54 protein-coding genes (1 of these 54 cut by a window edge) are annotated in these 51,719 nt (G+C 50.7%); 12 read left to right on the top strand and 42 right to left on the bottom strand.

Annotation, left to right across the window (positions count from 1 at the left end; genetic code table 11):
• The 8 genes from ACTL32_RS16705 to ACTL32_RS16740 all read right to left on the bottom strand — a co-directional run.
• Positions 1 to 259: the 5' end (the start) of a Fe-S-containing hydro-lyase gene (locus ACTL32_RS16705; protein ID WP_441342528.1), read on the bottom strand. Its footprint begins 293 nt before the window's first position; 259 of the gene's 552 nt are visible here — the first part of the coding sequence; the start codon lies at positions 257 to 259; the stop codon falls past the left edge of the window.
• 12 nt (positions 260 to 271) lie between these two features.
• Complete coding sequence (locus ACTL32_RS16710; RefSeq protein WP_204891258.1) at positions 272 to 1,117, bottom strand: fumarate hydratase; 846 nt, start codon at positions 1,115 to 1,117, stop codon at positions 272 to 274.
• On the bottom strand, positions 1,114 to 1,638 hold the full coding sequence (locus ACTL32_RS16715) for a PaaI family thioesterase (RefSeq protein WP_441342529.1): 525 nt from the start codon (positions 1,636 to 1,638) through the stop codon (positions 1,114 to 1,116). The genes ACTL32_RS16710 and ACTL32_RS16715 overlap by 4 nt, the downstream gene beginning before the upstream one ends.
• 30 nt (positions 1,639 to 1,668) lie before the next feature.
• Positions 1,669 to 3,036, bottom strand: a complete 1,368-nt coding sequence (locus ACTL32_RS16720) for an MmgE/PrpD family protein (RefSeq protein WP_441342530.1) — start codon at positions 3,034 to 3,036, stop codon at positions 1,669 to 1,671.
• A gap of 5 nt (positions 3,037 to 3,041) precedes the next feature.
• Positions 3,042 to 3,836 (bottom strand): enoyl-CoA hydratase/isomerase family protein, encoded by a 795-nt coding sequence (locus ACTL32_RS16725; protein WP_441342531.1) that lies wholly within the window; start codon positions 3,834 to 3,836, stop codon positions 3,042 to 3,044.
• 57 nt (positions 3,837 to 3,893) lie between these two features.
• On the bottom strand, positions 3,894 to 4,823 hold the full coding sequence (locus tag ACTL32_RS16730; RefSeq protein ID WP_441342532.1) for a hydroxymethylglutaryl-CoA lyase: 930 nt from the start codon (positions 4,821 to 4,823) through the stop codon (positions 3,894 to 3,896).
• Between the two features lie 314 nt (positions 4,824 to 5,137).
• Positions 5,138 to 5,518: a 4-carboxymuconolactone decarboxylase gene (gene pcaC / locus ACTL32_RS16735; protein ID WP_204891268.1), complete on the bottom strand. Its 381-nt coding sequence runs from the start codon at positions 5,516 to 5,518 to the stop codon at positions 5,138 to 5,140.
• A gap of 108 nt (positions 5,519 to 5,626) precedes the next feature.
• On the bottom strand, positions 5,627 to 6,664 hold the full coding sequence (locus tag ACTL32_RS16740) for a DctP family TRAP transporter solute-binding subunit (RefSeq protein ID WP_441342533.1): 1,038 nt from the start codon (positions 6,662 to 6,664) through the stop codon (positions 5,627 to 5,629).
• Positions 6,665 to 7,071: 407 nt separating this feature from the next.
• Here ACTL32_RS16740 and ACTL32_RS16745 point away from each other — a divergent pair, with 407 nt between their 5' ends.
• Both ACTL32_RS16745 and ACTL32_RS16750 read left to right on the top strand, forming a co-directional pair.
• Positions 7,072 to 7,569 carry a TRAP transporter small permease gene (locus ACTL32_RS16745; protein WP_441342534.1) on the top strand — a complete coding sequence of 166 codons (498 nt, stop codon included), beginning with the start codon at positions 7,072 to 7,074 and terminating at the stop codon, positions 7,567 to 7,569.
• Complete coding sequence (locus tag ACTL32_RS16750; protein ID WP_441342535.1) at positions 7,557 to 8,819, top strand: TRAP transporter large permease; 1,263 nt, start codon at positions 7,557 to 7,559, stop codon at positions 8,817 to 8,819. Before ACTL32_RS16745 ends, ACTL32_RS16750 begins: the two co-directional genes overlap by 13 nt.
• A 598-nt stretch (positions 8,820 to 9,417) precedes the next feature.
• Here the strand turns inward: ACTL32_RS16750 and ACTL32_RS16755 are convergent.
• The 3 genes from ACTL32_RS16755 to ACTL32_RS16765 all read right to left on the bottom strand — a co-directional run bounded on the left by ACTL32_RS16755 (position 9,418) and on the right by ACTL32_RS16765 (position 13,556).
• Positions 9,418 to 10,716: an amidohydrolase gene (locus tag ACTL32_RS16755; RefSeq protein ID WP_441342536.1), complete on the bottom strand. Its 1,299-nt coding sequence runs from the start codon at positions 10,714 to 10,716 to the stop codon at positions 9,418 to 9,420.
• 33 nt (positions 10,717 to 10,749) lie between these two features.
• Positions 10,750 to 12,279 carry an AbgT family transporter gene (locus tag ACTL32_RS16760; RefSeq protein ID WP_441342537.1) on the bottom strand — a complete coding sequence of 510 codons (1,530 nt, stop codon included), beginning with the start codon at positions 12,277 to 12,279 and terminating at the stop codon, positions 10,750 to 10,752.
• A 95-nt stretch (positions 12,280 to 12,374) separates the two neighbouring features.
• Positions 12,375 to 13,556, bottom strand: a complete 1,182-nt coding sequence (locus ACTL32_RS16765; RefSeq protein WP_441342538.1) for a M20 metallopeptidase family protein — start codon at positions 13,554 to 13,556, stop codon at positions 12,375 to 12,377.
• Positions 13,557 to 13,692: 136 nt separating this feature from the next.
• Between ACTL32_RS16765 and ACTL32_RS16770 the strand changes: the two genes are divergently transcribed.
• Positions 13,693 to 14,925, top strand: a complete 1,233-nt coding sequence (locus ACTL32_RS16770) for a Zn-dependent hydrolase (protein ID WP_441342539.1) — start codon at positions 13,693 to 13,695, stop codon at positions 14,923 to 14,925.
• Positions 14,926 to 14,977: 52 nt separating this feature from the next.
• Here ACTL32_RS16770 and ACTL32_RS16775 read toward each other — a convergent pair whose 3' ends face one another.
• From ACTL32_RS16775 to ACTL32_RS16815, 9 genes are all read right to left on the bottom strand, one after another.
• A complete protein-coding gene (locus ACTL32_RS16775) occupies positions 14,978 to 15,556 on the bottom strand; it encodes a TerD family protein (RefSeq protein ID WP_441342540.1) in 579 nt (192 codons plus the stop codon).
• Positions 15,557 to 15,574: 18 nt separating this feature from the next.
• On the bottom strand, positions 15,575 to 16,657 hold the full coding sequence (locus ACTL32_RS16780) for a toxic anion resistance protein (protein WP_441342541.1): 1,083 nt from the start codon (positions 16,655 to 16,657) through the stop codon (positions 15,575 to 15,577).
• A gap of 21 nt (positions 16,658 to 16,678) precedes the next feature.
• Positions 16,679 to 18,292: a YceG family protein gene (locus ACTL32_RS16785; protein ID WP_441342542.1), complete on the bottom strand. Its 1,614-nt coding sequence runs from the start codon at positions 18,290 to 18,292 to the stop codon at positions 16,679 to 16,681.
• Positions 18,293 to 18,304: 12 nt separating this feature from the next.
• A complete protein-coding gene (locus ACTL32_RS16790) occupies positions 18,305 to 19,129 on the bottom strand; it encodes an HAD family hydrolase (protein ID WP_441342543.1) in 825 nt (274 codons plus the stop codon).
• Positions 19,126 to 20,238 (bottom strand): cysteine protease StiP family protein, encoded by a 1,113-nt coding sequence (locus ACTL32_RS16795; RefSeq protein WP_441342544.1) that lies wholly within the window; start codon positions 20,236 to 20,238, stop codon positions 19,126 to 19,128. Before ACTL32_RS16795 ends, ACTL32_RS16790 begins: the two co-directional genes overlap by 4 nt.
• The gene (locus ACTL32_RS16800; RefSeq protein ID WP_441342545.1) at positions 20,235 to 21,608 is read right to left on the bottom strand and encodes a phosphoribosyltransferase family protein; all 1,374 of its coding nucleotides are present in this window, start codon (positions 21,606 to 21,608) and stop codon (positions 20,235 to 20,237) included. The genes ACTL32_RS16795 and ACTL32_RS16800 overlap by 4 nt, the downstream gene beginning before the upstream one ends.
• The gene (locus ACTL32_RS16805) at positions 21,541 to 22,686 is read right to left on the bottom strand and encodes an HpcH/HpaI aldolase/citrate lyase family protein (protein ID WP_441342546.1); all 1,146 of its coding nucleotides are present in this window, start codon (positions 22,684 to 22,686) and stop codon (positions 21,541 to 21,543) included. Before ACTL32_RS16805 ends, ACTL32_RS16800 begins: the two co-directional genes overlap by 68 nt.
• Before the next feature lie 107 nt (positions 22,687 to 22,793).
• Positions 22,794 to 23,372, bottom strand: a complete 579-nt coding sequence (locus tag ACTL32_RS16810) for a TerD family protein (protein ID WP_441342547.1) — start codon at positions 23,370 to 23,372, stop codon at positions 22,794 to 22,796.
• A gap of 14 nt (positions 23,373 to 23,386) precedes the next feature.
• Entirely contained in the window at positions 23,387 to 24,004 is a 618-nt protein-coding gene (locus ACTL32_RS16815; RefSeq protein WP_204891303.1) for a TerD family protein, read from the bottom strand.
• Between the two features lie 329 nt (positions 24,005 to 24,333).
• Between ACTL32_RS16815 and ACTL32_RS16820 the strand changes: the two genes are divergently transcribed.
• The 6 genes from ACTL32_RS16820 (at position 24,334) to ACTL32_RS16845 (ending at position 30,396) form a co-directional block, all read left to right on the top strand.
• On the top strand, positions 24,334 to 25,278 hold the full coding sequence (locus ACTL32_RS16820; protein WP_441342574.1) for a glycosyltransferase family 2 protein: 945 nt from the start codon (positions 24,334 to 24,336) through the stop codon (positions 25,276 to 25,278).
• Complete coding sequence (locus tag ACTL32_RS16825; RefSeq protein WP_441342548.1) at positions 25,268 to 25,663, top strand: GtrA family protein; 396 nt, start codon at positions 25,268 to 25,270, stop codon at positions 25,661 to 25,663. Before ACTL32_RS16820 ends, ACTL32_RS16825 begins: the two co-directional genes overlap by 11 nt.
• Before the next feature lie 19 nt (positions 25,664 to 25,682).
• Complete coding sequence (locus tag ACTL32_RS16830; protein ID WP_441342549.1) at positions 25,683 to 28,274, top strand: YfhO family protein; 2,592 nt, start codon at positions 25,683 to 25,685, stop codon at positions 28,272 to 28,274.
• 113 nt (positions 28,275 to 28,387) lie between these two features.
• Positions 28,388 to 28,963: a superoxide dismutase family protein gene (locus tag ACTL32_RS16835; protein ID WP_441342550.1), complete on the top strand. Its 576-nt coding sequence runs from the start codon at positions 28,388 to 28,390 to the stop codon at positions 28,961 to 28,963.
• A gap of 118 nt (positions 28,964 to 29,081) precedes the next feature.
• Positions 29,082 to 29,957, top strand: coding sequence for an SDR family oxidoreductase (locus ACTL32_RS16840; protein WP_441342551.1), 876 nt, complete (start codon positions 29,082 to 29,084; stop codon positions 29,955 to 29,957).
• Positions 29,958 to 30,003: 46 nt separating this feature from the next.
• Positions 30,004 to 30,396 carry a DUF2512 family protein gene (locus ACTL32_RS16845; RefSeq protein ID WP_441342552.1) on the top strand — a complete coding sequence of 131 codons (393 nt, stop codon included), beginning with the start codon at positions 30,004 to 30,006 and terminating at the stop codon, positions 30,394 to 30,396.
• Positions 30,397 to 30,857: 461 nt separating this feature from the next.
• Here ACTL32_RS16845 and ACTL32_RS16850 read toward each other — a convergent pair whose 3' ends face one another.
• The 3 genes from ACTL32_RS16850 to ACTL32_RS16860 form a co-directional block, all read right to left on the bottom strand.
• Positions 30,858 to 31,556 (bottom strand): YqjF family protein, encoded by a 699-nt coding sequence (locus tag ACTL32_RS16850; protein WP_441342553.1) that lies wholly within the window; start codon positions 31,554 to 31,556, stop codon positions 30,858 to 30,860.
• Positions 31,557 to 31,610: 54 nt separating this feature from the next.
• Positions 31,611 to 32,435 (bottom strand): manganese catalase family protein, encoded by an 825-nt coding sequence (locus ACTL32_RS16855; protein ID WP_441342554.1) that lies wholly within the window; start codon positions 32,433 to 32,435, stop codon positions 31,611 to 31,613.
• Between the two features lie 64 nt (positions 32,436 to 32,499).
• Positions 32,500 to 32,748 carry a hypothetical protein gene (locus tag ACTL32_RS16860; RefSeq protein ID WP_441342555.1) on the bottom strand — a complete coding sequence of 83 codons (249 nt, stop codon included), beginning with the start codon at positions 32,746 to 32,748 and terminating at the stop codon, positions 32,500 to 32,502.
• 238 nt (positions 32,749 to 32,986) lie between these two features.
• Here ACTL32_RS16860 and ACTL32_RS16865 point away from each other — a divergent pair, with 238 nt between their 5' ends.
• Both ACTL32_RS16865 and ACTL32_RS16870 read left to right on the top strand, forming a co-directional pair.
• Positions 32,987 to 33,691, top strand: coding sequence for a type 1 glutamine amidotransferase domain-containing protein (locus tag ACTL32_RS16865; protein ID WP_441342556.1), 705 nt, complete (start codon positions 32,987 to 32,989; stop codon positions 33,689 to 33,691).
• Positions 33,692 to 33,742: 51 nt separating this feature from the next.
• Positions 33,743 to 33,949 carry a hypothetical protein gene (locus ACTL32_RS16870; protein WP_441342557.1) on the top strand — a complete coding sequence of 69 codons (207 nt, stop codon included), beginning with the start codon at positions 33,743 to 33,745 and terminating at the stop codon, positions 33,947 to 33,949.
• A 67-nt stretch (positions 33,950 to 34,016) separates the two neighbouring features.
• On the opposite strand, the gene ACTL32_RS16875 is transcribed toward ACTL32_RS16870, so the two are convergent.
• From ACTL32_RS16875 to ribE, 10 genes are all read right to left on the bottom strand, one after another.
• The gene (locus ACTL32_RS16875) at positions 34,017 to 35,204 is read right to left on the bottom strand and encodes a S1C family serine protease (protein ID WP_441342558.1); all 1,188 of its coding nucleotides are present in this window, start codon (positions 35,202 to 35,204) and stop codon (positions 34,017 to 34,019) included.
• Complete coding sequence (locus ACTL32_RS16880; RefSeq protein WP_441342559.1) at positions 35,204 to 36,082, bottom strand: peptidylprolyl isomerase; 879 nt, start codon at positions 36,080 to 36,082, stop codon at positions 35,204 to 35,206. The genes ACTL32_RS16875 and ACTL32_RS16880 overlap by 1 nt, the downstream gene beginning before the upstream one ends.
• A 130-nt stretch (positions 36,083 to 36,212) precedes the next feature.
• On the bottom strand, positions 36,213 to 37,604 hold the full coding sequence (locus tag ACTL32_RS16885; protein WP_441342575.1) for an ATP-binding protein: 1,392 nt from the start codon (positions 37,602 to 37,604) through the stop codon (positions 36,213 to 36,215).
• The gene (locus tag ACTL32_RS16890; protein WP_441342560.1) at positions 37,594 to 38,274 is read right to left on the bottom strand and encodes a response regulator transcription factor; all 681 of its coding nucleotides are present in this window, start codon (positions 38,272 to 38,274) and stop codon (positions 37,594 to 37,596) included. The genes ACTL32_RS16885 and ACTL32_RS16890 overlap by 11 nt, the downstream gene beginning before the upstream one ends.
• A gap of 140 nt (positions 38,275 to 38,414) precedes the next feature.
• Positions 38,415 to 39,428 (bottom strand): GTPase, encoded by a 1,014-nt coding sequence (locus tag ACTL32_RS16895; RefSeq protein WP_441342561.1) that lies wholly within the window; start codon positions 39,426 to 39,428, stop codon positions 38,415 to 38,417.
• Positions 39,429 to 39,493: 65 nt separating this feature from the next.
• Positions 39,494 to 41,314 (bottom strand): LTA synthase family protein, encoded by a 1,821-nt coding sequence (locus tag ACTL32_RS16900; protein ID WP_441342562.1) that lies wholly within the window; start codon positions 41,312 to 41,314, stop codon positions 39,494 to 39,496.
• Positions 41,315 to 41,383: 69 nt separating this feature from the next.
• Positions 41,384 to 41,905, bottom strand: coding sequence for a histidine phosphatase family protein (locus ACTL32_RS16905; protein WP_441342576.1), 522 nt, complete (start codon positions 41,903 to 41,905; stop codon positions 41,384 to 41,386).
• A 223-nt stretch (positions 41,906 to 42,128) separates the two neighbouring features.
• A complete protein-coding gene (gene ribH, locus ACTL32_RS16910) occupies positions 42,129 to 42,593 on the bottom strand; it encodes a 6,7-dimethyl-8-ribityllumazine synthase (RefSeq protein ID WP_204891320.1) in 465 nt (154 codons plus the stop codon).
• 13 nt (positions 42,594 to 42,606) lie between these two features.
• A complete protein-coding gene (locus ACTL32_RS16915; RefSeq protein WP_441342563.1) occupies positions 42,607 to 43,800 on the bottom strand; it encodes a bifunctional 3,4-dihydroxy-2-butanone-4-phosphate synthase/GTP cyclohydrolase II in 1,194 nt (397 codons plus the stop codon).
• A 14-nt stretch (positions 43,801 to 43,814) separates the two neighbouring features.
• Positions 43,815 to 44,444 carry a riboflavin synthase gene (gene ribE, locus ACTL32_RS16920; protein WP_204891322.1) on the bottom strand — a complete coding sequence of 210 codons (630 nt, stop codon included), beginning with the start codon at positions 44,442 to 44,444 and terminating at the stop codon, positions 43,815 to 43,817.
• 645 nt (positions 44,445 to 45,089) lie between these two features.
• Between ribE and ACTL32_RS16925 the strand changes: the two genes are divergently transcribed.
• Positions 45,090 to 45,413, top strand: coding sequence for a CHY zinc finger protein (locus tag ACTL32_RS16925; protein WP_441342564.1), 324 nt, complete (start codon positions 45,090 to 45,092; stop codon positions 45,411 to 45,413).
• Positions 45,414 to 45,432: 19 nt separating this feature from the next.
• On the opposite strand, the gene ACTL32_RS16930 is transcribed toward ACTL32_RS16925, so the two are convergent.
• From ACTL32_RS16930 to ACTL32_RS16970, 9 genes are all read right to left on the bottom strand, one after another.
• A complete protein-coding gene (locus tag ACTL32_RS16930; protein ID WP_441342565.1) occupies positions 45,433 to 45,930 on the bottom strand; it encodes a GNAT family N-acetyltransferase in 498 nt (165 codons plus the stop codon).
• A 36-nt stretch (positions 45,931 to 45,966) separates the two neighbouring features.
• Complete coding sequence (locus ACTL32_RS16935; protein WP_441342566.1) at positions 45,967 to 46,791, bottom strand: metallophosphoesterase; 825 nt, start codon at positions 46,789 to 46,791, stop codon at positions 45,967 to 45,969.
• Between the two features lie 12 nt (positions 46,792 to 46,803).
• Positions 46,804 to 47,508 (bottom strand): CBS domain-containing protein, encoded by a 705-nt coding sequence (locus ACTL32_RS16940; protein WP_441342567.1) that lies wholly within the window; start codon positions 47,506 to 47,508, stop codon positions 46,804 to 46,806.
• Positions 47,501 to 47,737 (bottom strand): VOC family protein, encoded by a 237-nt coding sequence (locus tag ACTL32_RS16945; protein ID WP_441342568.1) that lies wholly within the window; start codon positions 47,735 to 47,737, stop codon positions 47,501 to 47,503. Before ACTL32_RS16945 ends, ACTL32_RS16940 begins: the two co-directional genes overlap by 8 nt.
• Positions 47,738 to 48,011: 274 nt before the next feature.
• A complete protein-coding gene (locus ACTL32_RS16950; protein WP_441342569.1) occupies positions 48,012 to 48,797 on the bottom strand; it encodes an ABC transporter permease in 786 nt (261 codons plus the stop codon).
• Positions 48,794 to 49,669 (bottom strand): ABC transporter ATP-binding protein, encoded by an 876-nt coding sequence (locus ACTL32_RS16955; protein ID WP_441342577.1) that lies wholly within the window; start codon positions 49,667 to 49,669, stop codon positions 48,794 to 48,796. Before ACTL32_RS16955 ends, ACTL32_RS16950 begins: the two co-directional genes overlap by 4 nt.
• 2 nt (positions 49,670 to 49,671) lie before the next feature.
• Positions 49,672 to 49,866 carry a PLD nuclease N-terminal domain-containing protein gene (locus tag ACTL32_RS16960; RefSeq protein ID WP_441342578.1) on the bottom strand — a complete coding sequence of 65 codons (195 nt, stop codon included), beginning with the start codon at positions 49,864 to 49,866 and terminating at the stop codon, positions 49,672 to 49,674.
• 33 nt (positions 49,867 to 49,899) lie between these two features.
• The gene (locus ACTL32_RS16965; RefSeq protein WP_441342570.1) at positions 49,900 to 50,997 is read right to left on the bottom strand and encodes a DUF1648 domain-containing protein; all 1,098 of its coding nucleotides are present in this window, start codon (positions 50,995 to 50,997) and stop codon (positions 49,900 to 49,902) included.
• Positions 50,994 to 51,383 (bottom strand): GntR family transcriptional regulator, encoded by a 390-nt coding sequence (locus ACTL32_RS16970; protein WP_441342571.1) that lies wholly within the window; start codon positions 51,381 to 51,383, stop codon positions 50,994 to 50,996. The genes ACTL32_RS16965 and ACTL32_RS16970 overlap by 4 nt, the downstream gene beginning before the upstream one ends.
• Positions 51,384 to 51,719 lie beyond the last annotated feature (336 nt).

The following is a 51,719-nucleotide window of genomic DNA, read 5'->3' on the forward strand; positions in this document are numbered from 1 at the left end:
ACAGATCCATCCGGCCGCTTGTGGTCGGGCCTGCGGAGCCGATCACTTCCCCCGGCTTTGCGGGCGTCGGTCCGGTGTAATAAATGACCTGGCCGCTGACATCGACCGGAAACGGAATGCCTTCCTTCTCCTGTTCGGTCATGCGTTTATGGGCTGCATCCCGCGCTGTATAAACGGTGCCTGAAAGCAGGACCCGGTCACCCGCTTTTAATGACAGGATTGCCTCTTCCGTTAGCGGAAGCGTTATTTTCTTCTGCATCGTCGAGCCTCCTCACTTCATTACAACCGTCTGATGGCGGCTGGCGTGGCAGTTCAGGTTCACTGCTACCGGCAAAGCCGCAATATGGCAGGATTCTACTTCCACCTTCACATCAAGCGCTGTCGTACTGCCGCCCATTCCTTGAGGGCCGATTCCGAGGCGGTTGATTTCTCCGATGAGTTCTTCTTCAAGCTCCGCCACTTCCGGATCCGGATGGCGGGCGCCGACCGGCCGGAACAGCGATTTTTTCGCCAAATACGTACAGCGCTCAAAATTCCCGCCGATGCCGATGCCGACAATCAGCGGCGGACAGGCATTCGGCCCCGCCACTTTTACGACGGACAGGATGTATTCTTTGACGCCTTCCATCCCGTCGGACGGTTTGAGCATCTTCATCGCGCTCATGTTCTCGGCCCCTCCGCCTTTGGCCGTCATGTGGAGTGTCATTTCATCGCCTTCGACCAGTTCGAGATGGACAATGGCCGGGGTGTTGTTTCCGGTGTTTTTCCGGTTCAAGGGGTTGTAGATCATCGAATTCCTCAAATACCCTTCTCCATAGCCTTTCGCCACGCCTTCGTTGATGGCTTCGATCAAGCTGCCTCCGGTGATGTGGCAGTCCTGTCCAAGTTCGACGATAAAGACAGCCGTGCCGGTATCCTGGCACATCGGCACTTTTTCAGCTTTCGCAATATCAGCGTTCTCGATCAATTGCGTAAGCACTTCCTTGCCGGTTTCCGAGCGCTCTGCCGACAGAGCTTTCTTGAAAGCCGTATAGACGTCATCCCCAAGATCCGTATTGGCCCGCTGGCACATCCCTTTCACTTCTTCGACGATGTCCTGGTAATGGATTTCGCTCATTGGGTCTCCTCCTTTCTTGCTCCATGCCTGCCGGAAATGTAAAAAGTGCCCAACGCCTTTGCCACCAGCGTCCCTTTATCATCCACAACGGTGCATTCGCAGACGACGGTGCTCCGGCCTTGCCGCAAAATGACCGGCATTGCCACAAGCCGGCTGCCCTGCCCTTTTTCAATGAAGTTCACTTTCAATTCGAGCGTAAAAACTTTTTCTTCCTCCGTCAGGTTTTTCAGGATCTTGAATCCGATGGCGACATCCGCCAATGTATAGATGGCCCCGCCCTGTGCGACTCCGTATGTGTTTTCGTTCTGCAGGCCGAGCTCCATTTCTGCGGTGCCGTCCGCGTGCTGGGTGATTCCGAGGAACCTCCCTAAAAAGTGCATCGGCAGAGCGTCGGGATGCAGGGTGCGGGAGGATTCCCCGTACAGCGACAGCAAGTGTGCCACTTCGCCCAGTTCTTTTTCATTCAGCTTCGCCAATTGCTGCTGGATCACTTCCAGTTTCTCTTCATTTTTCTGTGCCATAGCTTCACCTTCATCATTTCCAGGCAGCTCTTAAAGCGCTGCCATTACTTGTCCGATTTCCGGCACCGTCTCCAATTGCAGGATGGCATCCGCCAGCTCTTCCCGCTTTTGGGCCGGGTATTTGAATGTCATGCCGATAAATTTTGCGCGAAGTTCTTCTGCAGTTACGGCATTTTCAGGGTCGCCTTTAGGAAAATCGGTTTCTTTGCGGACCGTTTCCCCATTTTTGAACACGACTTCCACTGCTGCTCCCCATTGTTTAGGATAACTGGCGTCAATGGCAGGCGCTGTGGCGACTTTTACTTTTTTCGTCAGCGCCCGGATGTCTTCGTTCCATAGTATCTCTTCATTGAAATCCGCAAGACCGGCACTGCCAGTCAATAACGCCAGCGCCGAGCAGAACTGAAGGCTGAACTTTGCCGCATATTCCGTCTGGGGATCGGAATCATCCGTGATGTTCAGCGCCACTTGATAGGATTCCACCGACACCGATTCGATGTCATCAAGCGATGGCCGGCGGTCTTTGAAGATTTCTGCCAGCAAATCGACCGCATGGTGGGTGTGCCGGCAGGAGGCGTGGATCTTGAAAGAGTTTTCCATGATTTTATACTTCCCCCCCAGCCCGTCGGTGATGCGGCTTTCGTCATACGCATCGCTCATCGCCTTGAAAAATCCGCGGTCGCCTTCCAGGATCTTTTGCGGTCCAGTAAATCCTTTTTGTGCCAGCAAAGCTGCCAGCACGCCATTCATCGACGCTTTTGCCGTATGCAATTGCTTGGTCATCGCACCGTCTTCGATGAATTCCCATAGCCCGGCAGCCTGCGTCCCCGCGTTTCCGAGGGCTGAAACCATCTGCTCTTCAGTGAGCCCGAGCAGTTTTCCTGCAGCGGCCGCCGACCCGAAAGTGCCGCAGGTCGCCGTGTTGTGCCAGAAATAATAATGCGACGGGGAAACGGCTTCGCCGATCCGGAAACAGACTTCATATCCTGCGACCACTGCCGCAATCAATTCTTTTCCGGAAAGCTCTTTCCATTCCGCGATTGCAAGCGCCGCGGGGATCACGACCGTCGCCGCATGGATGATCGATCCTTTATGGATATCATCGAGTTCCACAACATGGCTCGCGGCCCCGTTGACGAGCGCCGCATTCAGCACGGACGTTTTCCCTCCGGTCACCGCATGCGCCTGTTGGGCGCCACCCATTTCCTCCGCCAATTCAGCAATCATCCGCACCGGCACTTTCTCAGAACCGGCAATCGCCGAACCGAAATAATCCAGGATGCAAAGTTTCGTGAATTCCACCACTTCCGCCGGCAAGCTTTCGTACGTGAGTTCCAGGCTGTATTGTGCGAGCTGTTTGCTTAATCCTGCCGCTTTTTCTCCTTTTACCTGCTGCATTCCGGTCATCTCCCTTGCCAATTCGGCTTCCGTTTTTCATTGAACGACAAAATGCCTTCCTGACGGTCTTCCGAATTGGCGCATTTATAGTATTGATCCAATTCAATCACCAGCGCCGTGTTCAAATCCGTTTCAAGCCCTGTATTAATGGACTTTTTCAATGCTTTCAAGGAAAGCGGCGCATTTGCGGCGATTTCCTTGGCAATTTCGAGTGTGTCTTCCAGCAGATCCTCTTTTGCCGAGATGCCGTTCAGGATTCCGGCCTCCAGTGCTTTCGGCGCCGGAATCTTATTGCCCCGGAATAGAAATTCCTTGGCCAGGCCTACCGGTATCGCCCGCGGCAGCAACTGGGTTCCGCCGACGCCTGGGATGATGCCGAGCTTCACTTCGGGCAGCCCCATCTGGGCATGATCCGCAGCATAGCGCAAATCGCAGCTGAGGAGCATTTCCATTCCGCCGCCGAGCGCAAACCCGTTGACTGCGGCTATAGTCGGAAATGGGAAATTCCGCAGATGTTCATATGCTTCTTCGAAAATATCATGCTGCTTTTTCCATTGCTCGTTCGTCATGCCTTTGCGCTCTTTCAAGTCAGCGCCGGCGCAGAAACTTTTTTCGCCGGATCCGGTCAAGATTAACACCCGCAAATCCGGTTTTTCCTGAATTTCTTTCAAGCACTCGATCAAATCGATGCCCATCTGCGTGTTGAGGGAATTCATCGCCTCCGGACGGTTCAATTCCAGAATATAGACATTGTCGGAAGCAAAATCCTCTTTCAATAAAATCGTCTGCCAATCAGCCATGGATCCATCCTCCAGATTCTCTTGTTTTTGCGTTTAAAAACTGCAATTTATCACTTCTTATTTGTTCGGCACCGGGTATTTCCGGTCGGAAGGCCCTGCCTTCAGAAGGTAGCTCGGCGTCGGGTGGCCGACAACTGTTTCCAGCGTCCGGGATGCTGTCAGCAGTCCTTCCAGGGAAATGCCTGTTTCGATTCCCATATTGTGCAGCATATGCACCACATCTTCGGTGCAGACATTGCCTGTTGCGCCGGGTGCGAACGGGCAGCCGCCCAATCCGCCGAGCGAGGTGTCGAAGCTGTCGATGCCTGCGTCAAGCCCGGCGAGGATATTGGCGAGCCCCATCCCTCTCGTATTATGGAAATGGAGGTTGAACTTCTGCTGGGGATAAGCATTCTTCAGGCCGCTCAGCAAATCGGACACTTGCCGGGGATTTGCCATTCCCGTCGTATCGGCTAGCGTAATGATGCCGATCTGCATCCTCACCAGTGTGCCCGTTAATTCATGGATGCGCGCCGGCGGTACTTCCCCTTCAAACGGACAGCCGAATGAAGTCGCAATCGAAACGTCCAGGACCATCCCGTTTTTTTCGCAGAATTCCTGGATTGCCTTCAATTCCTCGACCGACTGGGCTGTTTTCTTGTTTACGTTTTGTTCATTGTGCGTATCGCTTGCCGAAAAAACGAAATTTACCCGCTCCACTCCCCGCGAACTTGCGAGCTCCGCCCCTTTTAAATTCGGGATCAAGGCTATCATCGCCGATCCAGCGGGATCAGTGGAAATCGCCTCATACAAATCGCCGCTGTTCGCCATCTGGGGCACGGCTTTGGGGTGGACGAACGAACCGAATTCCACCGTTTGTACGCCGGCCTCCACCAATTGCCGGAAAAGCGTCTCTTTTTCTTCCAGGGAGGCAATTTTTGCTTCAAGCTGCAGCCCGTCCCGCAGCACTACTTCATTGATCTGGACACGCTCCGGAAATTCCATCATCTGCTGTCCTCCTCGCTTTAAGGTATACTTCCTCGTTCTCTCTTGCTGTGCCAATAAAAAATCCCCGCTTTATTCCGGATACATCTGCGATACAGTGAGCGTGTAATTGCAGATCCAAGAAAAGATGTTCTTTTGATATCCTTGACGCTTTTCGCGCTTCTTTTCTCCAACTGTATTTTGTATCCAAAATAATTGCAAAAATTTTTGTCTTTCTATCGGCTGCTATAGGGCTGCTTCATGCAATGGGTGCCGGCTGCCTGAACCAAATGTCCGGGCGGCCGCCCTTGCCCCTTGCTTTTGACACGCTGTTCCCTTTATTCCTTGTCCATTTCGTCAAAAACTTCTTTGGCTGACCGGAAGCTGTCGATTGCAGCCGGAACCCCGCAATAAATAGCGGTCTGCAAAAACACTTCCTTGATTTCATCACGCGTCAAGCCGTTGTTGATAGCCCCTCTTACATGGAGCTTCAATTCGTGCGGGCGGTTCAGCGCTGTAATCATCGCCAAGTTGATGATGCTCCGTGTCTTTCTTTCCAATCCTGGACGGCCCCAAACTTCGCCCCAGCAATACTCCGTCACCAATTCCTGCATCGGCATGTTGAAATCGGTGGCATTGTTGATCGAGTTTTCGACATATTCCGCTCCGAGCACGCTTTTTCTGATTTCCAACCCTTTTTCAAACATTTCTTTGTTCACTGTCATTCTCCTGTCTGTAAAGTTATTTGGATGGCCTGCAATAAACTGAAAAAGTTGGCTATGAACACAGCCAACTTTTTCAATTCCACTCATAGGGACATGAAATGCTTATTGCCCGGCAGCTTCGCGTGCTGCTTCGTATACGTCAGCGCCGATTTCCTCTTCGAACTCATCATAGATTGGCTGAAGTTCCGTACGGAATACTTCAACTTGCTCCGGAGTCAATTCGATGATTTCCACTTCGCCGCGCTCTTTCAGAAGTTCGTACGCTTTTTCGTTCAACGAAATCGCTTCTTCGCGCGCAACTTTTGTTCCTTCTTCCACGCCGGCTTCAACGATCGCTCTAGTTTCTTCGTTTAAACCTTCCCAGAAATCCGTGTTTGTGAAGATCGCATAGTCAACGCGTGTGTGGTTCATGACTGTCATATGCTTTTGGACTTCATCGAACTTTTTGGATTCGATGTTGCTGAATGTGTTTTCCTGGCCGTCTACTACCCCTTGGTCAAGTGCAGTGTAAAGTTCCCCGAACGGAATGGATTCCGAACCTGCGCCAAGAGTCGAATAGATTGCTTCAAGAACTTGTCCGCCTTGTGTACGGAATTTCAATCCGTCAAAATCATCCGGCGAATCGATCGGTCGTTCGTTGTTCGTTACATGCTTACCGCCGTTCGGCCACATTTTCAAACCGAGGACGCCGTCGCCTTCAAGGCTGCTCAAAATCTCCTGGCCTTTTTCGCCATCCCAGAAAGCGATTGCTTCTTCATCATTGTCGAACATGAACGGCAATGATGGGACGTTGAACTGAGGGTTGTTCCCAACGAATTTCGATAAATCCGGTGCGATAAACTGTACGTTATTGGAAACCAAGTTCTGGTATTCATCCTGATCGCCGAAAAGGGAACTGTTCGGGTAAATTTCAACTGTGATTTTACCGTCCGACTCTTTCTCGATATATTCCTTCATCGCCAAAGCCCCTTGGTGCTTCGGTGTATTCTCAGCAACTACGTGCGAGAACTTGATGGTCGTTTCCTGGACGCCTGATTCGGCTTCGCCGCCGGATCCGCTTGTTGTCTCTTCGCCGCCGCCGCATGCTGCCAGGATAAAACCGAAACTTAGTAGAAATAAAGCTAAAGCAAACTTCTTCATGTGCAATTCCCCCTTATTATTATTTGATCCCGTGCTTCCTCACAGCCTGCCAAGTTTCTTGAAAGGGTTTTCATTTCTTATAGCACTCCTCCCGTTTCACTCCACTTTTCTTGCTGTTCGCGAGTCGATTCCTGACGCTTTGATTATTGGATACAACTCACCCCAAAATTATCATAGGAAAAACACAATGTAAAGAAAAATTTTAATTTTCTAACTCTTAGGAAGAAAAATCTTCCTATTTTAATTCATATGATATACCAAAGTTTTTCTGTTTATTTTTTGAATCATTTATAATCTTTATAATTATTTAACTATTTCGTCTTGTTATTGCCTACCAATTATATTATGATTTGTCATAACATCTCGTATCCAAAATACATTAAAGCGAGATAAGGAGGAATTAAAAAATGAAAATCTTTGATTTGATTGAAAGCGCTTTCTCCGCAATTTTGTTCTTGGCGGGCATCGGCGTCAGCCTCTACTCAGTTTTCATGCGCTACGTCATGGGGTCTTCACAGAGTTGGGCGACTGAAATCTTCACGATGCTTCTCGTGTGGGCAATCTTTATCGGTTTTTCTTCCGCTTTGAAAGAAGACAAACATATCGCGATCGATATCATTTACGACCGTGCCGGACCGACTTTCCGGAAAGTTTCGCAAACGGTTACGCTTTTGATCGGCATCGCTTTCAGCGTATTCATCATCTGGAGCGGCTATGACATGGTCATGACAGCTTATGCCCAGCAGATCAAAACGATCGACCTTGGGTTCCCGATCTGGATCAATTACCTGATTATGCCGATTGCAGGGATTTTGCTGCTGATCCGGTTCATCGAAAAAGCATACCGGTTCTTCATTAAGAAAGAGGACGTTACTCACGGGGAGGATATTCTATGGAAGCAGTAATTGTAATTGGCCTGTTATTCCTTTTAGCCCTGCTGCGTGTGCCGATTGCCATCAGCTTGGCAGTTTCAAGCATCATCGGCCTTTATCTTGTCGACTTTTCGTTGGATACGGTCATCCAGCGGATGTTCACCGGCGTCAATAGCACCACACTGATGGCGATTCCCGGATTCGTCTTCGCCGGCCTCATCATGGCGCAAGGCGGGATTTCGAAATACTTGATCGAAGCGATTCGTTCTTGGGTCGGCCATACAAAAGGCGGCTTGTCGGTCGTTACCGTACTAACGTGTATGATCTTCGCTGCAATTTCCGGTTCCAGCCCTGCAACGGCTGCTGCAATCGGAGCCATCATGATTCCGATGATGGTGAAAGCCGGATACGATAAGAAATATTCGATGGGCCTTGTCGCTTCGGCTGGAACGCTCGGGATCCTGATTCCGCCATCCATCCCGCTGATCCTGTACGGCTCGGTTTCTGAACAATCGACCGGCCGCCTGTTCTCAGCCGGTATCATTCCCGGCTTGGTCCTTGGACTGGCTCTGATCATTTATGCCGTAATTGTCGCACATAAAAAAGGCTACGGCGGCCTTCCAAAAGTTCCAATGAAAGACAGATGGGCTCCTACACTCCGCTCCATCTGGGGCTTGTTGATGCCGGTCTTCATCCTAGGCGGCATTTACGCAGGTGTCGTAACGCCTACGGAAGCGTCGTTCCTGGCTGTACTGTATGCACTCATCATTTCATTTCTTGTATACCGCGAATTGGATTTGCGCAAATTCCGCAGCATCCTTGCGGAATCCATCAATACAACCGCGATGATTTTCCTCATCATCGCAGCTGCACTTGTCCTCGGTACGTTCCTGACCACCGAGCAGATTCCGCAGAGCTTTGCCCAGTGGGTCAGCGACAGCGGTTTCAACAAGTGGACATTCCTGTTGATTGTCAGCCTTTTGTTCTTCGTTCTCGGCATGTTCCTGGAGCCGACAGCCATTATTTTAATCACACTGCCGATTCTCTTGCCGATTATTGCAACGCTTGAAATCGACGTCATCCATTTTGCCATCATCATGGTGGTCAATATGGAACTCGGAATGATCACCCCGCCGGTCGGGCTGAATCTCTTCGTCGTCAGCGGGATAACCGGAGAGAAAGTGGAAAGTGTCATCAAGGGCGTCGTCCCGTTCTTCGCCATCTTCATTATCGTTCTGATTATCATCATCATCTTCCCGCAGCTGTCATTGGTCCTTACGTGACGGGTTGGCCATATAAACAAAGAAAAGACGGGGAAGTTTCCCCGTCTTTTTCTTGTTGAGAAAGATATATAATACTTGTCTCTTAATCGATATTCCGCAAAACAGCTTCGTAAAACCCTGTGCTCCTGCGCGCTATGCGCTCGTCGCTCCGCTGCCCCGCAGGCAAGACTTACCCGATGCCTGAGAGAGCAAGTCTTCGACGAAGCGTATAGCGCTGCAACGTTTTTTCATGCCCCAAAGCTAGCGCAGCGATGCAGGGACAGGAGCAGTACGGTTTTCTCCGCTGTTTTGCTTCATATCTCAGATAGCTCTACTAAAACGGATAAAGTTACCAGCTTTTAAAGAGTGAAACCAGCGCCGGCGCGTCCAAGGGCTGGGCGAAGCTATGAGACGAGTGCCCTTCTCGGCTCATAGCGAAAGCCAAAGAGGTGCACAAATGTTTTTGGGCACCTCTTTTGCGACGAGCTTGCGCAGGAGCAATCGTCTTTGCCCTTCCCAAAGCGGCCGAAGCGAGGTGAAAAGTTCATTTTTTTATTAACTTATCTAAAGAAGATTTCTCGACAGCCTGAAAAGACGGGGAAGTTTCCCCGTCTTTTTCTTATGCGTTGCTTAGTTTGACAGCTGCTCTGTACAGCACATCGACCGCTGCAGGCATCGATGCTTCATCAAAATCGAAACGTTCGTTGTGGTGCCCAGCCGCCAAATCGCTGCCGACGATGCAATACGTTGCCTGCCCGCCAAGCTCTTTGACGCGTTCCATATAGTAAGTGGCATCTTCTGATCCCGCGGAATCGGCCGACCATGGTACGACCGTTTTAAAGTATGGGGAAGTCCTTGCAACTTCAGCCAGCGTGTCGACCAATTCCTCGCTCGGCATGCTGCTTTTTGCTTCGCCGACAATTTCGATGGAGGCTTCCACACCGTACATCTTGGCAGCTCCTTCAATGACCGCAAGCGCCTGCTCCCGGATATAATCATTGATCTCTGACGTCTCGCCCCGCGTCTCCACCTTCATCGAAGCCGAAGACGGGATGATGTTGCGGCCGGATCCGGCATTCAGCACGCCTACATTGACGCGCGACGCGCCTGCGGAGTGGCGGGGAATTCCATACAGCCCAAGCACTGCAGAAGAAGCGGCCATCAAGGCATTCCGCCCTTCTTCCGGTTTGCCGCCTGCATGCGCCGCCTTCCCTTTGAATTCGATATCCATTTTCGTCGTGGCTAGAAACCCGGAGTTCCCGGCTACAAATTCACCGGATGGCACCCCAGTCCCTAGATGCATCGCGATAAAGAAATCGACATCATCAACCACTCCGGCTTTGACCAGTGATTTTGCTCCGCGCGTTCCTTCTTCTGCCGGCTGGAAAATCAATTTGATTGTTCCGGTAAGTTCTTCTTTTCCGTCCATCAGTGTTTTTGCAAATCCAAGGCCGATTGATGTATGCCCATCGTGAGCACAAGCGTGCATTTTAGACTCATTCATAGAAGTAAAGCCTTTTTCAAACGGAATATGTCCTTCGCGCATTTCCTCCTGGATATCGAGGGCGTCCATATCAAAGCGGTAAGCGAGCACCGGACCCGGTTTGCCTGTCTCCAATGTTGCGACGATTCCGGTCATGCCGGCTTTGAATCTCGGCAGCCACCCCATATCCGCTCCGTTTTGTTCTGCCCATTTGTAATGCTCATCAAGAACTTCCTGCGGGGGGACGCCCATGCGCTCTTTGGCATCCATGACTTCCTCTGCCACTTTCATCGCATAGCCTAGGGAATCTAGAAATGCGGCTACGCGTGAAGCCGTCCGCATCTCCAGAAAACCAGACTCTGCGTGTTTATGCAGGTCCCTGCGCCAAGTAACCATTTGATCTTGCAATTTCTTATCAATCAGCATTTCTGCCATCAAATCGCTCCTTCTGATTTTTATTCCATTTTTTTACAAATATGGTGTAATTCCAGGACCGTATTGTAGCCCTGTGTAGAAGAAGATTAGGAACATGATGATCCAAACAACCAGGAATGACAAGGTATAGGGAATCATCAATGAAATCAGCGTCCCCATTCCCGCCTTTTTATCGTATTCTCTCAAGAATGACAGAACAACGATGAAATATGGGTTCAAAGGAGTGATAATATTCGTCGAAGAATCTCCGATGCGGTAAGCCATCTGGGTAAACGCCGGATGGTAGCCTAACTGCATGAACAGCGGAATAAATACTGGTGCTTCCAAAGCCCATTTCGCAGAACCGGATGTAATCAGGAAGTTCAATGATGCTGTGAAAAGAATATAGCCGACAATCAAGTAAATACCTGTGAAATTGATTTGGGTCAACAGCTCGGCACCGTTTACAGCTATCCAAGTACCAATATTAGTGAAAGTGAAATAGGCGATAAACTGGGAAGCCGCAAAAATCAGGACGATAAATCCGGACATATCTTTAATCGAATCGGCCATAAAACCGACTGCGTCACGGGAAGTTTTGATGACTCCCACAGTTTTCCCGTAAGCGACACCTAAAACGATGAACATCCCGAGGATGACCGGAACAATCCCTGTAAGAAGCGGCGAAGGAATCAGGCCGCCTTCTTCGTTGCGAAGCGATGAGCCCGGCAAAAAGACAAGCAGCGCCAGGATTGCAAGATAAGCAAGAAGGGCAAGGCCGGCATTACGCAGGCCTTTATTCGCTTTCGGGTGTTCTTCAGCACCCACATCGATGACCATATCGCCTTCGTACTTGCCGAGCTTCGGCTCGATGATTTTTTCCGTAACCAATGCTGCTACAACTGTGAGAACAAATACAGAAACAATGTTGAAGTACCAGTTATCAGCAGGCGTAACGATGAGTTGATCATTCAAGATGGCCGCCGCTTCCGTAGAAATCCCAGAAAGCAATGCATCTGTTCCGACAATCAGCAAGTTCGCGGTGAATCCTGCACCTGCACTCGCGAATCCAACTGCAAGGCCGGCAAGCGGGTGGCGCCCGACTTTATAGAATACCATTGCCGCAAGCGGCGGAATCAGGATTTGGGCAGCATCAGAAGCAATATTCCCCATGATTCCTACAAAAGCGATCGCGTATGTAACCATTGATCTAGGTGCTTTTAAGATCGTCTTCCGGATGGCCATTTCCAAAAGACCTACTTTTTCCGCAAGGCCAATCCCCAGCATTACTGCAAGGACGGTCCCAAGCGGGGCGAAACCGGTAAAGTTTGTCAGCATGGAAGTGACAATGTATTGCAGACCCGCCCACGATATTAAATTTTGAATTGATAATGTTTCTCCTGTCCCGGGATGGACGACAGATGCATCGAACAAACTGAAAATAAACGAACCGATAATGACTGCAATTGCCAAGTAAACAAAAATCATGAATGGATCGGGCAGCTTATTCCCTATCTTTTCGACCGAGTTAAGGAATCTTATAAATATTCCGCCCTGTTTAGTATTCTCTTCCGGCTTTTTCATTTCCAACCTCCTAAAAAGTATATTTATGCAACTTGTGAACATTATATACAACAAACAAAAAATAAATCAACAAAATCCGATAGTTTTATTAATTTTTATTTATCATCGTTCGGATTTCCCAATATTTCCAATGCATTCACCGTAACATCGACCATCGTATTGATGCCGACTTCGAGGGCGTCTTCATTAAAGAAAAATTCAGGATCATGCAAAGGCTTCGAACTCTCTGCGCCTTCTTTGGCACATCCAAGCCAGTAAAAGGCACCTGGAATTTCTGCCAAGAATCTCGAGAAATCTTCGCCCGCCATTGACGGTTCCACTTCGGGAACTGCATCCGGCCCTAAGCCATGCACGGCACTTTCCCGTACAAGACCGGCCCATTGAGGAGTGTTGATTGTCGCATCATACCCATCCACGTATTTGAAATCGATTTCCACTTCATAGGCAGTTTCAAATCCTCGGACCAAGTTTTCCATTCTTCGTTTGACAGTACTTTTTGCTTTTTTGGAATAAGTTCTGACCGTGCCTTTCAATTCCACATTGTCTGCGATGACATTATAGCGATAGCCGCCATTGATGGTTCCGATTGTTACCACTGCAGAATCAAGCGGGTTGATATTTCGGCTCACGACCGACTGCAGCGAAGAAATGAATTCAGCGGTGATGACAATTGCATCCTTTCCCTGATGCGGCATGCTGGCATGTCCTCCAGCACCTTTGATGTTGAAGGAGATGGTGTCTGAGGCACCCATCATTTCCCTGTCTCTTACGCCAATTTGGCCGACAGGAAGATCAGGCCAGACGTGTTGCCCGAAAATGACATCCGGTTTGAATTCTTCAAACACCCCATCATCCATCATCGGCCGGGCACCGCCGATTGGTGAAGCTTCTTCATTCGGTTGGAACACCAGAAGAACTCTTCCGGGCAACCCTGCCTCCATGCCTTTCAGCTTAATTGCTGTTCCAAGCAGCATCGATGTATGTGCATCGTGGCCGCAAGCGTGCATCTTCCCTTCCGCTTTCGATTTAAATTCCACATCCGTTTTTTCGGAGATTGGCAGTGCATCGATATCCGCTCGGAGTGCAACTGTTCCCCCTTCCCTTCCGCCTTCGATGATTCCGAGGACGCCTGTTTTTGCAAATCCAGTTTTAAAAGGAATTCCCGCTTTCTTTAATTCTTCCTGTATCAATTTGGACGTTTCCCATTCCTCCCCACCCAGTTCAGGGTTCTGGTGCAAGGTTCTCCGTATTTCTTTTATATGTTCTATATTCACCATGAAATACTCATCCTCCTTTTATGTATGGCCTTCTTTTTGAGGATATCATAAATTGAAAAAGACATGTGAAGTAATCTCAATTGTTAAAAAATTATGTTACTATTGAACGATATTAATAAAGAAGGGATGATGGCACATGAAAATAAATATTGAAAGATTGATGGCTGATATTGAAAACTTTGCTAAGTATGGATCTCAGCCTGACGGAGGCGTCAGCAGAACCTGTTTCAGTAAAGCCGATTTTGAAGTTCGGCAGATTTTTGCCGATCAACTAAAGGAACTTGGAATGGACTTGGAAATAGATGCTGCCGCTAATATCTGGGGAACATTTGAGGGGGACGGTACTAAAAATAAGCCGATTCTCATCGGCTCCCATCTTGATACCGTGCCAAATGGAGGAAAATTTGATGGTGCACTAGGCGTTCTTACAGGAAAAGAAATCGTGCGGACTTTGCTCGACCATAAACAACGGCTCCACCATCCATTGAAGATCGTGTCTTTCACAGCAGAAGAGGCGAACGACTTTAACTTCGCCACATTGGGGAGTCGGGCGCTTGCAGGGAAAATATCCGCTGCTGACTTAAGCAAAGCTGAGAATAGCGAAGGAATAAAGCTGACCGATGCTATTAAGAGAGCCGGAGGGAATTTAAACAAGATTTCTCCTGCTGAAAACAATTCATTTGCTGCCTTTTTTGAACTGCACATCGAGCAAGGCAGAAAGTTGGAAAAAGAAGGGCTGCCCCTAGGCATTGTCGACCGAATCGTCGGCATTTACCGAGATGCCGTGATTGTTACGGGGGAACAGAACCATTCCGGCACCACTATGATGTCTGAGCGCAGCGATGCCTTAGCCGCTGCAGGCGAAATGGCGGCAGCGGTGCAAAAAGCGGCTAAAGCTCTTCAAACAGATGCTGTGGCCACCGTCGGCAAATTTGATGTATTTCCGAATTCCGCCAATATTATCCCTGGAAAAGTTGAATTTATACTTGAGGTTCGTTCGGCTGATAAGCTCGAGCGCGAATCATTAGCCAAATCCATTCGCCAATCATTCGAGTCCATTGCTACCAACTACAATGTTTCAGTTTCCGCCCAGAACTTCTACGATACACAAGAATGTGAATTTGATAGAAAGCTGATTGATCTTCTGAAACAAGCAGCGGATGCTTCAGATACCCCTTACTCCGTCATGCCCAGCATGGCAGGGCACGATGCCATGCATATCGCCACCCTTGGGAAAGCCGCTATGGTGTTTGTGAAGAGCATCGGCGGAATCAGCCACAATCCAGCAGAACTCAGCCTGCCGGAAGATATTGAGCAAAGCGCAAATGTCCTGCTGCAAGCAATACTGCTGGCTGACAAAAACTTATAGAATAAAAAAACGCCCGTCAATTGATGACGGGCGTTTATCATGCAGTATTGTATTAACCTAAACCGAAATCGTTGACAAGTGCTGCAAGGCCACCTTGGTATCCGCTTCCGATGGCGTTGAATTTCCACTCGCCGCCGTGGCGGTAAAGTTCGCCGACCACCAATGCGGTTTCGATGGAAAAGTCCTCGCCCAGGTCATAGCGCAGGATTTCCTGGCTCGTGCTTTCATTCATTACACGGATAAAGGCATTTGACACTTGACCGAAGTTCTGGCCACGGCTTTCCGCTTCGTGGATGGTGACTGTAAATACCACTTTATGGATATCAGCAGGTACATTCGGCAAATCGACAATCACTTGCTCATCGTCCCCTTCCCCTTCACCTGTCAGGTTGTCGCCTGTGTGAACGACGGATCCGTTGCCCCCAGTCAGATTATTATAGAAGATGAAATCTTCCGGCCCTCGGGATTTGCCATTTTCAGCCACCAGGAAAATCGATGCATCCAAGTCGAAATCTCCGCCGCCGCTGTATTTATTCGTATCCCACCCTAATCCTACAAGGACTTTGGTCAATCCGGGATTGGTTTTTGTTAAATCGATTTTCTGGCCCTTTGTTAAATTAATTGATGACATGTAAAGTTCCTCCTTCGATTAATTGGCTTTTCGCTGAGTCTCTTCGTATTTCTTCTGCAATTCTTCGATCCGCAGACGGCCTTGCTCGCGCATTTTGCGGTTTTCATCTTCAATTGCCCGCGTATCGTTCATGCCTTGCATGATGGTCTCCCATGTCTGTTCGATTGTTTCGATCTTGATGCTCGGCTGGCCGGACATGCGCGCGATATCTACGCTTTGGCGCGAAATATCATTGGCATTTTTCAGCAGCATTTCATTGGTGCGTCGGTCCAGTTCGTTCATTCCTTCCGCCACCAGGCTCTGGCGCTTGGCTGCAATGGCATTGATCAGGCCGGTTTTGAAGATCGGAATCGTCGTGACGAACGCGGAGTTGATCTTGCCGATGAGCTTCGTGTTGCCTCGCTGAAGCATGCGGATCTGCGGTGCCGATTGGTAGGACACTTGTTTCGCCATTTCCAGATCGTAGATGCGCTGTTCAAGCAATTCAATCGCGTTCTGCAAGGAGTTCAGCTCCATCAAAGCCATCTGGTTGCCGCTTTCCGCTTTTGCCTGTACGTCCGGCAATTGCTGTTTCAGTTCCTCCACTTTGATGTCCCCTGCAGCGATGTATTTTTCGAGTTCCATGAAATACTGGAAGTTTTTGTCGTACAGTTCTTCCAAAGTCGTCGTGGATTTCTTCATTTCCGTCTCGTACTTTGTAATCTCGACATAGACTTTATCAATTTCAGTGCCCATTGTCTGGTATTTATTAAACAATTGTTCGATGACCTTATTGCCTTTATTGAAGACTCTGCTAAGGAAGCCTTTCTTTTCAACAAAATCCTTTTTATCGAATTTGTCCATGATTTTCCCGAGCTGCTTCAGCAATTCGCTGGATTCCTCCATGCTGTTTGCTTGGACGGTGTTCAGGACTTTGCCTGTGAAGGCGGAAATCTCGTTTGCCGGTTCACGGCCGAATTCCAAAAGTTCTATCTGGTTTTTTGGATTGATTTTCGAAGCCAGTTGGAGCACTTCCGGATCTTTTTTCAACTGGACCTTCAATTCGTTTTCGTTCTGCATCGCCAACTCTTGCTGTTCAATTTGATCAGGCATTGTGTTCATCTATTTTCCCTCCTTTTATGGTTACAGCCACTTTCTGAAAATCTTTTTGACCACTGACGGTTCTCTGTATGGTTCGTCGTAGCTTCTGTCATCAAGCCAATGCGTATCGATTGCTTCCATATCGATCCAGCGTTCGATGTCCTGGTGCCCCTGCGGGTTGATGATGATGACATCGAGGCCGAACGTGTGGATCAACGCAATGGCATTGGCGTCGGCGCGGCTTAATTCGCCGTCTTTTTCTTCGTTGTAGAAAAGCAGCGTGGGCACGAACTGCGGATAATCGAATTGCTGGATCAGTTTGATTACAGAATCCGGTAAGGACATCGATTGGGAAAAAGCATAAAGCTGCAGATCCTCAAACGATTCGTTGTTCTGCGGCGTCAGCAGCGGCTTTTCCACATGGCGCGCAATTGCTTCGCAAAGCGCTGTCTGAACGCCGCTCGGCAGCTTGCCGTATTTCCACCAATTGGCCGATTTCATCTTTTCGGGATCAAGGCGGCCATTTGGGTCGAGCGCTCCGCGATAATGGAATTGCTGGTTGCCTTTTCGTTCTTCGATAAACGGAAAACTGCGGATCAGCAGCGTGTCTTCCCGGTCGGTCAAACTGTGGATATTATCCCAAAAGCGCCGGCGGTCCCTTTCAATCCCCATGATTTTCGAAAAGACGACGGGTATGATAACGCTTCCCCGCTCGACCGCAAAGGACGGCCGCACCATCGCACGCTCCTTGGCCAGGATGAACGCTTCATCGAGCGTCGTCTTTAAATGGATGGATTTGGTCAGATAAGATTTGAATTGGAAAGGTTTATAAAGGCCAGAATCATCGTGGTGCAAAAGCCGCTCCACTTCCTGGGTCGCCCGGTAAGCGACGGTCCCGACGCGCTGCGGCTTCTCCTCCGGAAACGGAGGCACCGAATCAGCGGTGATCTGGAAGCTATAGGTCGGCAGCTCTTTTTCGCCGGCGGCGTCTTCCAGCCATTGCTTGCCTTCCGGATCGAAAACCACGAGATGGAAACCGTAGGCAGCTGCAAATTTCAAAAACCACTTCTCGCTTTCCGTCGTCGTTCCATACCAGAGAAAGCCCGGAAGGCCCTTTTCAAGCGACAGCTTTTCCAGCTCCGGCTCGATATGATTGAACGTCCATTTCACCAAGTCTGTCGAAATACGCCGGAACGACGAATGTGTCGTGCTGCCGCCGGACTGTGCCTGGAACTCCTTCAGGATATCGATCATGACGAGGCGAAGCCGCCGGTTCAATCCTGCATCCTTCAGCCTTGGCAGCAGCCCTTTGCCATCAAGGAACGCAACGATGCGGTTCGGCGACAGCCCCCGTTCCTTGATGTTCACTTCGAACAAATCCTGCAGGCTCCGCAGGCGCTCGGGGGAAATCTGCTTGTTCAAGCTGCCTGACAGCCGGATCAACCGTCCGCCTGACTCTTCCAGCAAATCGTAGATGGATGCGAAGTAATCATCTTTATCCAGCGGCATGCCGACCAGTTGGCCGAGAAGTTGCGGATACGTCAGGGTTTCTTCTTCCACTTTTGTTTCGGGATGATCGGCCAACGGTTTCTTGAACCAATCGCCCAATTTTTCCGGATCCCACGTTCTTACGCGGACCGGATGCAGTTGAACCATGGGAATCCCTCCTTATTTATCAAACTGGCAGGAAACTTCGGCAAGGCGTTCAAGAATTTCTTCGCCGGCTTTTATTCCCTGGTTCTCTGTGATTTCAATATGTTCCGGCATCGGGACATCGCTCCGGGCGGCTTCCCCGTGCGCCGGAAGTATGCCGACGTCTGCGCTTTCGAGAAGGCAGAGGTCAAGGAGCGAATCCCCGGCGGCGATGACGTAATCGGCCTGGATGCGCTCTTTGACATATTCCATCGCCCCGGCTTTCGTGATGCTCTCCGGCATTAGGTAAAGCTTGCGCCCTTGGAGGGACATCTCCCAGCCGAGCTTCCGGAATGTCTCGGTGTAGAAGCCGAGGTTTTCTTCCGGGAAGCGCTCGCGGTCGATGATCAAATAGACGAACCAGTCATCGGCTTCACGCACGCGCAGCACCCATTCCTCCGAGAAATGGCGCTCGACTTCCGGCATCAGTTCCTGGATGATCGTCTTCTGGCTGACGCATTGCTTCCGGATGCGATCCGACCATTCACGGATCGGCACGCCGTTCTCCAGAATGACTGCGCCATTGGAGATAACTGCATATTCGGGCGGCTCATCTCCTTTATAAATTCCGGTCACCCGTTCATACTGGGCTTGGGTTCTTGTCGTCACTGGCAAAAAGAAAGCCGCCTTGCTTTCGTTCAGGTTCCAAAGTGCCTCTTGGCTTTTCTCGGTCATGAAAGATTGCGGATTGCCTTCGAAGCGTTCCACTTCCTTCAATTCCTCTTCGCTTACTTCGGACCCCATCGACCGGCGGGAATAAATCAAGGTCTGGTCCAAGTCGCTGGCAAATAAAAGCTTCATATCTCTTTCCCCGATCTGATAAGCCCGATAGCCCGATAAAAGAGCTTAGGCACTTCTTCAACAGGTACGCCCTTCTCTTTGGCAAGGATCAATATATGCTGGATATCCGGATGATCCAGGTTGCGCACAAATACTTTCCAAGGGCTTCGGCGGAGCAGCACGCGTGTCGTTTCACCGACACCCGGTTTAATCAAGTGGTAATCCTGTTCGCTGTAAAGCCTGTCGCCAATTTTCTCAACTTCCTTCATTCCCTGCCAAGTCCGTTCCATTGTGACAGGCAGTTCCGCTGCATCCCGCTCTACTGCAGCCGCAGAATCCCTGAACGTTCCAGCCACCTGGTCGACAAAGTCATTGGACAAATCTTCATCGAGCATTTCTGCATAGAATTTCGCCCCATGGAAATCATCTTCTCCAACGTAGCGGTCGTTAAGGATAGTTCTGCTGACCAGCCCCGATACTGTCGCATTTAGGCATGCGCTGGGTATCAGAAAATCGTCTCGTGTACCGAACAGCACAGCACATGCTCCCGGATCGGCCAGCACGGCCATGTCGTCTTTCAGGTTCCAGCCTTTTTCATTGTTCAAGCTTTGTACCGCTTTAGTTAATTCTTTTTGGATTGCACCCTTCCCTGTCCAGCCGTCGACAAACTGGATCCGGCTGTTCGGATGGTCTTGATGGATGGCCTGCAGCGCTTTATTGTCGATTCCTTTATCTCGTAAAATGGATACGCTGTAATGCGGCCAGTCGAGACCCATTTCATGCTGGGCATAGCGCCGGATTAAAATGCCGATCGGGCTTCCCGCACGCGCAAGGGAGACGAGCACAATATCGTCCGTTTTGGCATTCAGATGAATCCGCCGTGCCACCAGACCTACCAGATATCCCAAGCGTCCCTTCGTTTTTTCCACCGTTGAATGGTACAAGCGCGTATATTCCTTTGACGGTTTATATTCAATTGGCAAGCGCTCTGCATAATGCGCTCCCGACTGGACGGCCCGCTCCCGTTCTTCAAGGGTGCTTTCCATAAAATCTTCGGTTACATCTTTCAGTAAAAAAGTGATGTCTTCTTTCGGATAACTTGTTTTCACTAATCCTTCGACACGATTCATCCGGCAGATCCCCTCCTTTTTACTTTCGTCAATGAAATCCATTCCACTGGGGCTTTCTGTTCGAGATACGCCAAAAGCGGCTCCCATGCAGATGGATCGGCAACCGATTCAGCTACCAAATAAATTTTTGTTATATCGAGAAAATCCAGGTTGTAAATAAATTGGGCAACCCCTGCTGAATCCGGCAAGACAAATTCCGCTTTTCCTTTAATCGGATAGCCTTCCTCATCGGCAGCAAAAATCGGGCTGCGGGTCGTGGTCTGCACCAGCGCCTCGCCGCTCAATTCAAAAGCCAGCCGGAGCGGCAAATACATATTCTCACCGATGCCGATCACCAGCGGCTTCTCTCCTTCAGCGCTTTGTAGCAATTCTGCCGTTCGGAGTGCCCAGCCATCAATGCCCAAATGCTCTGCGCTCGACAGGCCGAATCTGCCGGTCAACGGCAGATACCGCTGGCCGGTTTCCGATACATGCGGCAATTCTCCGGCATGGTCCGCTTCCGCCAGCTCCGCTGAACTTTGGCCGCGGAGATTCACGAGGCCGCCATCGTCCGGCGAAGATCCATGATGCAGTTCGAATTGGCCTGACGCCAGGGAAAGCACGGAGATGCCAATTCCCCTTTCCGCTCCCAGAACAGCCACGTTCTGTTGCTGCGCCGGGCTTCTCCAATCCAGGATGGACAACGAAGTATAGGATTTCCCGGGAAATTGGCTATCCAGCGCTTTGATCAGATTCACCAATGTGTTGCCGGTCGAGATTTCATCGTCTATCAGGACAATGGCTTCAGCATCTTCCAATATCCCTTCTTGAGCATAAACGCGATGGGAAGTTGCGTGGGAATGCTCTTCTTCGAAGACAAACGAAGGGGTGAGGCCGGCAATATCTTCACGCGTGGTATGGATGTAGAAGGAATTTGTAAAATGCTGGAAAACAGAATGTCCAAGGCCTGTTGCCGTTTCAGCCATTCCGATAAACAGCGTCTTTTCCGGCAACGCCACCCGGTACTCCATCGCCGACCTCATCAGCCCGGCATCTGAAGCGCCGCTGCCGACCATCTGCGCCAACTCGTCCACTTGCGGAGGCGGGGCAATGCCCGATTTCTCCATCAGCAAAGAGGCGAGCAAAGTACCGGTTCCGAGTGCCAGCACGGGATTGACCGCTAAGTGCTTGGCGATCAGCTTGCTGACAAAAAGAAACTGCCGCTTTTTATTGACCCGGATCGCCATTGAGAACAGGGCTTCCACAGGAAGCCCTTTGTATGTCTCGTCTACGGCAACCGACAAATCGAGCCGGTCCCATAATTTATAATTGTTTTGATAATTGGCTTGATCGGATGTGGTTGATAACATCGATCGGTTTAAAATTCTCATTCAGCACCCCATAAATCTCCGCCTGGGCTGCTATCTTCCGCGCCCAGCTTAAATGCGGTTTCACTTCGTTCATCTTGTTGCGCTTCGGGCTCTGCAGGACGCCGTTCCGGGTTCCGCTCTCCGCCAGGATAAGTGATGCATCTGTGAAACTCTCATGCGACACAATATGCCCGGCATTGACGATGGAAATCTGGGAGGGATGGATGCAGGTCTTCCCCTTGAATCCGTTCAGCACATCGAGCTGCACTTCTTCCCATAGCATCTGTTCGGGCACGGTGGCCAGCCAGCCATTGGAGCCGGTTGAAAAATGTTCATAGACCGGTCCGGAAACCGTAAAGCCGTCTTCTGCACGGCCGAACTGGTTCAGCACGTCCGTCAGGCAATCGCGGATGACCTGGACGTCGTAAATCGTCCGTTCCGCTGGGCGTCGCAGGCCGTAAAGACTCGAGAAGTCGGTAGCTCCTACCCGGACTGTCAGTACACGGTGCAATTCTCTGCGCAATAGCTGATGGAGCTCGAGCAAAGTCCGTTCACGCGATTCCGCATACAGCACCTCTTTCGTTTCCAGCAAGGGAAGCGCATAAAGCATCCGCCCCGCGCTTTCACTTGCCCGGTCCAGCGCTTCAAAAAAAGCGGGCAGCAGTTCCGGAAGGCATTTTGGAAAAACGATGCCGGTCAGGACGCCGAATGAACGGCCGCATAAAGAAGCGACCTTATAGAGCTGCGCTGCATCCCGGACGCGCAAAAAAAGCGCCGGTGCTTCCGCCAACTGGTAAGGCGACGCTTTTTCCAATAATTTAAACTGCGCCACGACATTCTGTTCGGCGGCTAAAAGCTCCGAATCCGCCACAGCATCCTCTAGGCAGACAATCAAAGTTGTCAGACCGGCGAATGCCCCGCGGCTGTACTGCCCGGACAGGATCTTGCTTCCGAAATCCGGTCGTGTGCCCGGTGTATAAAGTGCTGCGCCCAAGGCGAGCCCCAGTGTTTCCCGTTCTGCATCTCGGTTGAATTCTGCCGGGGAATATTTAAAAAAAGTCTTTAAATCAGAATCGGTCATTGCACCAAAATGTCTCATAAATTGTTTCCTCCCGGCCTGCTGCAAAAGCTGGCGCACATAAAGTAAATTGCCGGTAAAAGGCTAAAAAAGCAAGGAGATAAACCCCTTGCTTTTTTACTTTCCCATTAAGCGTCCAATCCAAAATCCTTAACAAGAGAACCGAGGCCGCCTTGATAGCCGCTGCCGATCGCATTAAATTTCCATTCATTGTTGTGGCGGTAAAGTTCGCCGACGACAACTGCCGTTTCGATAGAGAAATCTTCTCCTAAGTCGTAGCGGATCAACTCTTCGTTCGTGTCGCCGTTTACGATGCGCACATAAGAGTTGCTGACTTGGCCGAAATTCTGCCCGCGCGTTTCTGCATCATGGATCGTAATGGCAAATGTAACGCGTTCGATCGAAGCAGGAACAGTAGACAAGTTCACTTTCACTTGCTCATCGTCGCCGTCTCCTTCACCCGTCTTGTTGTCGCCCGTATGCTCAACAGCACCGCCTGCGCCAATTGTATTGTTATAGAAAACAAAATCCGCTTCAGAAGAAGCCTTGCCGCTTGAGTTCAATAGGAACACAGAAGAATCAAGGTCAAAGTCCTGTCCTCCGTCATACTTGTTTGTATCCCAGCCAAGACCTACGATTACGTTCGTTAATCCTGGATTTGATTTTGTTAAGTCCACTTTCTGTCCTTTTGATAAATTGATTGCCATTATTCCTTCACTCCTTATGCGTATTTGTTTGCAATTGAACCGATATCCGGGTCTACAGTGCCTTCGCCGATTGCAGAGAACTTCCATTCAGAGCCCTGGCGGTATAGCTCGCCTGGGATTAATGACATTTTACCGGCATAGTTTTCAGTCAAGTTGTAGTGGATCAGCTCTTCTTTCGACTGGTTATCCACCAGACGGATAAAAGCATTCTGGATCATGCCGAAATCCTGTTTTTTCTGTTTCGCATTATAGATGTTGACCACGAACACCAAGCGGTGGACCGATGGTGAAATCCTGCTTAGATCGATCTGAATCGTTTCGTCATCGCCTTCGCCGGCGCCTGTCAAGTTATCGCCTGAATGGACGACGCTGCCGTCCTTGCTTTTTTTATTGCCGAAATAGATCAGGTTCTCTTTGCCCTGGAGCTTGCCGTTTTCATCAAGCAGGATGACTGAAGCGTCACAATCCACATCAGCTCCGCCTCCGCCCCCTCCGCCAAGCAAGCCGCTCAGGAAGCCTCCGCTCTTTTTTGTTTCTACAGGGTCCCAGCCGAGGCCGACCATGATGCTTGATAGAGATGAACGTCCTTTTGTCAAATCGATTTTCTGACCTTTTACAAGATTGATAGCCATCTTTTGCACTCTCCATTCATCTTTATGTACTCTTTATAATAGTATTTGTAAATCCGGAAAATTTCAATTATTAACGGCTATTGCCGCGTCTTTTAAAAACGCGGGCGAACTTCCGTCCACTCCATGCCGTCTTTATCAGATGGGATGGAGTTTGCGGCGCGTCCCGGATTTTGGCCGATACAAGTATATACGTTTGCCGGCCCGGAAAGTTTCGCCATTTCGTAAAATAGAAATGCACAGCACTTCCCCTCAATGAGGCATACTCTTCCTGAGGGTCGGGTAAACATAATCAGCAGGCAAAATATAACCTATCCATTGCAAAGGGGGTCCTGAAGGTGAAGCTGCTTTCGATTGTCGTACCGGTCTATAACGAAGAAGCGAACATCACCTACATGTACGAGAGGCTGATCGAGGAGTTGAAGCCGCTCCCATTCAATTATGAAATCATGTTTATCAACGACGGTTCGTCCGACGGCACACTCCAGGAGATCCTGGCGCTTGCCGAACGCTTCGAAGGCGTTAAATATATATCGCTGACCCGCAACTTTGGAAAAGAAGCTGCGTTGTTTGCCGGCTTGAAACGCATCAGGGGCGATGCCGCTATTTTGATGGATGGGGATCTCCAGCATCCGCCGGAACTGATCGGTCAGATGGTGCGCGGATACGAGGAAGGCTACCATCAAGTGGTGGCAAAACGCTCACGCACCGGCGACAAGAAAATCCGCCAAGTGTTTTCCGTCCTTTATTACAAACTGGTGAATTCGATCACGGATGTCGACTTGGCGGACGGCGAAGGCGACTTCCGCCTGCTCAGCCGGAAAGCTATCAATGCCATTTTACAGCTGAGTGAAAGCAACCGCTTTTCAAAGGGCTTGTATTCCTGGATCGGACTCAGCAAGAAGATCATCTCCTATGAAAATGTGACGCGCGCCGGCGGCCAGTCCAAATGGTCGTTCGGCAACCTCGTGAACTACGGCATCGACGGCATCATTTCTTTCAACTTGAAGCCGCTGCGCGTCTGCTTTTACACTGGGTTCGTCATTCTGTTCCTGTCGATCATCTATATCGGCATCACATTTTATGACATCATGACTGAAGGCATCGGAGCGCCGGGCTATTTCACGACCATATCGTCCATCCTGTTCCTCGGCGGAATCCAATTGATCAGTTTGGGCGTCATCGGGGAATATGTCGGCCGCATCTACAATGAAACCAAGCGCCGGCCGAACTTCCTGATCGACATCAGCAATGCGGAGGAATACGATGAACCTTAATAGGCTGAATACCGAATTTACCCGCTTCATTGCAGTAGGCGTCATCAATACCATGACTTACTACGCCATCTATCTGCTGCTCCATAATGTTTTCTCGATGCCGTACCTGCTCGCCCATATCATCGGATTCATCATTTCGCTGAATGTTTCTTTCTTCCTGAACTCTTACGTTACGTATAAAGTGAAGCCGACACTCCGGAAGTACTTGCTGTTTCCGCTGACTCAGGTCGTCAATATGTCGGTTTCCACAAGCCTGATTTTCATCTTCGTTGAATTCCTGAAAATCGACAGCAATATCGCGCCGTTTGCTGCCGTGCTGTTTACGATTCCTATCACGTTTCTCGTATCCAGCAAAATCATGAAGCATCCGGCCCGCACAAAATAACCCAAAAGACGGTGAAAGCATGCGAAGGAATGCCCCTAATTTCATCTTGCTAGCTAGCTGCCTGGCTATGGCCGTTGCCGGGCACGCAGTGTTTTTATACCAGTGGAGCCAAAACCACTTTATGACCGGCATCAATGATGGCCTGTCACAGATCCTGCCGTTCAAGAAGCTGCTGTATGAACAGTACACGGACGGGGAATTTTTTTATTCGTTCGATTTCGGATTGGGTGCCGGGACATTCAGTGAACTGTCCTATTATTTCTCAACCTCGATTTTCTTTCTGGCCACCGCAGCTGTGGTTTTCGGGCTGGAATCAGCCGGCATCCTCGCTCCCCCGGACATCCTGTTCTGGGCGAATGCCGCAGTTTTTATCAGCATCGTCCGGCTGACGTTCGTGCTGTTTGCAGCTTCCAAGTTCTTTTCTTATATAGGCGCAGCCCGCGCCCCGGCTTTTGTCGGTGCGGCGGTCTACGGCATATCCGGCATGTATTTCCGGCATGCCGTCTATTGGGATTTTTTTGCCGATGCATACCTCTGGCTGCCGCTCCTGCTTTTCGGTGTTGAAAAAATCTTCCGCGAACAAAAACCGGGCTGGTTTTTGATCGGGGTTTCCATTTCCTTGTTCGATAATTTCTATTTTTCCTATATCAATTTCCTGCTCACCGGCATTTACATTGCGGTCCGCTTTTTTATTCCCCTTGCCGGCAAGGAAATTCACCGTGCCAAAGCAGCCGGCCACTTTCTGCTTGCCGGACTGCTCGGCTTCGGCATCAGCGCCGTTTCGTTCATTCCGGCGGTCTACGCTTATTTGAACAACCACCGCCCGCCGTTCCAGCAGGATACTGAATGGGTCGATTTTACGGACAATGTGTTGTTCACCAGCCGGTTCATCATTTTGCCGGCCATCTTTGTGCTTTTCCTGTTCTCCTCCTCCCTTTACCGGGACCGGCTGTTCCGTTTTTTTGCCGTACTCGGGCTCATCGGGATCGTTCTTCATTTCAGCCCGATGGCCGCAAGTGCGTTCAACGGTTTTTCCGCGCCGCAATATCGCTGGGAATATTTTCTCGCGCTCGCTGCCGGAGGCGCCATAGCTGCAGGGCTCAGCAAGCTTCATACGGTTACAGAACGGCAATTCGCACTAGCCGCTCTTCTGGCGATTGCAGCCTATTTGCTGGCAGCATTCATCGATCCTGCCTTCGAGCCCGAAGCACCCTGGACGATGCTGGCCCTCGCCTTGCTGATTGCCGCAATCTTTTTGCTCTACGCTGCGGCCCGTTGGAAACGCCCCGCAGCCAAGTGGCTGCTCGCCGGCTTTATCCTGGTGAGCCAGGCGGTTTTCACGAATGTCTACCAGGTCGAAAACATTTTGGATGCCGGCGGAATCGATGCTGTCAGCCAGGACTTGCTGACTGGAGAAGAATACGACGACCCTGAAATCCGCGGCCTGCTGCAGGAAATCCGCCGCCAGGAAGATGGCGGGCCTTATCGCATCGACTGGATGGAAGGCGTCCGCAACAACACGCCGCTAGTCCAGGATTTCCGGGGGTTGAGTGCTTATTCCAGCATTCTGAACAAAAATCTCTTGTATTTTTACCTGTACGATCTGGAAATTGACATGGGCCGGGAAAGCGTCAGCCGCTACGCCGGCCTCGGCAACCGCGCCAATCTCCACAGCTTGCTGCAGGGAGACTATGCCATCAAGGAAACGGGAGACCCGAATGTCCCCTATGGCTTCACGGAAATAGCGTCTTCAGAGCATTTCACGGCTTATAAGAACCGCTACCCTCTGCCATTTGCACGGCCGGCTTCAAATATCTACCAAGAACGCCAGCTGGACGGCTCCCACCCGCTCATCCGTGAACATGCCATGCTGACCGGCATCGTGCTGGACGGCGGCCAAGCCGTTTCGCCATTGCCCAAAGCGACAGAAGTAACCTCGGACTATCGCATCGAACCGGTCGATGCAGTTTACCAGGACAGACGGCTTCAAGTGGACAGCGAAACCGGAGGGATCGATCTGGTCAATGAAGGCCCTGCCTTTAACGATGGCGATCTGTATGTTTCATTCCACTTAGAAAACCCTTCGCCGGGCACCGGATTCCCATTGGATGTGAACGGCTTTGAAACCTCGCGGAAAGCGAATGATTCCATCTACCGGACCTACATTGACGATCTGACCATCCGCATCCCTGCAGATGAAACCATCCAGATCCGGATGCCTGAAGGCACTTATGAAGTAGAGGACATCCAAATTTTCCAGGAGCCTTACGACATCCTGAAAAGGCAGGCAGCCGAAGAATCCGGACTGCGCAACCTGCAAATGGACGGCAGCCGGGTTTCCCTGCAATTTGATAATGCAGCAGCCGACCCGTTCCTGGCGCTTTCCATTCCTTATGAACGGGGCTGGTCCGCGAAGGTCAACGGCAAACGCGTACCGATCGAAAAAGCCAATTATGCATTTATGGGAGTGCCGATCGAAAAAGGCATGAACGAAGTCGAACTGGTTTACCGTCCGCCTTTCTTCACTATCTCCCTGCTGACGACACTGATTTTCTTGCTGCTCGGCGCCCTTTATCTTGCGGGAATGCGCAAACGCGCCAAAGCCCGCTGATTCCGGAAGTTTTTCCTCCTACAAAAGATGCGTCTTGTCAAAAACGTGTTTATCCCCTCAAAAATATGTGTAATGAGGGAATAACATCCTACTTTATGAGGAGATGAACCGTGATGAAGAAATGGCTCCTGCTTGTGTTCGTATTGGGATTCTTATTGATGTTGGCAGCCTGCGGCAATACGGAAGAAGAGCCGCCGACAGATGCTGACGGGGTAACGGAAGTGGAAGACGAAGAAGTGGATGAAGACAGCGAGCCTGCTCCGGAAGGCGAAGAAGCCGAGGACAATGCCGGTGAAGGTTCAAGTGAAGAATTGATGTTTGTGACGGTCGAAATGATGGATAGCGACGGCAATGCGAACGGAACGGCCGAGCTCGAAGATGAGGAGGGCGCAGTAGCAGTGAAGCTCGATCTCGAAGGCTTGGACGAAGGCACCTATAAAGTCCAATTCCATGACGAAGGCAAATGCGAAGCACCGGAATTCGAAACTGTCGGAGAGCCATTAGGAAGCGAACTTCCTGAAGTCGAAGCCTCAGGCGAAGGCACCGTCTCGGAAGAGCTGGCAGCTGAAGGGGTGACCTTGAAAGCCGGCGAAGAAAACTCCCTTCTGCAAGAAGGCGGAACTGCGCTCGTCGTCCATGATTCAGAGGATGCCGTGGTTGCGTGCGGCGTTGTAACTGCCCAACAATGAGCGGGAATCCCCGCTCTTTTTTTCTGCCTTTTTTCTCTTTATTCTCTTCCTTTGGGCGTTTAGCCAATCCGCCACCGGGAATAAATACCATAATGACTTTCTAAAGGAGGAATAAAGGATGGCAGAAGATAAATTCGAAAAAATCGACGAACAGGTGGAGCCGCAGGAGCAGGCTGAACAGCCGGGCAGCGAGAAGGAAATGTCGCCGGAACCGATCTATGATGACAAGGAATACAAAGGCGCCGGCAAATTAAAAGGCAAAGTTGCGCTCATCACTGGAGGCGACAGCGGCATCGGCCGAGCGGTGGCCGTAGCGTTCGCCAAAGAAGGCGCAGATGTGGCCATCGCTTATCTGGATGAACACGAGGACGCTGAAGATACGGTGAAAGCGATTGAATCTTACGGAGCGAAAGCATTCAAGGCCGCGACGGATGTCAGCAGCGTGGAGAACTGCCGGCAATTGGTCCAGGACGTCATTTCTGAATTCGGGCAGCTCAACATTCTCGTCAACAACGCAGGCAAGCAGTTCCCGCAAGATGATTTCCTGGCGATCACACCGGATCAATTGAAGGAAACATTCGAAACGAACATCTACAGCATGTTCTACTTGAGCCAGGCGGCCGTACCGCATATGCAAAAAGGCGATTCGATCATCAACACTTCTTCGGTGACAGCATACCGCGGCTCCTCTGAACTGATCGATTATTCATCGACCAAAGGGGCCATCACGACATTCACCCGCTCCCTGTCTCAAAGTTTGGCTGAGAAAGGCATACGAGTGAACTCAGTAGCTCCGGGCCCAATCTGGACCCCGCTCATCCCAGCCACATTCGATGCGGAAAAAGTCGGGAAGCACGGCGGCGACACTCCAATGGAACGCCGCGGACAGCCTGCTGAAGTTGCGCCGGCCTATGTCTACTTTGCCTCGAATGACTCAACGTACGTTACAGGCCAAGCCATCCATGTGAATGGCGGAGACTTTATTTCTTCATAAAGGAACCGACCGACCATAAACTCCAACGGGCAAGGAGGTGTCACCAATGAAATACATTGAAGCGCTTCTCATGAAATTTGCGATGGTGTTTGCTGTGCTGTTCATCGTTTTGGGTATTGCGTACGGCACGGAGATTTTCGATATTTTCCTGATCAGTGTTGTTGTGACCGCTGTCGGCTTTGTAGGCGACTTGATCATTTACCCGCGCACATCCAATAAAGTGGCAACAGCCGGCGATTTTGTATTGGACTTTGTCCTGATTTGGCTGTTGGCGGAACTTTGGGTGGAAAACCCAGAAACTTCCATGCTCATGCCAGCCCTTTACTCGGCTGCACTCATTGCCGCTGGCGAATGGTTCTATCATATCTACCTGAAAAAACGTTTGTGGGAGCATAAGGAAACATCCCACACCTTGAAACAGGAACCTAACCGCAAATAAAAAGAAAGAACGCGAAAGCGCCAGCTTTCGCGTTTTCAGCTCGTTTAGAAATATATAAATTGCTTGTCTCTTAACCGATATTCCGCAAAACAGCTGCGTAAAATCCCTGTGCTCCTGCGCGCTATGCGCTCGTCGCAAAGAGATGGCTCAAACTTCCTTAGTGCCATCTCTTTGCCGCGGGCGAGGGACAGGAGCAGTAAGGTTTTCTCCGCTGTTTTGCTCCATATCTCAGATAGCACTGTTAAAATGGATAGAGTTATCAGTTTTTTATGAACGACACGAGCGCCGGCGCGTCCATGGGCTGGGCGAAGCTATGAGACGGGTGCTTTTCCCGGATCCTGGCGAAAGCCATGCCCTAAGCGGCCGAAGCGGGGTAAGAATTTTTTCTTTGATTAACTTATCTAACGACGGTTTCTCGACATCCTAAAGAAAGCGAGAGCACAAGCTCTCGCTTTCTTTTTTTATGTCTTCTCTCGGACCGGCGGGTAAAAACGGACCCTTTGTGATCCGCCGGAATGCGCAAGCGGGCGAATGCTATGAAGATCATATGGAAGAAATGCCGCCATGGAATTCCGGTAGATCTCCCCTTTTATATAGTTTAACTCCCAAGGCGAATGTTCGATGTCTACCCGGTAAAGCTGTGTTTTGGGCTTGGTCCATAAACAATAACGTTCGGTCAGCCAGATTTCCAAAGGATTGGCTTTTACGGTTCCAGATGCCAGGCTGTATTCCAGCCGCAATTCTTCCGGATACTCCCCACGTTCTGTACAGCGGCTAATGAAGCTTGTCTTATTGCCATGCCGTTCCATTTCTATGCTCGCGCGCCGGTACGGAAGAAAGCCGCCGAACGAAGCAGCGCTGACGGCGAGCGGGCTGTCGGCATCCAATGAAAAAAAGTAGACGCCCGCTTGTCCATGGTATTTTACATATGTCCTGACATTGAGTTCCAGATATTCCTTCAGGCCTGGAATCGGCGGGCCGAAACGCAAGCGCGTTGCTTTCGCTTTGAAGGGCACTACGCCGACCCAAGCTTCTCCATCGAACAAATCCAATTCCAGTTCTTCAGGAATCCGGTCTTCAAGCCATCCGGCGGGAACCGGCCAGTGCAAAAACAGCAAATCATGCCATTCCTGCATCATCACCCATTGTCTGCTGCCCATCCCTTCACCCCTTCGAAAAAAAACGAGCCCCTTCCATGAAGAGGCTCTGTTCCTTTATTCTGGTTTATCCATTGGCAATGTATCATGCGCTTCTTTCGGGCCTGGCTTCAGTACCGGTTTTTCGCTCATCGGCACCGGTTTTTCGACAGTGATCGGATGGCCGTCCGGCGCTGGCTGGCTGACCCAAGGCAATTGAGATGCTGTGCTGGTTTCCGTATTCGTGTAAAGAATATGGGAGAATTGGGTCGCTTCCCATTCCGGCGGAACGGTCGACGGCACGATCGGCCCTTCTTTCGCTTCCAGATCCTTGATGGCTGCAAGCCACTGGTTCTGATGCATCGTATCACGCGCCAACAGGAAAGAGAACAGGTCCTTGACGCCGCGGTCGTCCGTCATGCTGTACAGGCGGGCAACTTGCAGGCGCCCCTGCGACTCTGCATTGACGTTGGCACGGAAATCCGCCAACAGGTTCCCGCTCGCCACAATATAGCCGGCATTCCAAGGAACACCATTGCTGTCTTTAGGCGATGCCCCGAGTCCGTGCACGATGGCATGCTGCGGGTTCATGCCGCCCATGATCGCCCCTATGATCGGATCGCTTGCTGCTTTCTCCTGCTCATAGACAGGCGCCCCTTCGAGAAGACGCGCAACCATTGTTGCAAGCAGCTCGATATGGCCCAGTTCCTGGGTTCCGGTATCCATCAGCAAATCTCTGTATTTTTCATTTCCGCGGGTGCTCCACCCTTGGAATAAGTATTGCATGGCTACGGACATTTCGCCGAATTGGCCGCCAATCAGTTCCTGGACTTTCTTCGCAAACACCGGATCCGGAGCATCCGGTTTTGAATGATATTGCAGTTCACCTGTATGGAAAAACATATGCATAACCTCCTGGATAGTGTCTAAAATGAAAAATCCTGAACATCACTGCATTGGCTAAGTGTCATTTTTTCGAAGGGAAAGATTCTCCCGGATGGCCGCCGTCATAATCCGAGTCATTATGCCCAGCATTGAACGTTCCTTGCTCTTCACTTTCTTCAGACGATTGTTCTTCTTGTCCTGCAAAGCTGCTTCCTGGATGTCCGCCGTCATAATCAGAATCGTTGTTTCCGGAATTGAATTGCACACCGGATTGTTTTTTCTTCTCCTGCTCCAACTTCTCCGGATCTTGGTTCGGGTCTTTATTGCTCATTTTCCGTTCCTCCTTCCATCTATACTTCATTTGCATTATTATGAATACCCAAACAATTCTTCAAGGAAACCAAATTATGTAAACCAACGAATAACTCCTACAATAGTCCTCGGGATTGCAGCCCGTATTTCGCTTTATGTCCGGTGCCAGCCGGCAACTGATGCTGGGTACGTTTCAGGTTGGCCTGAGAGGGTAAAAGAACAAATAGACGATTAGATACTCCGAGGAGGAAGATACTATGGCAAAAGTAATGGCTGTACTATCAAGCGGCTACGCTGATGAAGAAAATGATTATGTAACAGGATGGTGGGCCGAAGAGCTTTTTGAACCGATCCTCGCCTTACAGGAAGCAGGCCATACCGTCGGCCTTGCGTCGCCTAAAGGCGGCAAACCGGTCGTTGACCCGATGAGTCTCAGCAAAGAATATGATCCGGAAGGCAAATATAAAAAAATGTACGATTCTGGCATTGCCGACAAGACAACACCAATCGTCGATGTACAGGCAAGCGATTACGATGCCATTTTCATTGTCGGCGGCCATGGCGCCATGTTCGACCTGGCGCATGATGAAAATCTGCATACAATCATCAATGTTGTATATGAAATGGGCGGCATTGTAGCAGCTGTCTGCCACGGTCCGGCACCTTTGGTCTACACGAAATTGAAAGACGGCCGCGGCATCCTCGATGGACTCGAAGTTACAGGATACCCGAACGATATGGAACCGGAAGAAGTCCGCGGCCTGCTGCCGTTCAGCTTGGAAGATGAACTGCGCAAAATCGGCACCTATAAGGCTGAATCGGACATCGATCAATTCGTTGTTTGGGGCAACGAGCAAATCCTTACCGGCCGCGATCCGAAGTCTTCGCCGCTTTTCGGTAAAGAGCTGGCGAAAAAATTGACGAACCGTGAAGAAAAGGAAGAAGAGAAATTTTTCAAATAAGTACCGCTGCTTACGCATATGACCGATAAAAGAAAATGGGAGGGATTCACAATGAGCGAAAAAGATCCGAAAGAACGGGAATACATGGAAGAAAACAAAGAAACAATGCAGCGCCCTCCAGTTCAAAAGGAAGGCTTGGAAGAACCTCGGACAAAAGGCTACAAGCCGCTGCAGATCGGGTTTGTTATTTTTGTCATCGTGGTGCTGATCATTGTTATTTTCGGCATCAATTCAAACATGTGGGGGCTATTCGGTTAATCGCTGATGTAATTGTTACAATAAAAAAGGGAAAAGGACAGGCCCCAGGGCCTGTCCTTTTTGTATATTAAAGGCTTTCGGTCAATTCGATTTCGAATTCCATCAGCTTTCCGTCCCGGTAGGCTTTTGCTTTCAGCGTATCGCCCACTTCGGTTTCGGTGTACAGATGCTGGCGGAGTTCCTGTACGGAGTTCACTGCCTCTCCGTCCAATTCTACAATAACATCAAATTGCCGAATACCGGCTTTGTCTGCGCCGGAACCTGGAGCTACTTCATTGACGACGATTCCTCCTGTCACATCACCCGGCAACTTCAATTCGCTTTCCTGGTACTCGCGGGGGACTTCTGCCAGATCAAGGATGGCGACACCCAGTGAAGGCCGTTCGACCGCGCCTTTCGATTCAAGGTCTTCAATGATCGGAATGGCGACGTTGATCGGAATCGCCAAGCCGATGCCTTCTACAGCATCCTGTGCGATTTTCATCGAGTTGATGCCGATCAGCTGGCCTTGGCTGTTGATCAAGGCGCCGCCGCTATTGCCCGGATTGATTGCCGCATCTGTCTGTAGCACTTCCGCCTGCCAGTCTTCCCGTCCATCCTGGTTTACATCGATTGGGACAAGGCGCTCAGTCCCCGAAATGACCCCTACGGTCACCGACCCTGAGAATTGGAGGCCTAGCGGATTGCCAATTGCAATCGCCGGTTCCCCGGGCTGCAGTTTCGAAGAGTCGCCGAATTCCACGACCGTTTCGATTTCATCCGAAGCCACCTTTAACACAGCCAAATCGGTCCAGACATCCGTTCCTAATACTTCTGCGTCGATCTCTGTTCCATCGGCGAGCGTCACGCGGACACTTTCAGCGCCTTCGACGACGTGGTTATTGGTAACGATATAAGCCCAATCGCCGTCTTTCTTATAGACAACACCGGATCCGGTCCCCGCTTCTTTCGATTCCGCTTGGGAAGCCGGAATGAACGGGTTTTGCTGAGCTGTCTGCAGGTTCGTCACGCCCACTACCGCGTCGGATGTCTTCTCGACCATTTCGGTAATATCGGTTGTCACGATGTCGGTCGTCCCTTGGAGATCGCTCTCAGTTTGAACCATCTCCGGTTCGTTGTTCGCTGCCGCTTCCGAATCCGTGAATTCGGGAAGCACTACGCCGATCAGAAGTGCACCGGCAAGCAGGCCGGAAAAGCTGGAAGCAAAGTAACCGCCGCGTTTTTTCTTTGGTTCTGGTGAATTGTAATAACCCATTATTCATTTCCTCCCTGGTTCAAATTATTTTTGATGTCATACGATTCCTGTTTTTCTGCAAGCCATGCTGCATATTCGCTGTTCAACGCTTCGTCGAATAAAATCTCTTTGATCTTTTCCTTGCTGCCTTCCAATGTCGCTTCGGCAGCTTCGGTTTTCCCGGTCACTTTGATGACATGGAAACCGAATTTTGTTTCAACCGGCTCACTGATTTCATCCGGCTTCATGGCAAACGCCGCTTTTTCGAATTCAGCTGCCATTTCCCCTTCACCGAAGCTGCCCAGTTCTCCGCCGTTTTCGGCAGTCGCTGTATCGATGGAGTATTCAGCTGCCAGTTCTGCAAAGTCGCCTCCGTCAGCCAACTTTTTCGCCACTTCTTCTGCCTGCTCTTTCGTTTCGGTTAAAATGTGGCTGGCCTCCACTTCTGCGCTTTGGCCGAGTGCGGCTTTGTTTTCCTCAAAATAGGTCTGGATAGCCTCGTCCGTAATTTCAATATCCGGGCCGATCAGCTTTTCGATTTTCAAATAAGTTTCCATTTCATTTTCGAGGTCTTCCATTGTCATGCCGCTTGTTTCGATGGCTGAGGCCAATCCTTCAGCTCCGCCGTAATTCTCTTCATATACTGCCATTTCCGCGTCAATTTCATCTTGTGTCACGGTGATCTCCGCTTTCTCGGCTTCCTGGCGGATGATTTCATCGGATATCATAAGCTCCAGTGCTTCAGCACCGCTTGTCTTTATCATTTGTTCATACAGCGCATCTTTCTCTATGGCCGTACCGTTGACAGTCGCAACTGCCTCGCCTTTGTTGAATCCCACCAGCAAAAAGATTGCTGATGCAGCGATGATTCCGATTGCAATATAAATAGCCTTTTTCATTTTCATCCCTCTTTCTTTGTCTGTATCCTTATCCTAACAAGCAGTTATGAACAAACTATGACCAAACCATTAAAAGATCTGTAACGTTTCAGCCATGAAAAAAGCCCGACAGCGCAAAGCTGTCAGGCTCTTATTTATGCGGAAAACGGATGCTGAAGACGGTGCCTTGCCCTTTTTCACTCTTTACCTGGATGCTGCCTCCATGCAGTTCGACCAATCTTTTAACAATCGAAAGGCCAAGGCCGAACTGGCCGCTGCCGCGAGAGACATCCGATTTGTAGAAACGGCGCCAGATCATGTCAATTTCCGCCACGTCGATGCCGTCACCCGAATCTTCCACTTCAAGTACCATCGCTTCGGGTTCCCGGAAGGCCCGGAGCCCAATTTGCCCGTTTTCGGTAAACTGGATGCTGTTTTTCACGATATTCGTCAGAATCTGGATCAGCCGGTCCATGTCTCCATAAACCGCCTGTCCCTCTTCCGCTTCCACGATGATGCGGTTTCCTTTTTCCTGCGCCAGCATCTGCATCTGTTCCTGAATGATTTCAAGCAGTTCATCCGCATCGATTTCCTCTTTCATCAGCGTCACCTGGTTCGAGCGGATTTTTTCGTAATCAAGATTTTCATTGACCAGACGGATGAGGCGCTTTGTTTCTTCGCTGGCAAGCCGCAGGCCTTTTTCACGCTGTTCTTCAGCGATCATATTGTTCCGCAGCCCTTCCATGACACCTGCAATCGTCGTCAACGGTGTCCGCATTTCATGTGAGACATCAGCCATGAATTGGCGCCGCCTGTTCTCAAGCCCTTCGATTTCCTCGCTCGACTTCCGGAGCTTCTCTGCCATCTGATTGAAATCCTGCGCCAAATCGCCGAATTCATCGAACTTGGATTCAGGCAAGTTGACATCATACTTTCCTTCACTGATCATTGCGGCAGCTTTTTGCATCCGCTGGATCCGGCTGACGTGAAGCTTGGACAAAAGCAGGCTGAGCAGGAGTGCGGCAGCTAGCGCAAGCACGATCGCCGTCAGAAGCGATTTATTGATTTCCGCAATCATTTCCCTGGTTCCGCCGATCGGAGAAGCCAAGAGAACGCCTCCCGCGAGTCGGCCTCCTTCTACATAAGGCAAGGCCACAAACGTCACCGTATTTTCAAAGCGCTCGACATCGCGCTTCACGACAAGTGTTTCCCCGCCCTCTATGACATTCCATTCCTCCTGGGTCAATTCAACCGGCGGAAATGCCCCGGAGACCGGATAAAGAATGCGGCTCTGCTGGTCAAAAACGATAAAGTTGATGTTCTGGGCCCGCAAAATGGAAACATAAGGCTGCAAGTTTGAGCCCGGACGCGGCGCTTCGAGTTCTTCAAGGATCCGCTCGCCGTAGCTTTCCAGTTCTTCCGCTTTTTCCTGATAGGCGAAATCTTCCACGTAATTGGCAAACAGCAAGCTCAAGATCAAAAATGCGACCAGCAGGATGCTTAAATGGCTGGCGATCAACTGATAGAAATACTTAATCCGCATGTTCTTCAAATTTATAGCCCACTCCCCATACGGTATGGAAAAACGTTTCGCCTCCGGCTATTTTTTTCCGGAGCCGCTTGATGTGGACATCGACCGTCCGCTCATCGCCGTAGAATTGATAACCCCATACTTGTTCCAGCAGCTGCTCCCGGCTGAACACCTGCTTCGGATGCTGCAGGAAAAACAGGAGCAGGTCGAATTCCTTCGGCGTCAACCCTTCGACCGGCTGTCCATCCAACCGGACTTCCCGGGTTTCCTTATTGGCCAGAAAGCGCGTGGTTGCAATGGTATCGGATACCGGTTCGCTTTTAAGGCTGCGTCGCATGACCGCTTTGATGCGGGCCATCAGCGTCAGCGGGCTGAAAGGTTTTGTGACGTAGTCATCGGCACCCATCTCGAAGCCGATGACCTGGTCCGAATCGCTGTCCTTGGCCGTCAGCATGATGATCGGAACCGATCCGCCTTGTTCTCGGATTTTCCGGCACAATGCGATGCCGTCCATCCCCGGAAGCATCCAATCAAGGATCAACAGGTCATGATCGCCTTCCGCATATTTCCGGTAGCCTTCAAGCCCGTCCGCTGCAAATTCGCCGTGGATGCCTTCTTTATCAAAAAATAATTCCAGCATCGAACTGACGCTTGGATTGTCTTCCACCACCAAAATTTTCATGCCCTACCTCCGCTCTGCCTTTCTTTAAAAGTAAATCACATTCCGATAAGACGCAAGCAATTGAAAAGCTGCCCGGCAGGCCGGGTAACCGGCTTGTCGGGCAGCACACTCTTTTCTTATAGCTCGGGGAGCCTTTCCGCTTACGCTTTTTTCTCACGCGTCTTGTATTTTTCGAACAAATCGCCGATCATGTCGTAATCGATGTCAATATTGTTTTCGTAAGCGTATTTCACGCCGTAGCCGAGGGCTAAGGTCATTGCGGAGGCGACCGTTCCGCCGATCACGGAGCCTGCACCCGGAATGAACTTAAGGGCCTGGCGGTAGATGGTGTGGCCGATGGTCTGTGTCGCGGTAATGACGATCATGTCTCTTGCCGCTTTTTTGCTGAGCGGCTTATCGTACAGCTTCGACAGCTTGATGATCAAACCCACTTGGAGCGAAGTCAGCGGAATAACGTCAGATCCCGGAATCGGGGATGCGCCGATGACACCGGCTGAAACGCCTGAACCGATAATCCAGCGGTTTGCTGCAGCCGACTTTTCTTTCATGCTTTTGGCGAAAAGCAGGTCCTTACCTTTCTTTTCGAGCAAAAAAAGGATTTCCTTTTTCAGATTCTCCAGGTTTTCGCCGGTTTTCGACGAAATCGGAATCACTTTGTATTTGTTGCCGGTATGGTTTTTGACAAATTGGATGATCGACGGAATGTCTTCCGCAGCATCGATTTTGTTAAGGACGATGAGGATGTCCTTGTTCTGTTTTTCGATCGATGTGAATTTTTCTTTTTCGCTTTCAGAAAACACAGTCCCCGCAGCGTTCAAAAAGAATAACACAACGTCAGAGTTCTGGACGAATTCCAAGGTCTTTTTCGGGTTTTCATCGTTTGGATCGTTCAGGCCGGGCGTGTCCATGAATTTGATGTTCTCCAGGCCTTGGAGGTTATACGGATCGACGCTGACGGTCTCACCGGGCATCGGGTTGGTGCTGGCAATGTCTTTGCCGATGATCTTGTTGATTGTCGAGGATTTTCCGGCGTTCACTTCGCCGATCAAGGAAATCAACAATTCCTGATCGAGCATATCGTTCACTTTTTTCATCTCGTTCTCAAACATTGAATCCATTACCTTGTTCACTTCATCTTCAAAGTTCCTTACCATTTTATATCCCCCTTTGGTTCTCTTTATTCAAAATTATACACAGTCTGCCCGGCGCCGTGTATTTTTTAATCGCTGATATATGGCTTGAGCAGTGTGTCATTGTATTTCAAGATTTCCTGTGCATTGCGGATATGCTTTTTCGTGGCGCTGTTCTTGCCGCGCTTTTCCATCGTTTCCATATCCAGCAGCAATCCCGGCAATTTCGCCCCTGGCGCTTTGTACAATTGCTCAGACTGGGCGAAAGATCCGCCTGGCATGTAGTAGCGCATGCCGAGAAGATTCTTTTTGTACTGGAATAGATTATGGCCGATCATCGGCGCATCCGTTTCCACCCCGAGCAGGGCGAGCACCGTCGGCATGATATCCACTTGGCCGCCGAGCCGGCTCATTTCGATTCCTTCAAATAAATTGCCGCCGGTCATCAACAGAGGCACGGTCAGGCGTTCTTTCATCGAATACGGATGCCCCAGGAAGTCCTGCAGCAGCAGCGCATCTTCTTCGGCAAGCGGCGAACCGTGGATGCCCGAATGGTCGCCGAATATGACGACAAGCGACTCGTCGTAGATTCCCTGTGCTTTCAATTCGGCGATCAGCTTGCCGACTTGTTCGTCTGCATAGCGGATCGACTGCAGATAATGGCCGACATGCGTCCCTTCATATTCTTCCGGCAGTTTCAGGTATTGCATTTCTTCCGGAAGAACGAACGGGGTGTGGCTGGTCATCATGACAATGTTCTCATAAACTTTCCCATAGGTATCAAGCTGGCGCGGCAGCTCGTCCAGAGCGAAATCGATCAGCACTTCGTCCGATGGACCGAATCCGACTTCTTCGATTTCAGGGATTTCCTCATTGGAGAAGGTTTCGTCAAATCCAAGGACCGGATAAAGGACATCCCGGTTCCAAAAAGTGATTTCATCCGCATGGTAAGTCGCAGAACCATAGCCTTCCGCTTTCAAAGCACTCGCAAGTGAAGGCACCGGTTTGCCGTTCAAATCATTCACGGTCGGCGCCATGCCTTCCGCATATAATCCGGTATTGGTGATCCATTCCGCATCCGAAGTGGTGCCGGCACCGATCTGCTGGAATACATTCGAGAAATAGGCGCTTTCCTCAAGCAGCGCATTGATGTTCGGCGTCACTTCCTGTCCGTCTACCGATTTTCCGACCACGAAATTCTGCATCGATTCCACTTGGACCATGAACAGATGGCGTCCCTGTGCGAGCCCAAAAGTCTCATGCTCGTTTTCAGGCACGTAAATATTGCCTTTCAGAGCTTCCAGCTTTTTCGGCGTCAATTCGGTTGAAGAAGCATGGGCGGTATCAGTCGCTTCGTTGTACATCTGCACGAGCTGCGACTGCGCGTAGCCGTTTTCTTTCGCAAAGTAGGAGATATCGACAATCGGCTTATTGATTGCATAAACGGTCGTGATGATGCTGACTGTAGCCAGTGCAGCCGCTGCATATTTCAACGTTCGCAGCTTCGGAAGCTTGCCCCATTTGCGCCGCAGCACCCACAGAGCTGCCAAGTCCAGGAAGAACAGGAAATCGAGCGGGTGGATCAGCAGCAGAATGGTCGTTCCGACAGTACCCGACTGAGTCGTCTGCCGCAAATCGTAATAGGACGGAATGGTCGAGTAATACCGGCTATACAGCGTCACAGCGAAAAAAACGCCGGACACGAGCAGGCTGTAAGTCCACACAACAAGCCATTTGCGCTTCTTGAATATCATCAAGGCAGCAGCCAGCAGCAAGGCCCAGACCGGAAATTCGACAAAAGCGATGTGCCAGAATGACTTCGCATCAAAAATCAATAAGCGGAACGCGCTGACTTTGGCCAGCAGCAGAAAAAAGATGGCGATATAGGGAAAAGCTTTATTTTTGAACATCCGGCACACCTCCTTTGCCTTCATCCCCGCCAAGGGACAATCCGGATTTTTTTGTTTTTCTGCCGGCATTTAGCCCATCGCTCTTTTTATAGTTCCTTCACTTTCTGTCCAGCGGACTTCAAAGATATCTGGATTCGCTAAAGTTTTCCAGCCTTCAAAGCCGAAATCAGGCTCAAAATGGGTCAGCAAAAGCGCCATCAAGTTGCCGTGGGTCACCAAAACACTTTGAGCCGGTACTTCACGGAGCACTTCCAGCCCTCTTTCCGCCGCTTCCCTGCCCGATTCACCGCCCGGCAGTTTTTTATCCGAATTGCTAAAAGACCGTTCCAGATGTTCCATCCAGTCCGGCAGATTTTCTGTGCTAAGAATCCTTTCCACAAGCCGCGCATCGGTTTTCACCGGGAGGCCAAGACGCTCTGCGGCCGGTGCAATCGACTGGAGAGCCCGGGCATACGGGCTTGAAACAATATGTATAACGCCTTTTCCTTCAAAAAAATCGGCAAGGCCTTGCGCCTGCTTTTCGCCTTCTTGCGTAAGTTTCGCTTCGGGCTGCTGCCCCGTAGCCTGGCAATGGCGCACCAGGTAAACCACTTTCTCCAATCTTTCCACCTCGAATTCTATATTATGCAGCTGCTGCCGCTGTTCTATATCCATTATAAAGCTAATTGAAAAATCCGTCAGTTTCCAGTGCCGTCCATATACCTTCCTATTCCCTTTTCCGCAGGCTTTTAACATGTTTCAAGGGGCGTCTTTTGTACCAAAAAGAGGAAACTGGGCAAATAAAAACTCCGGAACACAGGCTCCGGAGCTCTACTTACAATTTTTTCATCAGGTTCGCCATTTCAATCGCACCGGCAGCCGATTCCCAGCCTTTGTTCCCGGCTTTTGTTCCGGCACGTTCAATCGCCTGTTCAATCGAATCCGTCGTCAGCACTCCGAAAATAACCGGGATGTCCGACTGGTCGCTCGCACGCGACACGCCTTTCGCCACTTCGCTGCAAACATAGTCGAAATGCGGAGTGGCTCCGCGAATGACCGTACCGAGTGTGATGACGGCATCATAATTGCCGCTTACCGCCATTTTTTTGGCAACGAGCGGAATTTCAAAAGCGCCCGGAACCCAGGCAATCCCAACGTCTTCAGGTTTTACGCCATGGCGTTTCAAGGCATCTTCTGCACCGCTTAGTAATTTGCTTGTGATGAATTCGTTGAAGCGCCCGACAACAATGCCGATGCGCAGCCCTTCACCGTTTAAGTATCCTTCAAAATGAGTTGTCATAGTCCAGTCCCCTTTAGAAATTCAGCAAATGGCCGAGTTTCGATTTTTTGGTTTTCATGTAGGTTTCATTGTCTTTAGTGGTCGGCATTTCAATTTGCAGCCGTTCCACCACTTCCAGCCCGTAGCCGCCGATGCCGGCGATTTTGCGCGGATTGTTGGTTAATAGTTTCATCTTGCGGATGCCGAGGTCGCGCAGGATCTGCGCGCCAATGCCGTAATCGCGGAGGTCATCGGCAAATCCGAGTTTCTGATTGGCTTCGACTGTATCATAGCCCTGCTCCTGCAGCTCATAAGCTTTCAGCTTGTTGATCAGCCCGATGCCGCGGCCTTCCTGGCGCATATACAACAGCACGCCAGAGCCGGCATCGCTGATCTGCTGCATCGCCGCATGGAGCTGCGGGCCGCAATCGCATTTATGCGAACCGAACACATCCCCGGTCAGGCATTCCGAATGGACCCGCACAAGCACCGGATTTTCCGGATCGATTTCGCCTTTGACCAGTGCGACATGATCCTGTCCCGTCAGGACTTCCGTATAGCCGACCGCCCGGAAATCGCCATATTCCGTCGGCAAGGAAACTTCCACTTCCCGCTTGATCAGCTTCTCGTTTTTCTGCTTATAGGCGATCAGGTCCTGGATGGTAAGAATCCCCATCTCGAGGCGCTTTGCCACTTCCTGAAGATCATCTACGCGCGCCATTGTCCCGTCCGGATTCATGATCTCGCAAATGACGCCGGCAGGCGGAGAACCGGCAAGCTTCGCCAAGTCCACCGCTGCTTCCGTATGCCCTGCACGGCGCAGGACGCCGCCTTTTTTAGCGATCAGCGGGAAAATATGGCCCGGCCGTTTGAAATCCGATGCCTTCGCTTCGGGGTGGAGCATGCTGGTGATGGTATGCGAACGCTCATAAGCACTGATGCCGGTCGTCGTTTCCCGGTGGTCGATGCTGATCGTGAAGGCGGTGCCGTATTCGTCTGTATTGGTATCGGTCATCAAACCGATTTTCAGCCGTTTGGCGATTTCCTCCTCGACCGGGACGCAGATCAGGCCGCGGCCTTCCGTCGCCATCAAATTGACGATTTCCGGCGTGGCGAATTCCGCTAACGCAATAAAATCCCCTTCATTTTCTCGATTTTCATCGTCGATGACAATGATCGCTTTGCCGTCCTTCAAATCACGGACAGCTTCTTCGACTGTATAGAACATCTTTTCCGCCTCCATTAAAATCCATTTTCCGCAAGCCAGCTGCGGGTCATTGCCGGTTCTGCCGTCTGGATGCGCTCGGTGTATTTCGCCAGCATATCGCATTCGATATTCACTTTGTCACCGATGCCTTTCGCGCCCAACAGCGAATCTTCCTGCGTCGTCGGAATCAGCGAAATCGTGATGCTGTTTGTGCCAAGAGCGAAGATTGTGAGCGAAGTGCCATCAACGGCGACCGAGCCTTTCAACATCATATACTTCATCAGCCGCGGTTCGACCTCGATCGTCTTGGTCACCGCATTCGCTTCTTTCTTGACCGAACGGATGACGCCGACGCCGTCGATATGGCCGCTGACAAAATGGCCGCCAAATCGGCCGTTGGCAGGCATGGCGCGTTCCAGGTTGACCCGTGAGCCGCTTTTGAGGCTTGCCATCGTCGAAGATTTGACCGTCTCCGGAATGACATCCACGGTAAAAGTATCTTTTGTAAAAGTAGAGACTGTGAGGCAAACGCCGTTAATGGAGATGCTGTCTCCCCGTTTGACGTCCTCCAGAATCAGCGAGCAGGAAATGGTCAGCTCCATCGCTTGAGGCTTTGCCCGCAATGCTGAAACACGGCCGACTTCCTCTACAATTCCGGTAAACATTGGATCACACTCCTCCAAAAGAGCTGGACAGCCCTGTAATGCCGGCTTGAAAACCGTATGAAATTGTAGGCAATCTTTTGAGTTCTTTCCACCAAGGGGCAGTCGGGTGGTAAGGAAAGGGTATATATAGGGGTTTGGATTTATCCGCAAACTTTGCACACCGAATAAAACATTCTTCCGAGGGACGGAAAAATGCAGGCTGTTGCGGGATAAAAAAAGGTGCGACAAAACAAGCCCTCAAATTCTTCTCCCATCCAGACTTTCACTGTCGGTGCCGGAATTTCACCAGCTCCACCGGTCCAGGAAAAGCGCAGGCGCATATGTCAGCCCCGACAAGCGCTGGAGGGCTTGAGGGCCACGGCGGTTTTTGCCGTGGACAACAAGGCCGAAGCGACCTCGAGGGGCTATGCGCCGGAGCTAGACAAGAAAAGCGCAGGCGCATATGTCAGCCCCGACAAGCGCTGGAGGGCTGCATGCTTTGCATTTCCCTGGAACGGGTCACGGACTTGCAGTCGCCTGCTCACCGCCGGTAAGGAATTTCACCTTGCCCCGAAGAATTTGATTCGATTATTTGTCCTTTTCATAGTAGCATAAAAATCAGGGAAACTTGCAAATTTTATAGCTCAACAGAAGGAGGTCCAGCATATGGCCCATACGCAGGAAGTGAAAGGGATCGACGTCGACCCGGAGACACGCTGTGCCCATTACCATTCCGAAATTGACCGGATCGCCATCAAGTTCTATTGCTGCGGCATTTATTACCCTTGTTTCGAATGCCACCAGGCAATAGGTTGCGGCAGTCCCAAAGTATGGCCGAAAGAGCGGTTCGATGAGAAAGCGGTGCTTTGCGGCTCATGCGGGCATGAATTGACTGTGGCGGAATATTTGGATTGCCATTCCAGTTGCCCTGCCTGCAGCGCTCCATTCAATCCCGGCTGCAGCCTCCACAAGCACCTGTACTTCGGCTGAACGGAACAAAAAAAGAGCTTCAGCCGTTTGGGTTACCGGCGTCCACTCTTAAGCTCATGACAATCTGTTCGCCTTTCGGCCGCATCACTCTTCTGCCGGTGTCTTCGAAGCCGGCACGCTGGTAAATATGCTGCGCCGGAACATTGCGTGCATTCACGCCAAGCACCACTTCATTGAATCCCGGGAATTCTTTCCGGATGAATTCCGGCAATACATAAATGGAGCCTGTGGCAATCCCGCGCCCCTGGAATTCAGGGTTGACCGAGTATCCGCGCAGCAACAATGCCTTTGGATTGTCGGAATACCGTTTCCGGTCATCCGATTCATCAAGTTCAAAAAAACCGGCGTCCATGCCGCGGGCTTTGATGATGACAAAATGCTTCTCGGGATCTTCCGCATCCCGCTCCATGATTTCCTGCGGCAAACGCGTAAACTCCAGCTGGTCTGAAGGAAGATCATATTTCACCGCCACTTTTGAAGAATAGCGGTGCAAAGTAACTTCTTTTTTCTTTATCAACACCAACGACCTCTTTTCCATTCGTTCTTGTCGTGCTTAACCTCTTTCCAGTGTCACTGCCACAACTTCCGGCCGGTTGAATAGCCGCAGCGGGAAACCGCTGTTCCCGATTCCGCGGCTGAGCACAAGCTGGGTGCCGCCTCTTTCGAAAATGCCTTCCGTCATGGTCGGGAACCAGCCTTGGCCGGGTGCAATCAAACCGCCGAGGCCCGGCAAGCGGAGCTGTCCGCCGTGTGCATGTCCCGAGAACACCATATCGATATTGTTTTCTGCGTAAATCGCGATCATTTCAGGACGGTGCGCCAACAGCAAGGTGAAGTCGTCCGAAAAGCCGGCTTCTGAAAAAGCCTCTCTGGTCGCATCTTCCTCTGCAAGCTCCACTTCATAAAGCGGATCATTGATGCCCGCAATCTGAACCGTCTCCCCTTCCAGTTCCCACTCCACCGCTTCGTTCATCAGAACAATGACACCGAGCGCTTCCAGAGCTTCCACAATTTCCTCGATCTTATTGGATGCCACTTCATGGTTGCCGATTACAAAATAGACATCGCTCATTTTTAACAGCTCCCGGACCAGGACCAAGCTGGTTTCCAAGTCATAGCGGTCGCTGTCAATCAAGTCTCCCGTCAAAAAAATGGCATCGGGCTGGGCCTCTTCCACTTTTCGGATGAGCCTCTCCTGCCCGTTCCCGAATTCGGCATTGTGCAGATCGGACACCTGGACGATTCGCTTTCCGTCAAAAACCGCCGGCAGTTCGGAAGAAGCCAGTGTATATTCCGTCGTCTGAAGCCAATTATTATTTCCCCACCAAAATCCCCAAGCAGCTGCTGCAAGGAGCAGCAGGATGATCCATTTCTTCATATATCCAAACCTCTATTCAATCTTGATCAAATCAATCGGGGTGATAATGCCCGTCAATTTCTCTTCTTTTTTGCCGTGCTGTGTGATCAGCAGCGCTTCAAGCCCGCCGCCTTCCATCACCGATTGCTTAAATATCTCCTCTGCCTCGTAAACGGATGTCGCAGAAGCGATAAATCGGTGGTTGCTGCCATCTTTTTCATGTTTCAATATATCCCGCATACGGGTTATTTCCCGGGAAATGACTCTTTCGTCCTGTGTTTCGACCAGCCAGCGGGCAATTCCGCCGGCTGTGATCAATCCGGAAAAGACGCCGTTCTCATAAACCGGCCATTGCGTAAAAGTATGTCCCCTGACGATACGCAAGACTTTTGCGAGGCTGTCTTCCGCATCAAATACATGGACCGTCCGTGCAAACATCGTGCCGACCGTAACCGGCCTCGACAGCAGTTCTTCAATCTGCTCTATCAATTCTACAATTTCCATATGCGGTTCGGCAATTACATACTCTGTGGACGTACGGTGGTGGACGATGGCATTTCGCAAGTCGGCGAATTCCCGCAGGTCGTCCTCATATTTTCTGACGGTCGCATTTTTCTTTTTCGCCAAATCGATCGACCTGAAAAATGTGACATAATCTTTTGAAGCGATGATTTCCTTCAAAGCTTTCTCGATTTTATTGAATGCAATGATGAACCGCGCGGAATTTGGTTCAGCCAAGTGCCTCCACTCCTTCTCCTGCAGCAATTTCGATTTTCAAACGGTCCGGATCTTCCAGGAAGACAGCATAATGATCGGGGCCACCCGCAAAAGGATAGCGGTCCTCATACAGCATCGGAACATCCGACAAGCGCATTTTCTCGGCCAGCCGGTCCACCTCGCTCCGCGAATCCGCCCGGAAAGCCAAATGGTTCAAGCCGGATGCTTTCCGGTGATACGGAAGATGCAAGTACGGTTTTTCGGTCTGGACAAAAACGATATAGGAGAACCCATTTTTGAAACTGAACCCTTTCGGCCAGTCCTGGTAAAGTTAATACCCGAGATCGGGAAGCAGCATGCTGTAGAACTCCCATGACTGCTGCAAGCTCTTGACATTGATTTCGATGTGGTGAATCAAACATACCGACTCCTTTTCATCAGTTTAACAGAACCCTTCTCAAAAATCCGTGCTGCCGAACAGCCGAAATAAACATAAAAAAACTGCAGCTGAAAAGCTGCAGTTGCTATACATTCGTCTTGTCGGCATTTTTGCGGGACATCCAGATGCCCATCGCCGTTATCAACACAATCAGCAAAACCGCAATGCCGAGCGACCACCAAAAGTCGGAGGCATCCGGGCCCACGTCCAGCCAGGCGGCGGCATACACGGGCAGTTTCACCGGAGAAACCGTCCAGTATGCGCCCAGTAGCCCGTCGGTGATCTGAAGCAGGAAAATCAGCCCCAGTGAAGCCGCTGCTGCCATCCCGGCGTTCGGCAAGGCGGCACTTGCGGCCAGCACAATAGATACCACCAACAGGATCCACACACTGTAGGATGCCGCAAACTGAAGGAACTTAGTAAAATCCACTCTTTCGAACAATAGCATTGTATAGTAGTAAGCTGACAGCAATCCGGCCCATACGCTCACAAGTCCGACCATTCCTGCCAATACCCATTTGCTCATAAAATAGGACGGAAAAGACAGAGGCCGGACATACAGGAGCGTTGCCGTCCCGCTTTTCCGTTCGCCCGCGACGGCCCCCATAAATGCCAGGACGAGCACGAGCATCCCCACAAACTGATACTGCCCGAGCACCGCCGCCAGAATCTGCTCCGGTTCAGGCTCCGGAATCTGGATGACCGCACCGTCCGGAAGGTTGCCGACTGAATCCAGCAGCTGCGGAAGAAAATAATTGGTGACGGGCTCTAAAATACCGAACAGGATAAATACTGCCGGAATCCAAAACAGTTTGAAATTCCGAAGATTTTCACGCCATTCTTTCTGGAACAAGACGCCGAACTGGTTCATTTCGCCCCCACCACCTTCAGGAATATTTCTTCCAATGTTGCGGACTGGCGCTCTACGCCGACTACAGCGGCAGCGCGTGTAGCGAGCGTCCCCAGAATTTCCTCCATGCCCGGGCTGCCGGAGCCATCCGGCACAATGACCGAAGCTCCTGCTGTCCGGGCTTTCCAGCGGCTTTCCTCAAGGAAGGCCGCCGCTTCCCGGGCATCCTTGAAACGGATGCGGATGATCGGCTCGGCGTGCCGCTGTTTCACTTCAGCCAAGGACCCTTGCTCCACCAATTTGCCGGCCTGCATGAACAGCAATTGATCGGTCATTTCTTCAGCGTCGTTCAAGATATGTGTCGAATAAAGGATTGTGGTATTTTGCTGGAGCGTCTTCAGCAAATTCATGATTTCCCTGCGCCCTGTCGGATCAAGGGCTGAAACCGGTTCATCCAACAGCAGCAGCTTCGGCTGATGGACAATGGCCTGTGCCAGGCCGAGCCGCTGCTTCATGCCGCCGGAAAATGCACCAGTCTTCTTTTGCATTGCAGTGCCGAGGCCCACGAATTCGAGCGTCTTTTCCGATTGCCTGCGCGCTTCTTTTGCGCCGACCCCGCTGATTTTAGCGGCCATCTCCATGAATTCGAGTGCCGTGAGCCAAGGGAAAAAGCGGGGTTGCTGCGGCAGAAAGCCAATGCCCGACTGCGCTTCCCAATCGACGGTCCCGGCAGTCGGCTTCAGCAATCCTGCCAGCATCGACAGCGTTGTCGTCTTGCCTGCGCCATTGGGACCGATCAATGCCGTTGAAGTGCCTTCTTCAAGTCTGAACGACACGCCGTCAACAGCAAGTTCAGATCCATAACGCTTGGTCAGATTTTCTGCAATGAGCATACTCAATAATTCCGCCTCCCCACCACTAAATAGATGATCGGCCCGATGATATTGATCAGTACGATCACTGCGGCCCACATCCATTTCGGACCATTCGGATTCGGGTTTTTCACCAGGTCCACTAATGCGAAAACCATCAGCGCGAATTGAATCAATAAGATTGGAAGCAGCAATAACACCAAATCGGTTTCACCCATTCCTGCCATGTCTCCATCCCCCTTTTTTAAAAATCATATTGCAAACGCAATGCCAAGCAAGATAGCCAACGGCAGCAGCAGAAGCAGCCAGCTCCTTGGATTGCCGAAATTGACCGTCCACCCGATGCCGAAACGCTTTTCCACCATCAACGACGGGTCTTCCCTGTTGAAATAGAAGATGCCCGCTTTCCAGACCCGGTCATCATCCGCGTCGATAATGCCCGGGTCTGCCGGAGCTTCCTCGATGTCCGCTCCGCTTTTCACGACTTTGACGGCGTAAACGGCCACCGCGCCGAGAACGAGGATCAGGAAACTCACGGATGCGCCCATGACCAATAAAGCGCTGCCCATCTCCTGATGGATGATGGACAATTGCAGACAGGCGAGCAGCAGGGTCGAAGAAATGGAAACGATAAAGAGCAGCAAGCTGCCGTATTTGCGCGAAACCAGCTCCCGCTCCCGGGAGCGCTTCCTGCTGCTGGCCCTGATTTTAGCCCCGCTCCCCCCTATGCTGCGGTTGAAGGAATAAAACAAGAGCTGCATCACCAGCAGGACGAGCGGCAACGATACACCGGTGAAGATGCTTTTCTCTGCAAAACGGTCCGGCTCCCCTCCCGGCCCCCAGTGGACAGGTATCTGAAGGGGCAAGGAAGCGTAATTGAACCACGTGTAAAAAATCAGTCCGCCCGTAATGACCATCGGCAGCAAAAAAGCGATTCCTGAAACCATCTCCAAATCCTTGCGGAAATCCAGGTCGACCACCACTTTTTCCTTTTTGCCGGCAGTCCATTGGCGGAGGCGCTTTTCTTCCTTTACTCTGAAATGGTTTGACAGGTACAGGGCCATGCTGAATAGGAGCAGACCGAATTGCAGGCCGATGCCCCAGAGAGCCGCAGCTTCTTCCGGCGCATCGCTTCTGCTGAATACAGCCAAATAACCAAGAACGGCGGCACTGCCTGCTATCCCGATGACAATAGCGTACCTCTTTCTCATTTTCAGAAGCATGGTGTCCTGTGAATACGGCTCCGGCACATAGATGCCGAAAACTTCCGTCGTCCTTACAAAATACGGAATCCATGCCTGGATCAACACCAACAGCAGCAGCGTTCCTGCCATCAGATAAACAGTCATTTTGTCCCCTCCTTGATCTCCTCGATTAATTTCCCTGTCAGTTCAGCCAATTCCTCTTTGCTGAGCTTCCGGCAAATCGCTTCTGCCAGAATCGGCCGCAGTTCTTGAAGAAGCCGCTCCCGTTCTTCTTTTGTCGCTTCCCGGATACCGTCCGGGTGGATGAAAACACCCTTTTTCGGCACAATTTCTATCATTTTCTTCTCTTCCAAGTAATGATAGGCTTTGTTGACGGTATGCATATTCATGCCCAGATCAGCCGCAAATGCCCGTACCGAAGGCAAGGGTGCACCAGGCGACAACTTTCCGCTGGCCACCCCTTCAATGATTTGCTGGGCCAATTGCAGATAAATCGGAACAGCAGAGGCTGGCTCGATTTCGATGTACATTCCTAACCTCCTTTGTTCTACTATAAATAGAACACTTGTTATACATATAGTATAACAACTAGTTTTTTTCGTCAATATTATAAAGAGGAGCTATCCAAAAAGCCCAAAACGAAAGGCCAGAGGAGAAAAGCATTGCTTTTTCTCCTCTGACCTTTTCCTTATTCTATAACGGCTGATGGGAATGGAGGCGGCGAGCAAGTTGGACGAAGGTAGTTCGGCCAACTTGTTTGCGACGAAGCAGCGAAGCGATGCAACGCCTTTTCATGTCTCGAAGCTAGCGCAGCGACGGTTTTTCATGCACCGAAGCTAGCGTAGCGATGCAGGTGCAATGCAGAG

Source organism: Planococcus sp. FY231025, assembly GCF_052078085.1.
GTDB lineage: Bacteria > Bacillota > Bacilli > Bacillales_A > Planococcaceae > Planococcus.

Bases quoted from the DNA above. Each gene is read 5' to 3' on its own strand.
- ACTL32_RS16710 (WP_204891258.1), bottom strand. From the start codon at position 1,117: ATGAGCGAAATCCATTACCAGGACATCGTCGAAGAAGTGAAAGGGATG.
- ACTL32_RS16715 (WP_441342529.1), bottom strand. From the start codon at position 1,638: ATGGCACAGAAAAATGAAGAGAAACTGGAAGTGATCCAGCAGCAATTG.
- ACTL32_RS16720 (WP_441342530.1), bottom strand. From the start codon at position 3,036: ATGCAGCAGGTAAAAGGAGAAAAAGCGGCAGGATTAAGCAAACAGCTC.
- ACTL32_RS16725 (WP_441342531.1), bottom strand. From the start codon at position 3,836: ATGGCTGATTGGCAGACGATTTTATTGAAAGAGGATTTTGCTTCCGAC.
- ACTL32_RS16730 (WP_441342532.1), bottom strand. From the start codon at position 4,823: ATGATGGAATTTCCGGAGCGTGTCCAGATCAATGAAGTAGTGCTGCGG.
- ACTL32_RS16740 (WP_441342533.1), bottom strand. From the start codon at position 6,664: ATGAAGAAGTTTGCTTTAGCTTTATTTCTACTAAGTTTCGGTTTTATC.
- ACTL32_RS16745 (WP_441342534.1), top strand. From the start codon at position 7,072: ATGAAAATCTTTGATTTGATTGAAAGCGCTTTCTCCGCAATTTTGTTC.
- ACTL32_RS16750 (WP_441342535.1), top strand. From the start codon at position 7,557: ATGGAAGCAGTAATTGTAATTGGCCTGTTATTCCTTTTAGCCCTGCTG.
- ACTL32_RS16755 (WP_441342536.1), bottom strand. From the start codon at position 10,716: ATGGCAGAAATGCTGATTGATAAGAAATTGCAAGATCAAATGGTTACT.
- ACTL32_RS16760 (WP_441342537.1), bottom strand. From the start codon at position 12,279: ATGAAAAAGCCGGAAGAGAATACTAAACAGGGCGGAATATTTATAAGA.
- ACTL32_RS16765 (WP_441342538.1), bottom strand. From the start codon at position 13,556: ATGGTGAATATAGAACATATAAAAGAAATACGGAGAACCTTGCACCAG.
- ACTL32_RS16770 (WP_441342539.1), top strand. From the start codon at position 13,693: ATGAAAATAAATATTGAAAGATTGATGGCTGATATTGAAAACTTTGCT.
- ACTL32_RS16775 (WP_441342540.1), bottom strand. From the start codon at position 15,556: ATGTCATCAATTAATTTAACAAAGGGCCAGAAAATCGATTTAACAAAA.
- ACTL32_RS16780 (WP_441342541.1), bottom strand. From the start codon at position 16,657: ATGAACACAATGCCTGATCAAATTGAACAGCAAGAGTTGGCGATGCAG.
- ACTL32_RS16785 (WP_441342542.1), bottom strand. From the start codon at position 18,292: ATGGTTCAACTGCATCCGGTCCGCGTAAGAACGTGGGATCCGGAAAAA.
- ACTL32_RS16790 (WP_441342543.1), bottom strand. From the start codon at position 19,129: ATGAAGCTTTTATTTGCCAGCGACTTGGACCAGACCTTGATTTATTCC.
- ACTL32_RS16795 (WP_441342544.1), bottom strand. From the start codon at position 20,238: ATGAATCGTGTCGAAGGATTAGTGAAAACAAGTTATCCGAAAGAAGAC.
- ACTL32_RS16800 (WP_441342545.1), bottom strand. From the start codon at position 21,608: ATGAGAATTTTAAACCGATCGATGTTATCAACCACATCCGATCAAGCC.
- ACTL32_RS16805 (WP_441342546.1), bottom strand. From the start codon at position 22,686: ATGAGACATTTTGGTGCAATGACCGATTCTGATTTAAAGACTTTTTTT.
- ACTL32_RS16810 (WP_441342547.1), bottom strand. From the start codon at position 23,372: ATGGCAATCAATTTATCAAAAGGACAGAAAGTGGACTTAACAAAATCA.
- ACTL32_RS16815 (WP_204891303.1), bottom strand. From the start codon at position 24,004: ATGGCTATCAATCTTGTAAAAGGTCAGAAAATCGATTTGACAAAAGGA.
- ACTL32_RS16825 (WP_441342548.1), top strand. From the start codon at position 25,268: ATGAACCTTAATAGGCTGAATACCGAATTTACCCGCTTCATTGCAGTA.
- ACTL32_RS16830 (WP_441342549.1), top strand. From the start codon at position 25,683: ATGCGAAGGAATGCCCCTAATTTCATCTTGCTAGCTAGCTGCCTGGCT.
- ACTL32_RS16835 (WP_441342550.1), top strand. From the start codon at position 28,388: ATGAAGAAATGGCTCCTGCTTGTGTTCGTATTGGGATTCTTATTGATG.
- ACTL32_RS16840 (WP_441342551.1), top strand. From the start codon at position 29,082: ATGGCAGAAGATAAATTCGAAAAAATCGACGAACAGGTGGAGCCGCAG.
- ACTL32_RS16845 (WP_441342552.1), top strand. From the start codon at position 30,004: ATGAAATACATTGAAGCGCTTCTCATGAAATTTGCGATGGTGTTTGCT.
- ACTL32_RS16850 (WP_441342553.1), bottom strand. From the start codon at position 31,556: ATGGGCAGCAGACAATGGGTGATGATGCAGGAATGGCATGATTTGCTG.
- ACTL32_RS16855 (WP_441342554.1), bottom strand. From the start codon at position 32,435: ATGTTTTTCCATACAGGTGAACTGCAATATCATTCAAAACCGGATGCT.
- ACTL32_RS16860 (WP_441342555.1), bottom strand. From the start codon at position 32,748: ATGAGCAATAAAGACCCGAACCAAGATCCGGAGAAGTTGGAGCAGGAG.
- ACTL32_RS16865 (WP_441342556.1), top strand. From the start codon at position 32,987: ATGGCAAAAGTAATGGCTGTACTATCAAGCGGCTACGCTGATGAAGAA.
- ACTL32_RS16870 (WP_441342557.1), top strand. From the start codon at position 33,743: ATGAGCGAAAAAGATCCGAAAGAACGGGAATACATGGAAGAAAACAAA.
- ACTL32_RS16875 (WP_441342558.1), bottom strand. From the start codon at position 35,204: ATGGGTTATTACAATTCACCAGAACCAAAGAAAAAACGCGGCGGTTAC.
- ACTL32_RS16880 (WP_441342559.1), bottom strand. From the start codon at position 36,082: ATGAAAAAGGCTATTTATATTGCAATCGGAATCATCGCTGCATCAGCA.
- ACTL32_RS16885 (WP_441342575.1), bottom strand. From the start codon at position 37,604: ATGCGGATTAAGTATTTCTATCAGTTGATCGCCAGCCATTTAAGCATC.
- ACTL32_RS16890 (WP_441342560.1), bottom strand. From the start codon at position 38,274: ATGAAAATTTTGGTGGTGGAAGACAATCCAAGCGTCAGTTCGATGCTG.
- ACTL32_RS16895 (WP_441342561.1), bottom strand. From the start codon at position 39,428: ATGGTAAGGAACTTTGAAGATGAAGTGAACAAGGTAATGGATTCAATG.
- ACTL32_RS16900 (WP_441342562.1), bottom strand. From the start codon at position 41,314: ATGTTCAAAAATAAAGCTTTTCCCTATATCGCCATCTTTTTTCTGCTG.
- ribH (WP_204891320.1), bottom strand. From the start codon at position 42,593: ATGACAACTCATTTTGAAGGATACTTAAACGGTGAAGGGCTGCGCATC.
- ACTL32_RS16915 (WP_441342563.1), bottom strand. From the start codon at position 43,800: ATGTTCTATACAGTCGAAGAAGCTGTCCGTGATTTGAAGGACGGCAAA.
- ribE (WP_204891322.1), bottom strand. From the start codon at position 44,444: ATGTTTACCGGAATTGTAGAGGAAGTCGGCCGTGTTTCAGCATTGCGG.
- ACTL32_RS16925 (WP_441342564.1), top strand. From the start codon at position 45,090: ATGGCCCATACGCAGGAAGTGAAAGGGATCGACGTCGACCCGGAGACA.
- ACTL32_RS16935 (WP_441342566.1), bottom strand. From the start codon at position 46,791: ATGAAGAAATGGATCATCCTGCTGCTCCTTGCAGCAGCTGCTTGGGGA.
- ACTL32_RS16950 (WP_441342569.1), bottom strand. From the start codon at position 48,797: ATGAACCAGTTCGGCGTCTTGTTCCAGAAAGAATGGCGTGAAAATCTT.
- ACTL32_RS16955 (WP_441342577.1), bottom strand. From the start codon at position 49,669: ATGCTCATTGCAGAAAATCTGACCAAGCGTTATGGATCTGAACTTGCT.
- ACTL32_RS16960 (WP_441342578.1), bottom strand. From the start codon at position 49,866: ATGGGTGAAACCGATTTGGTGTTATTGCTGCTTCCAATCTTATTGATT.
- ACTL32_RS16965 (WP_441342570.1), bottom strand. From the start codon at position 50,997: ATGACTGTTTATCTGATGGCAGGAACGCTGCTGCTGTTGGTGTTGATC.
- ACTL32_RS16970 (WP_441342571.1), bottom strand. From the start codon at position 51,383: ATGTACATCGAAATCGAGCCAGCCTCTGCTGTTCCGATTTATCTGCAA.